The sequence below is a fragment of the Nitrospina sp. P1_D6 genome, assembly GCF_052156615.1.
GTDB lineage: Bacteria > Nitrospinota > Nitrospinia > Nitrospinales > Nitrospinaceae > Nitrospina.
Genome location: NZ_JBQKUN010000001.1, coordinates 1 through 57,671, shown reverse-complemented (window position 1 = coordinate 57,671; position 57,671 = coordinate 1). Strand labels below are relative to the sequence as shown.

General features: G+C 55.6%; 45 protein-coding genes, 4 tRNA genes, 3 rRNA genes and 1 pseudogene (1 of these 53 running past the window's edge). 38 read left to right on the top strand and 15 right to left on the bottom strand.

Annotated elements, in window-relative coordinates; all coding sequences use genetic code 11:
• The 7 genes from ACTRXA_RS00265 to ACTRXA_RS00235 all read left to right on the top strand — a co-directional run.
• Positions 1-605 carry the 3' end of a carbohydrate porin gene (locus ACTRXA_RS00265; protein ID WP_442425203.1) on the top strand. 724 nt of this gene lie to the left of the window's left edge, so only the last 605 of its 1,329 coding nucleotides appear in the window; the start codon falls outside the window, past its left edge; the stop codon is at positions 603-605.
• A 120-nt stretch (positions 606-725) separates the two neighbouring features.
• Complete coding sequence (locus ACTRXA_RS00260) at positions 726-2,285, top strand: 2-isopropylmalate synthase (RefSeq protein ID WP_442425202.1); 1,560 nt, start codon at positions 726-728, stop codon at positions 2,283-2,285.
• Positions 2,286-2,391: 106 nt separating this feature from the next.
• On the top strand, positions 2,392-3,186 hold the full coding sequence (gene cmoA, locus ACTRXA_RS00255) for a carboxy-S-adenosyl-L-methionine synthase CmoA (protein ID WP_442425201.1): 795 nt from the start codon (positions 2,392-2,394) through the stop codon (positions 3,184-3,186).
• A gap of 48 nt (positions 3,187-3,234) precedes the next feature.
• On the top strand, positions 3,235-3,420 hold the full coding sequence (locus tag ACTRXA_RS00250; RefSeq protein ID WP_442425200.1) for an FmdB family zinc ribbon protein: 186 nt from the start codon (positions 3,235-3,237) through the stop codon (positions 3,418-3,420).
• Positions 3,421-3,473: 53 nt separating this feature from the next.
• Positions 3,474-3,550: transfer RNA gene (locus tag ACTRXA_RS00245), tRNA-Pro, on the top strand.
• Between the two features lie 483 nt (positions 3,551-4,033).
• On the top strand, positions 4,034-5,557 hold the full coding sequence (locus tag ACTRXA_RS00240; RefSeq protein WP_442425199.1) for an alkaline phosphatase D family protein: 1,524 nt from the start codon (positions 4,034-4,036) through the stop codon (positions 5,555-5,557).
• A 46-nt stretch (positions 5,558-5,603) separates the two neighbouring features.
• On the top strand, positions 5,604-6,506 hold the full coding sequence (locus tag ACTRXA_RS00235) for a lipase family protein (RefSeq protein ID WP_442425198.1): 903 nt from the start codon (positions 5,604-5,606) through the stop codon (positions 6,504-6,506).
• 43 nt (positions 6,507-6,549) lie between these two features.
• On the opposite strand, the gene ACTRXA_RS00230 is transcribed toward ACTRXA_RS00235, so the two are convergent.
• The 3 genes from ACTRXA_RS00230 to ACTRXA_RS00220 all read right to left on the bottom strand — a co-directional run bounded on the left by ACTRXA_RS00230 (position 6,550) and on the right by ACTRXA_RS00220 (position 10,895).
• Positions 6,550-8,169 carry a sensor histidine kinase gene (locus ACTRXA_RS00230; protein WP_442425197.1) on the bottom strand — a complete coding sequence of 540 codons (1,620 nt, stop codon included), beginning with the start codon at positions 8,167-8,169 and terminating at the stop codon, positions 6,550-6,552.
• A gap of 46 nt (positions 8,170-8,215) precedes the next feature.
• Positions 8,216-9,604, bottom strand: coding sequence for an OmpP1/FadL family transporter (locus tag ACTRXA_RS00225; RefSeq protein WP_442425196.1), 1,389 nt, complete (start codon positions 9,602-9,604; stop codon positions 8,216-8,218).
• 121 nt (positions 9,605-9,725) lie between these two features.
• Entirely contained in the window at positions 9,726-10,895 is a 1,170-nt protein-coding gene (locus ACTRXA_RS00220) for a helix-turn-helix transcriptional regulator (protein ID WP_442425195.1), read from the bottom strand.
• A gap of 392 nt (positions 10,896-11,287) precedes the next feature.
• Here ACTRXA_RS00220 and ACTRXA_RS00215 point away from each other — a divergent pair, with 392 nt between their 5' ends.
• The 4 genes from ACTRXA_RS00215 to ACTRXA_RS00200 all read left to right on the top strand — a co-directional run bounded on the left by ACTRXA_RS00215 (position 11,288) and on the right by ACTRXA_RS00200 (position 16,955).
• Positions 11,288-11,818: an RNA polymerase sigma factor gene (locus ACTRXA_RS00215; RefSeq protein WP_442425194.1), complete on the top strand. Its 531-nt coding sequence runs from the start codon at positions 11,288-11,290 to the stop codon at positions 11,816-11,818.
• Positions 11,819-11,907: 89 nt separating this feature from the next.
• Positions 11,908-12,897, top strand: coding sequence for a FecR family protein (locus ACTRXA_RS00210; RefSeq protein WP_442425193.1), 990 nt, complete (start codon positions 11,908-11,910; stop codon positions 12,895-12,897).
• Positions 12,898-12,996: 99 nt separating this feature from the next.
• Positions 12,997-15,615 (top strand): TonB-dependent siderophore receptor, encoded by a 2,619-nt coding sequence (locus ACTRXA_RS00205; protein ID WP_442425192.1) that lies wholly within the window; start codon positions 12,997-12,999, stop codon positions 15,613-15,615.
• Between the two features lie 89 nt (positions 15,616-15,704).
• Positions 15,705-16,955, top strand: coding sequence for a PepSY-associated TM helix domain-containing protein (locus tag ACTRXA_RS00200; RefSeq protein ID WP_442425191.1), 1,251 nt, complete (start codon positions 15,705-15,707; stop codon positions 16,953-16,955).
• Between the two features lie 120 nt (positions 16,956-17,075).
• Here the strand turns inward: ACTRXA_RS00200 and ACTRXA_RS00195 are convergent, their stop codons facing one another.
• Complete coding sequence (locus ACTRXA_RS00195) at positions 17,076-17,528, bottom strand: SRPBCC family protein (RefSeq protein ID WP_442425190.1); 453 nt, start codon at positions 17,526-17,528, stop codon at positions 17,076-17,078.
• Between the two features lie 361 nt (positions 17,529-17,889).
• Between ACTRXA_RS00195 and ACTRXA_RS00190 the strand changes: the two genes are divergently transcribed.
• Positions 17,890-18,090 (top strand): cold-shock protein, encoded by a 201-nt coding sequence (locus ACTRXA_RS00190; RefSeq protein WP_442425189.1) that lies wholly within the window; start codon positions 17,890-17,892, stop codon positions 18,088-18,090.
• A gap of 98 nt (positions 18,091-18,188) precedes the next feature.
• On the opposite strand, the gene ACTRXA_RS00185 is transcribed toward ACTRXA_RS00190, so the two are convergent.
• The 3 genes from ACTRXA_RS00185 to ACTRXA_RS00175 all read right to left on the bottom strand — a co-directional run bounded on the left by ACTRXA_RS00185 (position 18,189) and on the right by ACTRXA_RS00175 (position 23,128).
• Positions 18,189-19,097 (bottom strand): metallophosphoesterase, encoded by a 909-nt coding sequence (locus tag ACTRXA_RS00185; RefSeq protein WP_442425188.1) that lies wholly within the window; start codon positions 19,095-19,097, stop codon positions 18,189-18,191.
• A gap of 115 nt (positions 19,098-19,212) precedes the next feature.
• Positions 19,213-21,915: a DNA polymerase I gene (gene polA / locus ACTRXA_RS00180; protein ID WP_442425187.1), complete on the bottom strand. Its 2,703-nt coding sequence runs from the start codon at positions 21,913-21,915 to the stop codon at positions 19,213-19,215.
• 337 nt (positions 21,916-22,252) lie between these two features.
• Positions 22,253-23,128 (bottom strand): DUF5677 domain-containing protein, encoded by an 876-nt coding sequence (locus ACTRXA_RS00175; protein WP_442425186.1) that lies wholly within the window; start codon positions 23,126-23,128, stop codon positions 22,253-22,255.
• Positions 23,129-23,392: 264 nt separating this feature from the next.
• Here ACTRXA_RS00175 and ACTRXA_RS00170 point away from each other — a divergent pair, with 264 nt between their 5' ends.
• The 4 genes from ACTRXA_RS00170 (at position 23,393) to ACTRXA_RS00155 (ending at position 27,692) form a co-directional block, all read left to right on the top strand.
• Complete coding sequence (locus tag ACTRXA_RS00170) at positions 23,393-24,397, top strand: KpsF/GutQ family sugar-phosphate isomerase (protein ID WP_442425185.1); 1,005 nt, start codon at positions 23,393-23,395, stop codon at positions 24,395-24,397.
• Positions 24,398-24,492: 95 nt separating this feature from the next.
• Complete coding sequence (gene alaS, locus ACTRXA_RS00165) at positions 24,493-27,132, top strand: alanine--tRNA ligase (RefSeq protein ID WP_442425184.1); 2,640 nt, start codon at positions 24,493-24,495, stop codon at positions 27,130-27,132.
• A gap of 123 nt (positions 27,133-27,255) precedes the next feature.
• On the top strand, positions 27,256-27,588 hold the full coding sequence (locus tag ACTRXA_RS00160; protein WP_442425183.1) for a hypothetical protein: 333 nt from the start codon (positions 27,256-27,258) through the stop codon (positions 27,586-27,588).
• 27 nt (positions 27,589-27,615) lie between these two features.
• Positions 27,616-27,692 (top strand) — tRNA-Arg (locus tag ACTRXA_RS00155).
• Positions 27,693-27,762: 70 nt separating this feature from the next.
• Here ACTRXA_RS00155 and ACTRXA_RS00150 read toward each other — a convergent pair.
• Complete coding sequence (locus ACTRXA_RS00150; protein ID WP_442425182.1) at positions 27,763-27,975, bottom strand: hypothetical protein; 213 nt, start codon at positions 27,973-27,975, stop codon at positions 27,763-27,765.
• Between the two features lie 291 nt (positions 27,976-28,266).
• Between ACTRXA_RS00150 and ACTRXA_RS00145 the strand changes: the two genes are divergently transcribed.
• Genes ACTRXA_RS00145 through ACTRXA_RS00135 form a run of 3 tightly spaced genes read left to right on the top strand, consistent with a single transcriptional unit; the run spans position 28,267 to position 32,718 of the window.
• Complete coding sequence (locus tag ACTRXA_RS00145) at positions 28,267-30,672, top strand: hypothetical protein (RefSeq protein WP_442425181.1); 2,406 nt, start codon at positions 28,267-28,269, stop codon at positions 30,670-30,672.
• Positions 30,617-31,669: a phosphatidylserine decarboxylase gene (locus tag ACTRXA_RS00140; protein ID WP_442425180.1), complete on the top strand. Its 1,053-nt coding sequence runs from the start codon at positions 30,617-30,619 to the stop codon at positions 31,667-31,669. The genes ACTRXA_RS00145 and ACTRXA_RS00140 overlap by 56 nt, the downstream gene beginning before the upstream one ends.
• Positions 31,666-32,718, top strand: a complete 1,053-nt coding sequence (locus ACTRXA_RS00135) for a prolipoprotein diacylglyceryl transferase family protein (RefSeq protein ID WP_442425179.1) — start codon at positions 31,666-31,668, stop codon at positions 32,716-32,718. Before ACTRXA_RS00140 ends, ACTRXA_RS00135 begins: the two co-directional genes overlap by 4 nt.
• A gap of 33 nt (positions 32,719-32,751) precedes the next feature.
• Here ACTRXA_RS00135 and ACTRXA_RS00130 read toward each other — a convergent pair whose 3' ends face one another.
• From ACTRXA_RS00130 to ACTRXA_RS00110, 5 genes are all read right to left on the bottom strand, one after another.
• Complete coding sequence (locus ACTRXA_RS00130) at positions 32,752-33,480, bottom strand: pentapeptide repeat-containing protein (protein WP_442425178.1); 729 nt, start codon at positions 33,478-33,480, stop codon at positions 32,752-32,754.
• Between the two features lie 52 nt (positions 33,481-33,532).
• Positions 33,533-33,715: a hypothetical protein gene (locus ACTRXA_RS00125; protein ID WP_442425177.1), complete on the bottom strand. Its 183-nt coding sequence runs from the start codon at positions 33,713-33,715 to the stop codon at positions 33,533-33,535.
• A gap of 14 nt (positions 33,716-33,729) precedes the next feature.
• Positions 33,730-34,065: a hypothetical protein gene (locus tag ACTRXA_RS00120; RefSeq protein ID WP_442425176.1), complete on the bottom strand. Its 336-nt coding sequence runs from the start codon at positions 34,063-34,065 to the stop codon at positions 33,730-33,732.
• A gap of 146 nt (positions 34,066-34,211) precedes the next feature.
• Positions 34,212-35,312, bottom strand: coding sequence for an aminofutalosine synthase MqnE (gene mqnE, locus ACTRXA_RS00115; RefSeq protein WP_442425175.1), 1,101 nt, complete (start codon positions 35,310-35,312; stop codon positions 34,212-34,214).
• Between the two features lie 133 nt (positions 35,313-35,445).
• Positions 35,446-36,303, bottom strand: coding sequence for a UbiA-like polyprenyltransferase (locus ACTRXA_RS00110; RefSeq protein WP_442425174.1), 858 nt, complete (start codon positions 36,301-36,303; stop codon positions 35,446-35,448).
• A 145-nt stretch (positions 36,304-36,448) separates the two neighbouring features.
• On the opposite strand from ACTRXA_RS00110, the gene ACTRXA_RS00105 reads away from it, so the two are divergent.
• From ACTRXA_RS00105 to ACTRXA_RS00065, 9 genes are all read left to right on the top strand, one after another.
• The gene (locus ACTRXA_RS00105; protein ID WP_442425173.1) at positions 36,449-37,606 is read left to right on the top strand and encodes a hypothetical protein; all 1,158 of its coding nucleotides are present in this window, start codon (positions 36,449-36,451) and stop codon (positions 37,604-37,606) included.
• A 94-nt stretch (positions 37,607-37,700) separates the two neighbouring features.
• Entirely contained in the window at positions 37,701-39,461 is a 1,761-nt protein-coding gene (locus ACTRXA_RS00100; protein WP_442425172.1) for an ABC transporter ATP-binding protein, read from the top strand.
• 311 nt (positions 39,462-39,772) lie between these two features.
• Positions 39,773-41,294, top strand: a 16S ribosomal RNA gene (locus ACTRXA_RS00095).
• Between the two features lie 145 nt (positions 41,295-41,439).
• Positions 41,440-41,516 (top strand) — tRNA-Ile (locus ACTRXA_RS00090).
• 55 nt (positions 41,517-41,571) lie between these two features.
• Positions 41,572-41,644: transfer RNA gene (locus ACTRXA_RS00085), tRNA-Ala, on the top strand.
• Positions 41,645-41,765: 121 nt separating this feature from the next.
• A 23S ribosomal RNA gene (locus ACTRXA_RS00080) occupies positions 41,766-44,784 on the top strand.
• 55 nt (positions 44,785-44,839) lie between these two features.
• Positions 44,840-44,956, top strand: a 5S ribosomal RNA gene (rrf, locus tag ACTRXA_RS00075).
• The 16S, 23S and 5S rRNA genes sit together here with 2 tRNA genes alongside, the layout of an rRNA operon.
• Before the next feature lie 143 nt (positions 44,957-45,099).
• Positions 45,100-45,666 (top strand): hypothetical protein, encoded by a 567-nt coding sequence (locus tag ACTRXA_RS00070; RefSeq protein ID WP_442425171.1) that lies wholly within the window; start codon positions 45,100-45,102, stop codon positions 45,664-45,666.
• Positions 45,667-45,698: 32 nt separating this feature from the next.
• The gene (locus ACTRXA_RS00065; RefSeq protein WP_442425170.1) at positions 45,699-46,877 is read left to right on the top strand and encodes an NnrS family protein; all 1,179 of its coding nucleotides are present in this window, start codon (positions 45,699-45,701) and stop codon (positions 46,875-46,877) included.
• Positions 46,878-46,919: 42 nt separating this feature from the next.
• Here the strand turns inward: ACTRXA_RS00065 and ACTRXA_RS00060 are convergent, their stop codons facing one another.
• Positions 46,920-48,116 carry a lipid A deacylase LpxR family protein gene (locus ACTRXA_RS00060; protein WP_442425169.1) on the bottom strand — a complete coding sequence of 399 codons (1,197 nt, stop codon included), beginning with the start codon at positions 48,114-48,116 and terminating at the stop codon, positions 46,920-46,922.
• 436 nt (positions 48,117-48,552) lie between these two features.
• On the opposite strand from ACTRXA_RS00060, the gene ACTRXA_RS00055 reads away from it, so the two are divergent.
• The 10 genes from ACTRXA_RS00055 (at position 48,553) to ACTRXA_RS00010 (ending at position 57,330) form a co-directional block, all read left to right on the top strand.
• The gene (locus ACTRXA_RS00055) at positions 48,553-48,909 is read left to right on the top strand and encodes an NADH-quinone oxidoreductase subunit A (RefSeq protein ID WP_442425168.1); all 357 of its coding nucleotides are present in this window, start codon (positions 48,553-48,555) and stop codon (positions 48,907-48,909) included.
• Positions 48,910-48,935: 26 nt separating this feature from the next.
• A complete protein-coding gene (locus tag ACTRXA_RS00050) occupies positions 48,936-49,418 on the top strand; it encodes an NADH-quinone oxidoreductase subunit C (protein ID WP_442425167.1) in 483 nt (160 codons plus the stop codon).
• 6 nt (positions 49,419-49,424) lie between these two features.
• Positions 49,425-50,510 (top strand): NADH-quinone oxidoreductase subunit NuoH, encoded by a 1,086-nt coding sequence (nuoH, locus tag ACTRXA_RS00045; RefSeq protein ID WP_442425166.1) that lies wholly within the window; start codon positions 49,425-49,427, stop codon positions 50,508-50,510.
• Between the two features lie 9 nt (positions 50,511-50,519).
• Complete coding sequence (locus tag ACTRXA_RS00040; RefSeq protein WP_442425165.1) at positions 50,520-51,089, top strand: NuoI/complex I 23 kDa subunit family protein; 570 nt, start codon at positions 50,520-50,522, stop codon at positions 51,087-51,089.
• Entirely contained in the window at positions 51,077-51,580 is a 504-nt protein-coding gene (locus tag ACTRXA_RS00035) for an NADH-quinone oxidoreductase subunit J family protein (protein ID WP_442425164.1), read from the top strand. Before ACTRXA_RS00040 ends, ACTRXA_RS00035 begins: the two co-directional genes overlap by 13 nt.
• A 7-nt stretch (positions 51,581-51,587) precedes the next feature.
• The gene (gene nuoK / locus ACTRXA_RS00030; protein ID WP_005009499.1) at positions 51,588-51,890 is read left to right on the top strand and encodes an NADH-quinone oxidoreductase subunit NuoK; all 303 of its coding nucleotides are present in this window, start codon (positions 51,588-51,590) and stop codon (positions 51,888-51,890) included.
• Positions 51,891-51,900: 10 nt separating this feature from the next.
• Positions 51,901-53,871 carry an NADH-quinone oxidoreductase subunit L gene (gene nuoL, locus ACTRXA_RS00025; protein ID WP_442425163.1) on the top strand — a complete coding sequence of 657 codons (1,971 nt, stop codon included), beginning with the start codon at positions 51,901-51,903 and terminating at the stop codon, positions 53,869-53,871.
• 10 nt (positions 53,872-53,881) lie between these two features.
• Complete coding sequence (locus ACTRXA_RS00020) at positions 53,882-55,447, top strand: NADH-quinone oxidoreductase subunit M (protein ID WP_442425162.1); 1,566 nt, start codon at positions 53,882-53,884, stop codon at positions 55,445-55,447.
• Between the two features lie 17 nt (positions 55,448-55,464).
• Positions 55,465-56,898, top strand: coding sequence for an NADH-quinone oxidoreductase subunit N (locus tag ACTRXA_RS00015; RefSeq protein WP_442425161.1), 1,434 nt, complete (start codon positions 55,465-55,467; stop codon positions 56,896-56,898).
• A 120-nt stretch (positions 56,899-57,018) separates the two neighbouring features.
• Complete coding sequence (locus ACTRXA_RS00010; protein ID WP_442425160.1) at positions 57,019-57,330, top strand: hypothetical protein; 312 nt, start codon at positions 57,019-57,021, stop codon at positions 57,328-57,330.
• Between the two features lie 99 nt (positions 57,331-57,429).
• On the opposite strand, the pseudogene ACTRXA_RS00005 reads toward ACTRXA_RS00010, so the two are convergent.
• Positions 57,430-57,671: pseudogene (locus ACTRXA_RS00005) on the bottom strand (twin-arginine translocase TatA/TatE family subunit); the annotation flags it as partial.

The following is a 57,671-nucleotide window of genomic DNA, read 5'->3' as shown; positions in this document are numbered from 1 at the left end:
AGAATCCCCGCGGCACGCAGGTGATCCTGGACGCGGATGACGAGGGGGTTCTGTTCATGAACGAAGTGGGATACGAGTCGGACCGGCCCCGCCTGGGCCTCAACAAGGCCGGGATCGGCAGCTGGTGGTACACGAAGCGGTTTCCGGACCTGGTGGAGCAGGACTCCGCCGGGGCTCCCCGGCAACATTCCGATACGCAGGGTATTTACCTGTTTGCCGAAGGCACCTTTTTTCTCGAATACCCACGCTCCAGACAGGGGCTGCGTGGCTTCGCCCGCCTCGGGTTTTCCGACCAGGACGTCAATGCGCTCTCCACCTACTTCGACGCCGGGCTGGAATACACCGGCCTCATTCCAGGCCGGAACAGAGACAAGGCGGGCATCGCCGTCTCCTACCTGTTTTTCGGCGACAAATACAAACAACAGCAGCGGGCGGCGGGCATCACCATCGACGATCCCGAGGTGCTGGTCGAGGCCACCTACAGAATCCGCTTGCGGCCGGGCATGTTCCTTCAACCGGACGTGCAGTACGTATTCAATCCCGTGGCCCGGGCGGGAGCGGTGAACACGCTTTCGGTGGGCTTCCGCTTCGGCCTCAACTTCTAGCCAGCCCCGTTTTCCGCACAATCCCGGGCAAAAAACGCCCGCACCCTCTCGCATCCGCCCGGAATTGCGTTACAATGGAACGTGATTTATTTAACAATCCTTTAACAAAAGAGAAAGATCATGCAACCGGAACGTATCATCATATTCGACACGACATTAAGAGACGGGGAACAATGTCCCGGCGCCAGTATGAACAACAAGGAAAAACTGGAAATCGCCCGGCAGCTGTCTCTACTGAAAGTCGATGTGATCGAAGCGGGGTTTCCGGTTGCTTCTCCCGGGGACTTCGAGTCGGTCAGGCAGATCGCCAACGAAATCCGCGGTTCGTCGGTGGCGGGACTCGCCCGCGCCCTGAACAAGGACGTGGAAGCCTGCGCCCGTGCGCTGGAAAAAGCGGAGTCGCCGCGCATCCACATCTTCCTGTCCACGTCCAAGTTGCACCGTGACCACAAGCTGAACATGGACAAGGGGCAGATCATCAAGATGGCCACCGACGCCATTGAATTCGGCAGGAAGTTTTGCGACGACATCGAGTTTTCGCCGGAAGACGCCTCGCGCACGGAACCGGACTTCCTCGCCGAGGTGGTGGAAGCGGTGATCGCCGCCGGAGCGAAGACGGTGAACATCCCCGATACGGTGGGCTATTCGGTGCCGGAGCAGTTCGGCGCACTCATCCGCTCGCTCAAGGAGAACGTGCCCAACATCGACGACGCCGTCATCAGCGTGCACTGCCACAACGACCTCGGCATGGCCGTGGCCAACTCGCTGGCGGCGGTGAAAGCCGGGGCGCGGCAGGTGGAGTGCACCGTCAACGGCATCGGCGAGCGCGCCGGTAACGCGGCGATGGAAGAGATCGTCATGGCCCTCAAAACGCGCAAGGACTTCTTCAGCTACGACACGCGCATCGATACGAAACACATCATGGCGTGCAGCCGGCTGGTCAGCAGTCTCACCGGATTCTTTGTGCAGCGCAACAAGGCCATTGTCGGCAAGAACGCCTTCGCCCACGAATCCGGCGTGCACCAGGACGGCTACCTGAAGAAGAAGGACACCTACGAGATCATGGACCCGCGTGACATCGGGCTCGACAGTGCGGAGTTGGTTCTAGGCAAGCACTCCGGACGCAATGCGCTCAACAAGAAAATCGAGAGCATGGGCTACAAGCTGACCGTCGAGGAGATGGACCGCGTGTTCGCCGAGTTCAAGATGCTGGCTGACGAGAAGAAGGATGTTTATGACGAAGACATCCTCGCCGTCATCCAGAAACAGGTGACCACCGACGACAGCCTGAACACGTACGTGCTGGAGAAAATCCAGTGCGGTTTCGAGACGGGCGTCATGCCGGAGGCGACGGTTCAGCTCAAAAGCCGTGACGGCCAGACGCACACCGCCACCGCGCAGGGCGACGGGCCGATCGATGCCATCTACAACGCGATGGACAAGATCACCGGGCTCACCTGCAAACTGCTCGACTACCAGGTGATGTCAAAGACCAAAGGCAAGGACGCACAGGGCGAGGTGTCGGTCCGTGTGCTCAGCGAAAACCGCGAGGTGCTGGGCAAGGGCACCGGCGTCAACACCGTCGAGGCCAGCGGCGTCGCCTACGTCAACGCCATCAACAAACTCCTGCTGAAAAGCAAGAGCGGTCCCGTGGACGGCAACGAAATCCAGGGTCCGTGACAGGCAGGCTGTTGTATTGAAACCGATGCAGAACCGAATCCCCATGCCGGGCGGCACCCCGCCGGGTATGGGGATTCCTTTTTGCATCTTCTGATACCGGAATCGAATGGCACCCAGACAACGCGACAACCTGTTCGCCCGCGACGACGCGCCGGAAAAGTTCGAGTTCAACGAATCCGTCGCGCGCGTGTTCGACAACATGCTGGAACGCAGTGTTCCTTTTTATAAGGAATGCCAGCAGATGGTGGTGGCGCTGGCCGAAAACTACGCGCAACCGGGCACGCGGGTGTACGACCTCGGTTGCTCCACCGGCACGCTCATCCGCGAGATGGCGCGCGCCCTGCCCGCCTCCTCGAAGGTGCGGTTCGTCGGCATCGACAACTCCGACGCCATGCTCAAAAAAGCCCGGCGCAAGCTGAAGGAATTCGGCGACCGGTGCGAGGTGGTTACGGGCGACCTCAACGGCCCGCTGGAGCTGGAGGAAGCGAGCGTGGTGGTGATGAATTACACCCTGCAATTCCTCCCCCCGGCAAAACGGCTGGCCCTGTTGAAGCGCATCCACAAAAGCCTGCTTCCCGGCGGGGCGCTGATCCTGATCGAGAAGGTGAAGGCGGAGGCCGAGACGCTGGATCCGGTCTTCGTCGAGCGTTACTACGCCTACAAGCGGGAGATGGGGTACTCCAGAATGGAGATTTCCCGCAAGCGGGAGGCCCTGGAGCAGGTTCTGGTACCCCTCCGGCCCGGCGAAAATGTTACAATACTTGAAAAAGCCGGATTTCAGGACGTGGACGTGTTTTTCAAGTGGTTCAACTTTTGCGGATTCGCGGCCCTTCGGGGCGGCGCACCGGGATCAACCAAGGCACCCGGTAAAAAACGCGCGAAGCCGCGCAAGTCCCGTTGAAAACGGAAAAAAACTGGTGTACCCTTAGCAACTTTGAGGAATGGAGCCATGCCGCAGTACGACCATACCTGCAAAAAATGCAAACACAATTTCGTAGTGGAGATGCGCATCTCCGAGGTGGGCAACAAGGAAGTGACCTGCCCCAAGTGCAAGAAGTCGAAGGACGTCGAACGGCTCGTGACCAACACCTCGTACTGGTCCGAGAGCGTGGACCGCTACCGCTGGGACAAGTGACCGGCAGGCAGACACATTGAAGTTTTAAATTTAAAAACGATACCGAAAACGGTCGGGATGTAGCGCAGCCTGGTAGCGCACCTCGTTCGGGACGAGGGGGCCGGAGGTTCAAATCCTCTCATCCCGACCAGTTTTATTGAAAGGGTTGGCTTTCCAAAGCCAACCCTTTTTGTTTTGGCGAATCGGGTAAATTTTACAGCTTGTAACAAGGTATCGCCTTCGATGAACCTTATGTTTCTGAATTCATTCATCTATCCATTCCACCGTTTTTATTTAATCGCCCTAATTGACATCTTTTAAACTCTTCCTATATTTAACAATGATCCAACATCATGGCGAAGGTGTCTTCGGGGTTCCGGTGGAAACCTGCGCCTCCGCATCCAGCCATTGACCTTGTTCCGATCTTGGCAACCTGTGAAATTTCTTTTAGGGGGAGGGATTCACCATGAGCCGTTTAAGAGAACCGGGACTGGGCCCGATTGTGGGCCATACCACTTCCACATCCTGTCGATTGTGGATACGAGGAAGCGATCCCGCCGACCGGGGAGCCAACCTGGCCGATACCCGCCGCACTCTGGGCGTCCTCGCCATCACCCAAATCGGGGGAAAACCCGTGGAAAAACCCCTTCCGTATTATTTCCGACTACATCGCAAGTACGACCGCACGGGCACATTCAACCTGGGAGAGGAAAAAGGGCTTAAGGACAGTAAAGGGTCTCCCAAGCTGAAACCGGACACTCAGTATCAGGTCAAGATGGGTACACTCTCGATCGACGACCCTTACAACAACGATGAAAACGTCTCAGACGAACTGATTTCCGACATCCTGCCGCCCGCTTCCGTTTGGGCAGAAGACTTGAAACGGCTTTCCGATGAAAATTCGTCTGCCACATTCAAAACGTTTCCCAAAGATACCGGAGACAAAGTCAGTTTCATTGTGGGATCTTGCAGGTATCCGGGACTTTTATGGAAGGCCAAGGAGGCGGACCGGATTTTCGGTCCCATTCTAAGTCATTTAAAAAAAAATGACGACGACCCCACCCCCAATTTCACTTTGATGGTGGGAGATCAGATTTATGCAGATATGTTGAACCGTTATATTCCTTTGGGCTTGGCAAACACATTTGAGGAATTCCAGGATCGATACCACAAAGCATTTGGTTCCACCAATATGCGCAAACTGCTTCGGAGCATCCCAAACTACATGATCTTGGACGACCACGAAATCGAAGACAACTGGCATCAGGATCGTTTGTATAAAAATTCAAAAGCGCGCCAGATTTTCAATCTTGCCATCAGTGCATACCAGAGTTACCAGTGGGTGCATTCCCCACGCAATCACGGAAAACGTCTTTATTATGATTTTACCTGTAACGGATTTCCTTTTTTTGTGATCGACACTCGAACCCAGCGATATATGGACGACATTGAGGAGGACTTGAGAGATAACCATCTCTTGGGACGGCCCTGGGTTCACGATGAGGAACCCAGCCAATTGAAAACTCTCACCAATTGGCTGGAAGAGAAAAGAAAGCCAAATCTCGATATCCCTAAGTTCATCGTCTCCTCCAGCGTTTTTGTCCCAAATCCAATGTTCGCGCGTGAGGGGAGAACATCAAAGTTGAGTCCTGAAAAAGCCGCTCGTCTGAAACAGAAATCCGACTCATGGCCGGCTTTTCCGGAAACGCGGAAAGCGATTTTGAAGTCGATCGTCGAAAACCAGATTCAAAACGTCATATTTGTTTCAGGGGACGTGCATTGTTCCCATGTCGCCAAAATGATTTTCACAGGCCCCAACGGGGAGAAAGACTTCCACACATATTCCATCACCTCTTCCGCTTTTTACTGGCCCTACTTTTTTGCGGACGGCGACCCGGGAGAATTCGTCCACAACTCAAAGGCGCCGGGACAAGAAGACACCTTTGAGTTCGAAGCCAACGGTGAGAAGTGGGGGATGGATTATGAGGCCTGGAATTTCACTCAGGAGGATAATTTCTGCCGCGTGGACCTCAACCGGACCAAGCCTCAATTGACGGTCCAGAGTTATGACTCGAAAGGCAATCCCATCAAAAACCTGGGGAATCCTCTGAAAAAAAAATTATCTCTTACTTCTTGGAAACAGACATCCGCTTCATAGCTGTGTACCGCCGTTTGTATAGGCCCCGATGAAAAAAATTTGAATCATGAAACTGAAGCCATTACCCACGGATTATTCTTTTAACAATCTATTTTTCCCCAATATGGATAGAACCTATTTCGAGGATGCAGAAGCACTCCCTTTTCAGGCCACCGCCACAGGTTTCAATTGGGTGAACGCCTGGTGGCTGGCGGAGGCATCTCTTTTGGTTTATGTCCGCGATGAACAGTACGTATTCACAACATTGAAAGAGGCAGGATTTAAATTTATAGAACTAATCGGATTTGAACGGCCTGGAACCCAATGTTTCATAGCAGGTCGGAGCCATTTTCTACTTCTGGTTTTTCGGGGAACGGAGGTCAGTGAGGAGGCGGATATTTTAACGGACATCGATTTGATTCATTCCAGCCACCGCAAAAAAGGAAAAATCCACAAGGGTTTTGGCAAAGCCCTCAACCAGGTTTGGGAGGAGGTGGACATTCATTTAAAAAAATACCGGAATGGATGCCCGTTATGGATCGGCGGGCATAGTCTCGGAGGCGCTTTGGCTGTCCTTGCCGCCCACTGGTTTGGAGGAGTTCAGGGCGTTTACACCTTTGGCTGTCCCCGGGTAGGGAATCGAACGTTCAGGGATGCGTATGCTATACCGACTTACCGCTTTGTAAATAACAATGACGTGATTGCGCGCGTGCCTCCTCCGACGGGATATCGGCATGTTGGTCAATTGAAATACATCGACAACAAGGGAACGATCAGAGACTCAATAAGCTGGGGCGACAGGATATGGGAATGGATTGCCGGTTCATTTCATCATCATATAAACATAATCAAACAGTTGAAAAACACCCATAGCAGCTACCAAATCAAAACCGACCAATTGGTCGATCATGCGCCGATCTGGTACGCCAACCGTATCTGGAACCACTATACAAAGCCTCCATTAAATTAAGGGGAAAGATGGAGTCATGCGTGTAAAAAGCTGAGTTTCCGGTTCAATGCACCGGAAGTAGGAAATAAAAAGTGGAGCCATGGCCGGGTTGGCTGACGACGCCCACCTCGCCGCCGTGCAGGGTGATGATCTTCTTGACAATGGCGAGGCCGAGGCCTGTGGCTTTTTCCTGCCCGGTCGGTTTGCTGCTCAGGGTCTGGAACTCCCCGAACAACAGCTTCTGCTCTTCCTCCGAAAGGCCGACTCCCTGGTCTTTCACCGAAAACTGGATTTTGTCTCCCTGCAATTCGGTGGTAACCAGAACGGTTGAGGCTGGTGGGGAGAACTTGATGGCGTTGCTCAAAAAATTGTTGATGGACTGGATGAGCGCGTCTTTATCGAACGGAAACGGCGGCACCTTGGCCAGGTCCTGCTTGATGCAGATTTCCTTTTTGTTGGCCACGATCTGATTGAGGCTCACCTGCTCCTCGATGATGGGATTGATGTCCTGGATCATCCGGTTGATCTCAATTTTCCCCTGCTCGATCTTGGAGATGTCCAGCAGGTTTTCCAGAAGATGGATCATGTGACCGCTGGCGTTGTAAATCTTGTCGAAGAACCTGCGGTGCTTGTCACTCACGCCCTGCGTGCACTCGTCCCGCAACGCTTCGCTGAACGTGCGGATGACGTACACCGGGTTGCGCAGGTCGTGCGCCGCAATGCCCAGAAACTTGTTCTTCAGCTCGTTCATCTTGGTCAATGTTTCGTTCTGTTCCTGGATGATGGCCTCCGCCCGGCGGTGTTCGATGGCGTCGGCGATCAATCCCCCCATCGACTTCAAAATCTCCGGGCTTCGTTCGTACCACGACGGATTTGAATTGGTGTACAGGAACAAAACGCCCACCATCTTGTCCCGGCTTTTGAGGGGAATGATGTAATGCCCGTGCGCGGTCATGCCCTCATACTTCCGCTCGTGCCGTGGATCCGAAAAGCAGTTGTTGCTGACCAGCATCTCCCCGCTCATGGCCACCCGCCCGCACAGGCATTCGCCAAAAGGCACCTCCGCATCCTGCCGGTGAAATTCTTCCGGAAAATCACCAACCGTGGTGTACAGGCGCAGAACTTTTTTCTCATGGTCTGCAATGAACACTCCCGCCTTGTACTCGATTCTCAGCTCGCTCAATCTTATGATCTCCTCCACGGCGCGGCTCAGCATTTGGGGAAGCGGGTCCTGTGTCTGCAGAATTTTGGACACATTGTGTAGAGCGGTGTACTCCATGTTGCGACGCAGGGTTTCCTCGTGGGCCTGAAGCTGGGCGGTCGTGCCGTGCAGAATGGCAACGAAGTGAGAAATCCGGTCGGCGGGGTCCGAGATGGGAAAGATGGTGACGTCCGCAGGGAAGACCGTCCCGTCCCGTTTTTTATTCACCATCTGCCCGCTCCAGATGTTTCCGGACATGAGCATATCCCACATGCTGTTGTAAAAACTCTCCGGATGATGTCCGCTCTTTAAAATGCGCCCACTTTTGCCGACCACATCGTCGCCACGAAATCCGGTGAGCAGTTCGAACGCGGGGTTGACGTGGCTGATCACACCGTCCGGGTCGGTAATGTATATTGCCTCCGGAAACGAATCGGAAATCCGCGACAACTTCTGCCTTTTAAAAAGATCCAGCTCTTTCATGGCATCACCTTCTCTTTTTCGAGGGACCTTCCCTGCCAGCCCGGCCTCAGAACAGCAACCGAAAATTCACCACGCCGACATGAAAGATCGTGTCCCAGCGGCCAATGACCGGGGGCCGGCGGTTGCGGCTGATGGTTCGCGAGTCGTAAGCCACCACCTGGTACGCCAGATCCACTCCCACCCCTTCCAGAGCGAACTCTTTTTTGTTTTTACCGCCGCACCGGAACCAGCCGAAGAAACTTCCCTGCTTTTCACACATCCAGCCAAAGCCGATGGAGTAGGCGTTGTACTCGGAGTCCGGCACCGCGGGCGAAAAGGTGAACTCCGGAACCGGCGACTCCGACCGGACATAGCCCGCCCGCACCGAGGCCGTCCAGCCCGGCTGGTCCAGCCAGTAACGCCATTTGTATTCGGTGCCCACCATCCAGACCCACGCTCCCTTCCAGTTCAGCGGGAACGGCAGGGTCGCGCCGTTGGACAGGGTCACATCGATATCCTTGAGCGAACTCCAGTCCGCATACTCCACGTCGACTTCCAGTTTCCATTCGCGGCGCCGGTCACGAAGAGGCCAGTACGCCACCGCTCCGGTAAAAATCTGCGGCAACTCAAGCTGGGCGAAGGCATCCGCGGATTTGTTTCCCCCAACAAGAAACGCCCCTTCCAGGTCCAGCGTCACCTGACTGCGATAAACAAATGCCAGGTTGAGGATGGGCTGGCGGTCTTCATCCCATATTGCCGTATACAGGATGCCCACATTGAACCCGACACCGGAATCCTTTCCGTTCAGTTCCAGAGGCGTACCCAGTGGGATGCCCAACGGACCAAACTCCGGTCCGGCATTCAGCTTCTGTTCCAGGTGGCCCTCACCGATGAAATCGAAAAACGTGTAAATGTCCAACCCCACTCCGATGGAAACCCGGTCATGAAACGCGTAGGCCACAGTCGGTTTGAAATCGATCAGCGAAAGCTGGTTGCGCGTGGATACGGTGTTGAAGGGTCCCTGGTCCGGATACTTGTTGATCAAACCGAAGGGCGAAGTGATGCCCAGACCGACCGCCATTCCTTCCACAAATTCGATGCCGAGGCTTTTCAAGTCCGAGGTCAGATAAAAATGCGAAGGCGGCGGATAAGCAACGGTTCCGTCCAGGGTGCCTTTCGTCTTACTGCCATTAGGGCGAGTGAATGTGGTTTTGCCGCCCACCAGAATCATCCCGCCGGAAACCTGGATTCCGGAAAGCCGGGCGATGCCTGCGGGGTTGAAATGAATGGCCGATGGATCGTCCGCCTGGGCGGAGAAAGCCGTCCCTTGACCGGTGGCGGCCGCTCCCTGATCCAGAATTCTGAATGCTTCGGCCTGAACAACGGGTGCGCGAAAAAGATTCGTCAATAATAGAGAGGCAATAATGGGACCGAGCATGCAAATGAACCGTTTCATCTGCATACACCTTTTCCTCCAGTTCGCTGCGGTTTTCCTCGCTTGCTAAATTCAATTTTTTTCTATTCGCCCATCGGCCCGGTTCCTTTGAAATTACCTGGAGTAGAGCAAATCCGCATGATCAGGGTCCTTCATCAGGAAGACTCATTTTCGAAAAAAACTGCTCCCGGGTTTGAACGTTCAGCTTTTCAAAAATTTGTTGGATGTTTTCCTGGACCCGCTCCGGGCTGATAAACAAACGCGCGGCAATGGCCACCGGTTCCATGCCATCCAGCAACAGGCAGGAAACTTCCATCTGCACCTTGTCGAGCCCCGCCTCCTGCATGGCCAGGTTGCGCAGGGAATACGGATCTTCCACCGGTTTCATCTGGAGCAGCCAGCACGGGTCCTGCCCCCAGTTTTTTCTTTCCAGCATGCACAGGTTCAAACGAAAGACGCCTTCCGGTAACTGGTAAAAGACCAGTTCGACAGGGGAGCTCTGGATTTCGAAGGGCGGTTCGAAGCGGGAAATCTCCCGGCTGAGAATCCGCATCAACTCCGGCGGAATCATCTGCCCGGTGCTCACACCCACCACCTCGGTGAACACGCGGTTGCAGAACAGAACCCGCATGTTGGAATGAAACAGCGCAATGCCCGTGGGCACTTCCACCAAAGCGTCCACCAGGGAACGGTAGCGTTTCAGCTCGTCATTCAGGATGATGGTCTTGATGGTCTGCAGCAGGTGCGGACGCAATAACTCCAGAACCCGGATGTCGCGAAGGGTGAAGTTCTTATCGTATTGATCCACCATTTCGATGGGAGCGTGTCGGTGGATTCCCAGGCCATGGGTGATTTCCGGCTGGTCGAACGTCGCCAGGAAATTAGCGATCGGGTTGAGGTACAGCCAGGAGTCGCGGACATACTCCGGGTTCTCCGCGAAAAACTGGTCCTTTTCCCTGACAAACACTTCGCGGGGAATGTCCACATCCACCGCCACGACAGGGCGGGCCACCCGTTCCAGCATGGTTGGGATGGATTTGATGTAAGGAATGGAATCGGAAAGCTGGTTGAAGTCTTCCTGCGGAACACCCACGCAATCCACCAGGCCTACCTGCCCCAGCGACTTGCTGGTGAAATCCATGTTGATCCAGCCGTACAATGCGGAGTCCGCTTCGAACAAAGGGAGCACGTGACTGCTGAACACACCGCGAAGCGCTTCCCGCGTCTCGCACCCGTGGAATTGGGTGATGGTATCGAGAATGGCCAGATAATCTTTTTCCGGAATGGAGACAGGACACGAATTTTGAACCATGACCGCCCCTCCAAAAGCGACGTTACCGGGCCGCTTTCAAGTCGATTGGTAAAATTCTGATTTTCCCGTTCTTATGCTCAATTAATATTTATCCATCCGGCCCAACCCGCAATAGGTAATCCAAACTTCTTTGAGTTTAAGCTTCGGAAGGGGCAACGGGCCAGGGGATGGCTGAATTCGGCCACTTTGAAAGGGGAAGTCTCTGCAAGTATCTTCGGGGTGAGCCACAATTCAGAATCAGCTGGGGTTAGGCGAGACTATGGACTCTCTTAAAGAAAGAATTCTTCTTTAAATCCTCCACAATAAGGCATTTCAATGTTTTTTATTGATAATGATTTTCAATTTCTATATAGTACGCCAGAACTTATCACTTCCTTAAATTTTCCCTTTAAATGAGCGATTTTCCCTCTCAAACCCTGGCCTCCTTGTCCACCCGGTTGGAAACCGTTTTTGAAAACCACCGGCAGGAGTTGACGCGCTATGCCTCCCGGCGTCTGGGGGTTCCGGATCATGCGGCGGACCTCGTTCAGGAAGCCTTTCTCAAAGCCTCCACGTTTCACAACCTGGGACAGGTAGAAAATCTACGGGCTTTTTTATTTCGCGTGGTCACCAACCTGGCGACCGATCACCACAGGAAAACCAAGCGAAACCGCCGCATTTTCACCGAAGCTCCGGATGACCGGGTGGTCTCCGTAGCCTCTTCCGAAACCCCGGACCAGCAATTGATCAACGAAGAACAGGTGAAACTGCTGACCCGGGCCATCCAGTCCCTCCCCCCTCAAACCCGCGAAATGTTCATTCTTTTTAAGTTGGAGGAATGGAAACAAAAAGACATCGCGGCGCATTTCAACGTATCCCTCAGCACTGTTGAAAAAAAACTCAAACAAGCTATCATGCATTGCAGAAATCAGCTTTCCGAATAATTTGGGAATTGCAGTAAGGGTTTTGCCTGCCCGGGCGTCTAACCATAGAGCAGGTCCATGCCCTGCGGACTATTTCAAACAGGCAAACCATGTCCGACCCCAAGAAAAAACTCTTTTCCCACCGCTTCAGCTTTCCCCAACGCCGGCTTTTCGGGCGGGCTCTCGATTTCTGGTTGAAAAAAAATCAAAGCGCAGAGAATCAACCATCGCTCGCTGACGATTACGAAAACTGGAAAAAAGAAAAACCGGATCACGCCCGGGCGGGGGAAGACCTGGAACAGTTCCTCGACAGCCCGGAACTGCATGCCGCCCTGCAAAAAGCAAAACGCGAAAGACTCGACACAAAACAGTCCCCCGGCCTTCCCGTTTCCTATTGGCAAAAAGCCGCATGGGGAGTGATTGCCGCGTCGGCCCTCCTGTTGGTCCTTCCCATCCAGCAATGGATTCATTTCCTGAAAGCGGATTACGTCACGGAAGTGGGAAAGCAATTCCGCAGCTCCCTGCCGGATGGATCCACCATGATCCTCAATACGGACACGGCGGTCCGTGTTTCATTCACGCAGGATCAACGCACCGTCCATCTATTGAAAGGGGAGGCGCTGTTCCAAGTGGTCTCCAATCCCAACCGTCCCTTCCGTGTGGTCATGGACCATCAACAACTCACGGTAGTGGGAACCCGGTTCATCGCACGGTCCTGGGAAGAGACGGAAGAAGCTTTGGTTCTGGAAGGAAAAGTGCATGCGCAGGGCCTGTCCGAACCTGCCGGACCGGGGCACCTGCTGACGGCGGGGGTTCACCTGGTACGCACACCTCACCGGGGAACCTCATTATACAAATCGGAGGGATCGCCGGCCTGGCTCACCGGGCACATCGTTTTCAATGCCACCCCGCTTCCCCTGGCGATTGATGAGTTGGACCGCTACCTGCCTCAATCCCTTTTCCTGATAGGGGATTCTCTCAATGACAAACGCATTACGGCTGCCTACCACCTCAATAAAATTGAAAGCAACCTGGATGTCCTGGCCCGAACCCTGAACATTTCCATACTGCGCATGGGCCCCGTCATTTTGTTCTATTAAAGGATCCTTCTACGGTCCCTGTTTTTCCACCGGCTGATTCTCGGCATATTGCCCCTTCACTCCCCCGGCCACCTTGCCTGGACTTCTTGGCCAGGCTGCATGTGTCCATACCTACCGGCAAATAGCTTCCCTAGAATATTTTTTTGCGGGTTTCTCCTTCGGCCTCGTCTTATCAGTAACAAATCAAACCGAATTCTGCGAGGTCACCCCGAAATGCAACAAATCAAAATTCCGAGTTTTTTGGCGAATTACCTAACCCTCCTTGGGTTCTTATGTTCGATTCAGGTCATTCAACCCGTCCCGGCCTGGTCGGGAGAAATCGCAGACCTGGACAACCATTCGGTACAAACAGTCCAATTTGATATTCCTGCCCAGCCTCTGGATTCGGCCCTGCAATCTTTTTCGGCTCAGACCGATCTGCAGGTAAGCGTGGATTCACAGTGGACCGAGGGTCTTGTTTCCAATGCCGTGTCCGGCCAACACACTACAAAACAGGCTTTGAACAAAATGCTGCAACACACCGGCCTGGTTTTTCAGTTCGCCAATGAGAAGACCATCACCCTGAAACCTCTTGCGGACCACGTGTTGACATTGAAGGCAACCCCAAAACAAATGGAAGAACCTCCCGCGATGGAAATGGCGCAAAATGGTTCGGAAAGTCAGGATTCCGGGGGGGGATCAAAAAAAGAGACTGAAGGTACGACCCGCCTGCCACCGATTGCTGTAGAGGGTGCCACCCTGCTGGACCCGAAGGGGTATGTTGAAAACAAACAGTCGGGCATAGCGGGGTTCAATGAACAGACAGTTCTCGAAACCCCTTTTGCGGTCAAGGTCACGCCCTGGGATTTGTTTTTCAATCAATCCTACAATGACATCGCCGCGATGGACCGGCTTGATGCCAGCGTCACCGCCTCCGGGGCGGGCCCGGGCTGGTACGCCAATCTTTCCATCCGGGGTTTGCTTCTGAACAATTTCAACAACTACCGGTACAACGGCCTGAGGATGATCAATCAGCAGGTCAACGGGTTGGAAAACAAAGAGCGCGTGGAAATCCTGAAAGGCCCCACCGCCCTGCAGGCGGGTTTCGGTTCGCCGGGCGGTCTGGTCAATTATGTCACCAAGCGACCCACCGCCGATTCCTATACCGCGGTTCATTTTTTTGGAACCCAGTACGGTAACTGGCGAACCCATGTGGACGTCAGCCGCCGCACGGAAAACGGCAAATTCGGCATCCGCGTCAATGCCGCCTGGGAAGAGTTGAAAACATACGTTGACAAGGTGGATGGCGACCGGCCGTTTATCGGCATTGCGGCGGATTGGCAGATCACCCCCGATACCATTTTCAAATTCGATTTCGAGCATGAGCAGAGGGATCAGACAAATCAACCCGATCTGGTCCAGAGTGTGAATGGCACCCTTCATACCGGGTTCGACCCGAAGACATTCATAGGCCAGGAATGGGCCGATTACCCGACCTACTTCACGCTGTTGGCCGGCAAACTGGAGCATCGGATAAACGAGAATTGGTCTTTCGTGACGGAAGCCAACTGGAACTACCTGAGCCGGGATGAAAACGCTCTTTTTCTCGGAAACCTTCAGACAAACGGGGATGCGACCCTCTTTCTGTATGCCAGTCCGGACCAGACCCGCGAACCCTTGACGGTCCGGGCCATGACACGGGGTACATTTTCCACCGGTTTCGTTGACCACGAAGTCGCTTTCGGGTATGCCCATCACCGCCTCAAAACCCGGTGGGGTGCCGGCTTCTGGGGCGCCATCGGCAACACCAATATCTTCAATCCCGCCGTCATCAACGACCCCAACGTCACGCCGCCGAATCCGTTTATCACGATGCGCATCCAGGAGAACAGCGTTTTTGCGCAGGACATCCTGTCATTGGGCGAGGCCTGGAAACTGCATCTGGCCGGCCGTTATGTGGTTCGCGACGAAAAAAGCTTTAACAACTTTGGAGCCCGGACCGCACGTTTCAAGGACAACGTGATCACACCCAGCGTGGCGCTCATTTACAAACCCCGCCCCAATATTTCCACCTATGTGAGTTACATCGAAGGTCTGGAACCGGGTGGAATCGCTCCCTTGGGAACCACCAACCAAAACGAGCAGATGGGCGCGGTTGCCAGCAGCCAGATCGAGCTGGGCACCAAAATCGAGTTCAATGAATTTTTGAGAGGAGAGGCGGCGCTGTTTCAGATCAGCCGCGATGCGGAAATCGTGAACTCCGCCAACACCTACGTTCAGGATGGCAATCAAATCCACACGGGCATTGAGTTGTCGTTGACCGGCAAGGTCACCTCCGAATGGACCGTGTTCGGCAGTCTCATGTTCCTCGATGCCGAACTGGAGGACATGAACGACCCGTCGGTCGAACGGAACCGCCCCTCCGGAGTGCCCACCCACCGAATGGCGTTTGTGACCGAATACGCGCCGCATGCCATACCGGGCCTGGTTTTCACCGGAAACTGGTCCCGCACCGGATCGCGTCCGGTGAGCAGTGCCAATACCGGAGAAGCCTTGCCTGACTACGACATTTTTGGTCTGGGAGCCCGTTACAACACCCAGATCAACGGCACCCTGGCCACCCTGCGGGTGATCATCGACAACCTGTATGACAAGCGCCACTTTATAAACATCCGGTTCGGCAATCTCACCCCGGGTCCCCCGCGTACGGTCAGCACCAGTTTGAGCCTCCGGTTTTAAACAGGATCGGCACATTGCCGACATCGTTGGGGAGGCTTCGACCAAAGAAATGTAATGGGCACCGTCCGCTACAACGGGTGAGGTGAATCATGGCAAGGATATTCTGGATCAAACTGCATCGTTACGCAGGCCTGACGATCGCGCTGTTTCTCATCGTCTCGGGTTTGACCGGGAGCATCATTGCCTTTTACCACGAACTCGACGAGGGGCTGAACTCGGAACTGTTCTCACCAAACACACCGGGCGAACCGCTGTCTCCCTATGAATGGAAATCCATCGTGGAGAAAGCGGACCCGCGCGTCGAGGTCACTTTCCTTCCCTTGGAAGTGCACGAGCCGGGGGAATCGGTGACGGTCGTCGTCGAGCCGCGCATCGATCCCGCCACCGGCGCACCTTATGAGGTTGGATACAACCAGGTGTTCGTCGACCCGGTCAACGCCAACATCCTGGGCAACCGCCTGTGGGGTGATTGTTGTTTCGAGCGCAAGAATCTCCTGCCCTACTTGTACACGGTGCACTACTCCCTACACCTGCCGCACGAGTTCATCGGCGGTTGGGAAAACATGTGGGGCCGCTGGCTGATGGGCGGCATCGCCACCATCTGGTTTCTGGACTGCTTCGTGGGTATGTACCTCACGTTTCCACCCGGCCGTCCGTTTCTGGAAAAATGGAAACCGGCATGGAAGGTGCGGCGCGACGCCGGGGCCTACCGCATGAACTTCGACATGCACCGCGCCGGCGCACTGTGGCCGTGGGTCCTGCTGATTTTTCTTTCCATGAGCAGTATCTATCTCAATCTCGGGTTCGAGGTGTTTCGTCCGGTGCTGTCGACGGTGTCCACGATTACACCCGATCCCTTTGAAGAGCGAATGGACCGGCTGCCCGATGGACCCTACAAGGCCAACATCGGGTACCGGGAAATTGAGGCCGGCGCCAAAGCGGAAGCGCAACGCCGTGACTGGGACACGTATCTGGGAGGCATCGGATACAGCCCTCACTTTGGAATTTATTCCGCTTATTTCTTTCCGCCGGGCGGGGAGCATGCCCCCGGGCTGGGTCATTCCACCCTGCATTTTGAAGGGAGTACCGGTGAGATGATCGCACACAAGGTTCCTGGAGAGGGAACCATCGGCGATTTCATCATGGAAGTCCAGTTTCCCGTTCACAGTGGACAGATTGCCGGACTGCCGGGACGCATCGTGGTGTCGATGGCCGGGCTTCTGGTGGCCATGCTGTCCGTTACGGGTATCGTTATCTGGTGGGTCAAGCGCAAGGGGCTTCCTGCCAAAACATCCGCCGGCAAGTCGCCAGATGATTCGAACCTCAACGCCACTTCCTGAAAATCTCTACCTCCTCCAGAGGCACGGGGATCCCCTGCGGTGGGCAAGAGTGGCCCCACCGCAGGGGTGTCGCGCTTGTCCAATCCAACCCGGATCGGTCTGGGAGCCCAGGCGGATCGATCACTTTCTGGCAGGCACTCCTTTTCCGGTTTCGACGTAGGTTTTCATGCGGGTGTGAAGAAAAAATTCCCACACGTCACTGCACACCTCATTGCATTCCAGTCGGCTCAGGCCAACATGCGTGAAGATGAGGCGCGCACCTTCATCCAACGATTTAATTTCGAAAAGGACTTCGGTCCCCACCCAGTCACGGGGATCGCTGGAGACACCCGACGGGTGTTCGGCCTCGACGCATTTCCAATGAACGAGCCGATTGGGCTTCAGTTTTTCCACCCGCATGCGCGCAAAGAAACCTGTTTTTGGAAAACGCATGGTGGCAACCGACCCTTCTTCCCCGTCGAACTCGGTGAATACCGTCCACCATCCGCGAATGCCGTCGCGGGTTCCCACGGCACGAAACAAAGATGGGGCTTCCGCGTGCACAGTCAATTCCGTTTTGAAATCATTTTCCATCACCGCCCACCTCCTGAAAATCTTGCACAAATATTTGATTTTCAGTTAATAAGAGAAAGTTGGATATGCCCATTTTGCGTGTAAATATTATTCCGATAATACTAGGAAATTGATACCAATTCTGATATGGTTGTGTCGTTGGAAAGCGGCCGCCACAGGGGGAGGTGGGTGCTTCAGACGGGAGAATCTGGCCTCCTCCGCAGAACCATATAAAGCGTTTTTATATGGGTGCGGTCACAAGGGTTGGAATGCCCGTCTCGGTTCGATAAAACCCCGGGATTACCCAACCCAGTAAAAACAGGGAACGCACTTTCGGCACAAGGACGGGGGGTTCCCACCAATTTGTAGGAGTTTATTCGGTATGTCTGAAGGCAGAGTTAAGTGGTTCAATCAAAGCAAGGGTTATGGTTTTATCGAAGCCGATGATGGCAAAGACTATTTTGTCCATTTCTCGGAAATCCAGGTTGAGGGATTCAAAACCCTTCAAGAGGGTCAATTGGTGGAATTCGAAGGGAGCATGGGCAAAAAAGGTCCGCAAGCGGCGAAAGTCGTTCCCAAGTAATTTCGGCGCTCTCTTAATCCGGCGGGGCCTGGTCGCAGGCTCCGCCGGATTTTTTTTGCCTGAAAACGGCCGCAGCGGAATCAAACGGGAGAGTGGATTCAAACCAGGGTGATCAACGTCACTTCCGGGGGGCAAAGCAGACGGATGGGAACGACGAGGTGGCCCACCCCGCGCGTCACATACGTCTGACGGTGGCCATCCCGGGCCAGTCCTTCCATGTACTTTCTCTTACGCACTCCCGCCTGAAACGGAGCCCCGATGAAGGGAAGCTTGATCTGCCCGCCATGGGTGTGACCGGAAAGGATCAGATCGACCTTGTGGGAGGGATAGAGGATTTCGTTCACTTCCGGGTTGTGGCTGAGCAGGACACGTACCATGTCCTCCGGTATGTCCTTCAACGCCTCACCGGGCGAGCAGGTCGTCTGCCAGTAATCGTCCACTCCGGCGAGGATGATGGAATCGCCGCCGCGTTCGACTCGCACATTGCGGTTGCGCAACCACTGGGCACCGAACCCCTGCTCGAACTCGCGCTCCAGCATCGACGTCGCCTCCGGCCCACTCCAGTAATCATGGTTGCCCAGCACGGCGTAAATACCCGACGGCGCTTTCAATCCGGAAAACGCCTCGACTATGTTCATTATATATTCCGGTTCGAACCCGTGAGGCGGCTCTCCGGGAAAGTGGAAGGTGTGGCCGATGAAATCACCGGTCAGCGCGATCATGTCCGGCTTCGTCGTCATCAGCAATTCGGCGGCGCTTTGCAGATGGTCTTTGGAAACGATGGGTGAGGAATGTAGGTCGCTGAGCAGGCCGATGGTGAATCCGCGGAATGCGGGAGGCAGGTTGCGGATTGTGATTTCCACCCGCTCCAGGCGGATGTTGGAACTCCACGTACCGGCGTAGCCGTGACCGACTCCCGCACCACTCACGGCAAACACTCCCAGCATGCCTTTCAAAAAAGACCTGCGGGGAATCGGTTTTTTAAAAAAATCGAAATGAAATCTCAAGACCGGCGCGCCTCCCAAACGTTCCTTCTATTATCGCGAGCAGGCGCCCGATAAATCCACAAAAAAGAATAAGCCGAATGCCGCTCCACTCCACAACGCCAGATTTCATGCGTATTCAGTGGGCGTCGCTCCAGTTTTCGCCCCAGTCCATATTGACGGTCAGCGGCACCTTTAGCTTTGCCACACCCTCCATTGCCTTCCTGACAAGCGGTTCCATCGCCTTCTTCTCCGCTTCCGGGCATTCGAAGATCAATTCGTCGTGCACCTGCAAAATCATGCGAGACGCCAGTTTCTCTTTCAACATTTTGTCGTGGATGTTGAGCATCGCCATCTTGATGAAATCGGCGGCGCTTCCCTGCACGGGCGAGTTGATGGCGGTGCGCTCGGCGGCTTCCCGCACCTGCCGGTTCTTGCTGTTGATGTCCGGCATGTACCGCCTGCGGTTCATCATCGTTTTCGTGTAGCCGTTTTTGCGCGCCATTTCAATGGTCTCATCCATGAACGTCTTCACGTTCTTGTACAGATCGAAATACTGGTCGATGAAGGTCTTCGCATCTTTCGGCGTGATCTTGAGCTGGCGCGAAAGGCCGTATGCGCTCAACCCGTACACAATGCCGAAGTTCACCGCCTTCGCCATGCGCCGCCCTTCGGGATCGACCTGGTCGATGGGCTGACCGAAAATCTCCGCGGCCGTGCGGCTGTGAATGTCTTCATTATTCTTGAAAGCGCGGATGAGCGCCGGGTCGCCGGAGAGATGCGCCAGCAGGCGCAGTTCGATCTGCGAGTAGTCGGCGGACAGCAGCCAGCATCCGTTGTCGGCAAGGAACGCCTTGCGGATCTCGCGTCCCACCTCGGACCGGATGGGGATGTTCTGCAGGTTGGGATCACTGCTGCTCAGCCGCCCGGTGGCAGCGACGGTCTGGTTGTACGAGGTGTGGATGCGCCCGGTCTCTTTGAACACTTCGCCCTGCAGGGCATCGACATAAGTCGATTTCATCTTCGCGAACTGGCGGTAGTTGAGGATCTTGTCCGGCAGGTCGTGCTCCGCCGCCAGTTCCTCCAGCACGCTGACATCGGTCGAGTACCCGCTCTTGGTTTTCTTCACCGTGCGCAGCTTCAGTTTTTCAAACAGGATCGTCGAAAGCTGTTTCGGCGAATTGATGTTGAACGGCTCCCCCGCCAGCGCATAAATCTCGTCCTCGATTTTCTTGAGGTCCTTCTCCAGTTTCTTCGACAGCTTTTTCAGATGCTCGGTATCGAGCAGGACGCCGGCCAACTCCATCTCCGCCAGCACTTCGAGCAGAGGTAGTTCGATGGTCTCGTACAACTCCAGGTCCTCGCCCTTCAACCGCTTTTCGAAGTGGCGCGTCAAGCGGTAAGTGATGTCGGAGTCCTCCGCCGCGTACTCGGAGGCGCGTTCGATCTCCACTTCATCGAATCCCACCTGCTTGGAAGCCGACCCCGCCACGTCGCTGTACTTGATGGTGGTGTGCTGGAACATCTCGAGCGCGAGGTCGTCGAGACTGTGACTGCGCCGCGACGGATCGAGCACGTACGACGCCAGCATGGAGTCGAACACGATGCCCTGCAACTGAACGCCCTCGTTGTGCAGGACGATGAGGTCGTACTTGATGTTGTGCCCGTACTTCTCCAGCTTCGGGTCTTCGAGCAGGGGCTTCAGTTTGTCGAGTACGTGCTGCTTGTCCAGTTGTTCCGGCACGCCCAGGTAGCGGTGCGCCACCGGGATGTAGCACGCCTCGCCCTCCGCCCACGAAAACGAAATGCCCACCATCTTCGCCTTGACCGGCCGCTTCGACGTGGTCTCCAGATCGAGCGCGAACGCCTTCGCTTTTTTGAGCTTCTTGATCAGATCGTCCAGCGCCTTGTCGTCGAGGATGGTCTCGTACTCGCGTTTGATTGCGGACCCGGTTTCGGCCGTCGCGCCGTCCCCGCCCTCCCCTTCCGGCAACGCCGCCAACAGCGTTTTGAATTCGAGATCGGTGAACAGCTCGCGCAGCTTTTTGTTGTCCGGGTCGCGCGCTTCCAGGTCTTCGATCTTGCAGTCGATGGGCGTGTCGAGTTTGATCGTCACCAGTTCGCGGCTGAGCAGGGCGTTGTCCTTGTCCGTCTCCAGCTTCTCTTTCAGCTTGGCCTTGTCGATCTCGTCGAGGTGTTCGTACAACCCCTGGATCGATCCGTATTTCTGGATGAGGTCGGTGGCGGTTTTGGGTCCGACGCCCTTGACGCCGGGGATGTGGTCGCTGGAGTCGCCCATCAGGCCCATCACCTCGATCACCCGGTCCGGCTCGACGCCGAATTTTTCCTTCACGTCGTCGATGCCGAAACGCTTGTCTTTCATGGTGTCGAGCATGTGGATCTTGTTGGTGATCAACTGCATCATGTCCTTGTCGCCGCTGACGATGGTGACGTCCATGCCCGCCTTCTCGCCTTCGCGCGCCAGCGTGCCGATGATGTCGTCGGCCTCGAACCCGGGCTTGCGCAGGCTTTTGATGTTGAACGCATCGACCAGTGGCTCGAAATACGGGAACTGGACCGCGAGGTCTTCCGGCGGCACGTCGCGATTGGCTTTGTAATCGGCGTACATCTCGTGGCGGAAGGTTTTTTCCTTGCTGTCGAAGACGACGGCGAGGTAGTCCGGTTGCTCCTCGCGCACCACTTTCATGAGCATGGTGGTGAAACCGTAGAGCGCGTTGGTGGGCTGCCCCTTGGAGTTGGACAGGTTGTGGCGGATGCCGAAAAACGCGCGGAAGATGTACGACGAACCGTCGATCAGGTAGAGCTTTTTCTTCGAGGCCATGGAGTGCGCTTATTAAGGTTGGTCACAAACGCCTCAATGTACTACAAATCCGGGACGGGGCCAACAAGGGGGATGGAAAGAACTTACCTGATTACTGGTAAATGCTTTAAAGCCGTCATACGAACAGGCGCATGGGGTTGGCTCGTCTGGGGTGGCGGGGAGGCTGGGGACAAGGCGGCGGTTGCCTTTTACAACCACTTCGACTTCCTCCCCTTCCACGATCAACCCACCCGCCTCTTCCTGCCGATGAAAACCATTGGGAGATTGTTTTGAAAACGGAGGTAAAACGCTGTTAGGTGAATGCCACCACAGATCACTTGAACTTCTCACACTTCAATTAAACAAAACTTCGACCCATTTTTTGGGACATATCAATCACCCATTGGTTATCAAACGAAGGAATAATATCTTGGGTTAATATCAAAATTTCCAAGATAAATATCGAAGAAAATGCCGCACAAAATTTTAATTCTCGCTCCTCAATTGTATCAGAAAGGACCCCTAACTCATTACCTTGCATTTCCCCACTGTAAAAAGAAAATGAAGAAAACACAGACAACGGACTAGAATGAACAAATTCTGACCCACGTCCATAGATTATATTATATTGGCTTTCTCTAATTGGATTTTCACTACCTTTCGAAAGCTTCCTACGATCTTTACTACACCAACTTTCGCTCCACCTCATCTTTCCCTTTTTATTTTTGACCCAAAATTCTTTAAAATCCCTTTGGGCTAACTTATCTTTTTCCTCAATTTCCCTTTCTAAGCTTGGCTGCCCCCATTCCATTTTAAGCTTATAGAGGGAGGTTTCTCTCCATTGCAAAAACTCTTGAAGCTTGGAAAATTTATAAAATTTCATTGCCATTTTTTCTTTTTCGTCCCCTGATCTACTTAGTTCTTCAAGATAAAGGAGCAATTCAAATAGAGATCTGATTAAAATAATCGCATCTTCCCAATGGTTAGTTCGAAGCAAATTTATAATTGATTTGTACTGATTAAACGCTCTATTTACTATCGCCACTTGAACACCAGACCACCAATCCCCCGAGCTCCTCAAAGGTTCGTTGCATATCCATCCAACAAGCTTTTTAAGAATCTCATTCAGCAAAGAAAAAACCTCGGGATATTGCATCTCAGCAGAATTTTTCTGTATATAATTTTTGTCGGGGAATTTTCCAGAATCTTTCTTGTTCCTATTATCTTCTTGCATAGGCTTTTCTCCTCTAAGGACAGTTGCTCTTAATTCTTCTCGTTTTACTGGAAAAGCCTCCTGCCCTTGGCGTTTCAGTTCATTTCTTAATCACTTCCCAAAATATTACAAAAAAGGCATATTCTTATTTTAGACCAACCTGCCTTTAAAGCAGGCTGAAGCCTACAATGATCCCCAAATACCTTTGCCCCACGCCCGTTTTGTGCTACTATTTTGGGACTCGGGGAATTACTGAAGTTACTGAATTTTAAGGCTTAATAGAGAATGCAACCGTTGAAAAAAGATCCCGGCGGCAAGGACGAAGCGCTTCGCATGATGGAGGAAGCCCGGCGCGTCTTGCAGAACGAAAGCGACTCCATCGCCGCGCTCAAGGAGCGTATCGACGCCACCTTCGTCGAAGTCGTCCACCGCCTCGACGCCTGCCAGGGTCACGTGGTGGTTCTCGGCATCGGCAAGTCCGGCCTCATCGGCCAGAAGATCGCCGCCACCTTTTCCAGCATCGGCCTGCCCGCGCTGTTTCTGCACGCGGCGGAAGCCAGCCACGGCGACCTCGGCATCATCGGCAAGGAAGACATTCTGCTCGCCATCTCCAACAGCGGCGAGACGGAAGAACTGGTGCGCCTGCTGCCCATCATCAACCGCCGCAAATGCACGCTGGTGGCGATGACGGGGCGGCCCGACTCCACCCTCGCCAAACGCGCCGATTTCGTGCTCAACGTCGGCGTGAAAGAAGAAGCCTGCCCGCTGAACCTGGTCCCGACCTCCAGCACCACCGCCACCCTCGCCATGGGCGACGCGCTGGCGCTGGTCCTTCTGGAGAAACGCGGCTTCCGGCCGGAAGATTTCGCGCAGCACCACCCCGGCGGCAGTCTGGGCCGGCGCCTGCTCACCACGGTCGAGGACCTCATGCACTCCGGTGACGAGGTGCCGAAGGTGGCGGAAGACGCCAACCTGCCCGCCATCATCACCGAGATGAGCCGCAAACGCCTGGGCACCACGCTGGTGGTGGACCAAAGCGGCCTGCTTTCCGGCATCATCACCGATGGCGACCTTCGGCGGCTGATGGAATCCGGCAAGGATTTCCAGTCCATCCAGGCCCGCGACCTGATGTCGCGCAGCCCGAAATGCGTCGGCAAGGACCACATGGCAACGAAAGCCGTGCAGTTCATGGACGAGCACAGCATCACCTGCGTGGTGGTCTCCGACGACGGCAAAGCGATCGACGGCATCATCCACCTGCACGACCTGCTGAAAGCCGGAATCATATAAAAATCCCTATCCCGCCAATCCTTTGAATCCCGCCTACAAAAACGATATTCTAGTGTTACAATCCCCGGATTAATAGAATCTCCGAACGGATCGACATGACAGGCAACGAGATACGACATCTGTTTTTGAAATATTTTGAGGACCGCGGCCACACCGTGGTGCCAAGCGACGCGCTGGTGCCGAAAAACGACCCCAGCCTGCTGTTCACCAACGCGGGCATGGTGCAGTTCAAAAACGTGTTCCTGGGCCAGGAGAAGCGGGACTACACCCGCGCCGCCTCGTCACAGAAATGCGTGCGCGCCGGCGGCAAGCACAACGACCTGGAGATGGTCGGGCGCACGGCGCGTCACCACACGTTCTTCGAGATGCTGGGCAACTTCTCGTTCGGCGACTATTTCAAGAAGGAAGCCATCGCCTACGCGTGGGAATTCCTCACCGAGATCGTCAAACTGCCGAAAGAAAAACTCTACATCTCCATCTACAAGGACGACGAGGAAGCATTCGAAATCTGGAAAAACGACATCGGTCTCGCCGACGACCGCATCTACCGCCTGGGCGAGGAAGACAACTTCTGGGCGATGGGCAGCACCGGGCCGTGTGGACCCTGCTCCGAAATCTACATCGACCAGGGCGAGGCACTCGGTTGCGGCAAGCCGACGTGCGAAGTCGGGTGCGACTGCGACCGCTACCTCGAAATCTGGAACCTCGTCTTCATGCAGTACGACCGGGATGATACGGGCACCATGACGCCGCTTCCCAGCCCGTGCATCGACACCGGGATGGGACTGGAACGCCTCGCCGCCGTTTTGCAGGGCAAGCCCAGCAACTACGATTCCGACATCATGATGGGGTTGATCGAGCACGCGGCCAAGATCACCGGCAAGGCCTACAACGCCACTCACGAAAACGACGTGTCGCTGCGCGTCATCGCGGATCACGCCCGCGCCGCGACGTTTCTCATCAACGACGGCGTGCTTCCCTCCAACGAAGGACGCGGCTACGTATTGCGTCGCATCATGCGTCGTGCCCTGCGTCACGGCAAACTGCTCGACCAGGAAAAACCCTTCTTCCATCACATCACGGAAGACGTGATCGAAAAATTCCAGGGCGTGTACGCCGACCTCAAGACCAACCGCGACTTCATCCAGAAAGTCGTGACCAACGAGGAGGTCAGCTTCAACAACACCCTCACCTTCGGTACCGAGCGGCTGAACGAAATCCTCGACCGCCTGCGCCAGGAAAACAAAACCGTCATCCCCGGAGAGGAAGTGTTCAAGCTGTACGACACCTTCGGCTTCCCCGTCGATCTGGTGGAAGAAACCGCCAAGGACACGGGATTCGAGCTGGACATGACCGGCTTCGACCGCGCCATGAAGGAACAGCGGGAAAAGGCGATGGCGTCGTGGAAGGGGTCGGGGGAAAAACAGATCGCGCCGATCTACACGAAGATCGTGCAGGAGCACGGCGGCACGCTGTTCGACGGCTACGGCGGGACGGAAGGCGAAGGCCGTGTGCTGGCCCTGCTGAAAGATCAGAAACCCGTCGAGTCGGCGGGCGAAGGCGATGAAATCGAACTGGTTCTCGACGAGACCCCGTTTTACGGCGAGTCCGGCGGGCAGGTGGGCGACATTGGCTGGGCGTTTCACGACAGGGCGCGGCTGGAGATCACCGATACGCAGAAGCCGCTCAACAACCTCATCGTGCACAAGGCGAAGGTGACGCAGGGCACGGTTTCGAAAGGCGACGCGCTCAATCTGCAGGTCGACACACGCAAACGCATTGACACCGCCAACAACCATTCCGCCACGCACCTGCTCCACGCGGCGCTCAAGGAAGTGCTCGGACCGCACGTCAAGCAGGCGGGGTCGCTGGTGGAAGCGGACCGGCTCCGATTCGACTACACGCATTTTTCGCCGCTGACGGAAGAAGAGCGCGAGCGCATCGAGGCGCTGGTCAACGAACAGATCCGCGCCAATCACGAAGTCGAGACCAAGGTCGTGTCGATGGAAGACGCGCTGGAAGAAGGCGCGGTGGCGCTGTTCGGCGAGAAGTACGACGACCACGTGCGCGTGGTCAACGTCCCCGGCTTCAGCAAGGAACTGTGCGGAGGCACGCACGTGCCCGCCACCGGCACCATCGGTTTCTTCAAGATCACGCATGAAGGCGGCATCGCCTCCGGCGTGCGGCGCATCGAGGCGGTGACGGGCTCGCGCGCCTACGAGTGGCTGCAGAACGAGTTCGGCCAGCTCTCCGGCATCCGCAAACTGCTCAAGGCCCAGCCGAATGAAGAGATGAACAAGATCAAGAAAATGCTGGAGCGCCAGCGCGAGCTGGAAAAAGAAGTCAGCACGCTCAAGGACAAGCTCATCAGCGGCAAGGGCGGCGGCACGAGCCTCATGGACGAGGTGAAGAAGGTGAGCGGCGTGTCGCTGCTGGTCAAGAAGCTGGAGGGCATGGATGCCAAGACCCTGCGCTCGTTCATCGACAACGCCAAGAACCAGATCCAGTCCGGCGTCGTGGTGGCCGGGTCCAGCGACAACGGCAAGGTGATGCTGGCCGCCGGGGTGACGAAAGACCTCACCGACCGCTTTCATGCCGGCAACATTTTGAAGGAAATTGCGGGCATCGTCGGCGGCAGTGGCGGCGGTCGGCCGGACATGGCGCAGGCGGGAGGCAGCCAGCCGGAAAAACTCGACGACGCGCTCAACGCCGTGCCGGGTCTTCTCGAAAAATAAGCGCCCGCACCACAGGCAGTTTCCCATTGCCATGTCCGCCGCTGTCGGATACCCTTTAGGGCGAAACCGAATGCAAACACAAATCCGCCCAGCCAACCGCGGTGACGCGGTGAGGGATCGAACATGAAACACAAACGCAAAACAGAACTGGACGAAAAGTGGAAACAGGTCGCCACGCAGGCGGTGACGCAGGAAGAATTCAAACAAAGGCTGGTGGCCAATCCCGTCAGCGTGATGGGCGAGTTTGAAATCCACCTGCCGGAAGGCGTCGAAGCCAAGGTCGGCATCGAAGGCGCCGTCAAACTGTTTCCGCCAGACGGCGCGTCCGAGGATGTGCTGGAAGAAGTACAGTGGTGGAAATGGCGGCTGGACATGATCCGTCAGTTCGGACGCGAGGACAAGTACACCGGCGTCAAGCACACCATGCCGGAGGCCAGCGAAGACGACGACGTCTAGGCCTTATTCTTTCCCAAATCAAACATTGCGCCCGTAGCTCAGCTGGATAGAGTGCCGGATTCCGGTTCCGAAGGTCGGGGGTTCGAATCCCTCCGGGCGTGCCAGATACAAAAAACCACCCGTGCGAACACTCGCCGGGTGGTTTTTTTGTTTTATATATGCATTGCCCTGCTCTCAGGCGTCGATGATGTCGCCGTCGGAGGTCATCTTGGTGGCGGTTTCGAACTCGATGAGGTCCAGGCTTTTCATGGCACGGCACTTGGTGAAGAACATGGCGAGTTCCACCTCCGAGTCGATGATGCGCACCGCCTCGCGGCATCCCACGCCCTCCAGTTCCAGGGTTTCCGATTCGGGCAGGATGTTGCGTTTGTAGCCGGGTTGCTCCATAAACGTTCTCTTCCAGAAAAGCCTCTCCCCTGATGCTTCCATTGGAACACAGGCCGGGAACGCAAGCAACCCGGTGCGATCCGCCATCCCGCTCCCCTTATCCCAACGAGTCTCTAAATCGCTGCCAATGGCCGCCTTAACCGAAACCAGCGACCCGGCCCCTCCCTCACCTTTCGCAAACCTTTCTAAAATCAAACCAAACCCCATCCCGTTCATAACAGTCCGGGCGTAATCTTTGTTCAAAACAATGAAGGGGCGCACACCACAAACTTTCTCGGCCCGAAAGGTTTCATGAACGAACGCACAACCAATCAAAATGTTTTCCGCTCACTGGGTGTCAACTTTTCCTCCCACGAGGCGTTGATCGAATCCCTCCCCTTTTCCACAAACGACACGACCGCAGGCTCGGAAAGCGAACTGCAGGCGGAGGTGAAAGGCAACGCTTCGCAGGTGGACCTCGCGGTCCGCATTCGCGAGTCGAGTTTTTTCTCCAGCGTGCTGAAACGTTGCCGGGCGGGAGAGATCCCGAAAAAGCAGGTGGCCGACCTGGAAAAGTTTCTGGACGGCGACAACCTCCGGGTGTGGGAAAACAGCTGGGTGCGGTTTCCGCTGACGGCACTGGCTCCAGGCACCCAGCGCTTGCTCGAGGATGACCTGCGCGCCGACAAAAAGAACCCAGCTTCTCCGCCCCGTGCCGATACGGATCGATTCCTGTTTCAGAAAGAAGGCGAGCCCTGGGTGCGCGTTCCGATCAGTTACCTGCTGAAGCTCGCGCTGGCCGACTACCTGAACCGGTCGCCATCCCTGCCCGCAATCTGCCGGGAGGAAGGCCCCCGGTTTCTCGACCATTTTCTGAACGACAATACGTCACCCGAGACGCATTCGTTTTATATCAGCTCCCTCGACGCGGAGTCGGGCATGGGTCGCGCCCTGTCGCGAGAGACGGGTCAGCGCTACCTGCTCACGCAGGGCCTCATTCAATACGCCAACCTCAAATTCCAGCTCAAGGACCACGGGCAGGAGGCCACCGTTTATTATTCGCCCCACCCGCCGCTGAGACAGAAAAAGCTGAACGAGATGATTCCCGATTCGTTTTACCGCGAGCTGTTCATGAGCCCGTGTCTGTCCGGCTGGGACGACGGCGAAACAAAACACGCCTACATGGCACTCTGCCATGAGGTGCTGAGCCGCAGTCAATTGAACACCCTCACGAAGTTGAAAGAAGCGGGCATTATCACACGCAACCTCGTGTGCCTGCCCAATCCATCAAATACCAGCCTCGCCAACAACGGCACACACATCAGCCTGGGATCGCGCAAATTGACGTCTGCGCTCGCCGACCCCGCCTCCGGCGTGACCGAAGCAGACGAAAAACGCATCGGCGATCTGGCCATTAAAATCACCGAACACTTCCTGCCGCTGTTCGTGGAAACATACAGCGCCGCGCCGTACCGCATGGACTTCACCGATTTTCATCCCGAAAAGGCGCTCGGGTTTCTGCCGCACGAATTGCATTACACACACCTGCGCATGTTCTGGCGGCGGTGGAAGAAAAAAGCACGGCTAAAGTTTTTCAATCACCCCGTCACCCCATTCGGTCCGGAATGGCTGGACTCGATGACACGCACCACGCTGGGCCTGAAGGGCGATTTCATCGCCGACTTCCGCCTGATCGATTACCTCGTTTGCCTGCTCAGCACGGAACAGTGCTCCGCCCTGGACGGCAAACCCGGCAATCAGCAACGCCTCGCGCGCGATCTGATGCACATGGGCGTGTTTCACGATCATATGCCCATCTACTCGTTCTTTCGCCTGCGGCACTTCAGCAAGATGGGGTATTCAGGATTCGAAGGCCGTTATTATTCCCTGTTCCACAGCCTCCGGGACGACATTGCCCACGCCGCCAATATGCAGAGACTGATCACACTGTTTGCCTACCGTCTGATCGCAAGCGGCGCCGTCACCCATCGCAGTATTCCCGACGACCCGTTCTGCGAAAGCGAACGGCGGCAAATTGTTTTTGCCTCCGCCATCCAGCTTCCCACTTTTTTCGTGAAGAGCAACGGCGGAAATTATTTCCTGCGTCATATCCTGAAGCACACCGAAAATATACGCACCAGTTCCCGCTATCCGGGTTCCTTCCGCGTTCCCACAGTCGAATACAAACAAGCGCTGGTCCGTCTTCTCCGTATGGAAGCGGCAGATCTCGTGTCCATGCTGGGGATGGAAGAAACCCTGCGCGACCTGGAAGACCGCGTGCGATACCCGGCAGAACACTCCGCCGGAGGCAAACTGACCCGTTCTATATTACAGACGTGCGATGCGAAGTCGCCCTTTGATCTCGATGCGGAGACGTTCAACACCGCCGCGGAATCGCAATTCCGCGATGGGCTCCGAAAGCAACACATCCAGGAATCAGTGGAAGAGCTGGCGGAGACGTTCTGTCACAATCGCACGTTCCATGAATTCGTCCGGCGGCACGATCCCGGGTTTCTCGCCCGCGTTCACGGAACCCGAACCCAGAGGGTGTACTGGAACGGGCTTCCGCAAAAACTGGCACAGGGCATGCTTACTTTCAAGGAAGTGGAAAATTTGTTGCAAGCACTGATGCTGTCAATTCTTTTCGATACCGAAAATCAAAATGCCAAAACACACGAAACCCAAAATCCCGGCCTTGCTCCAGCATCAGTATATTGACGGCCAAACCGGCGCCATCGTCGACGAACACCTGTTGAGCGATCCGTTGATCCGCTTTCTGTATTCACAGGTCCGCGAGCACGCTCCCTTCCTGTTTCGCCTGATGACCAGCAAACACTGGTCGCGCTGGGTGGGCTATTTGAATTACGAATCTCAACTGGGCGCAAGGCTTTGCGGCAACGAACGCTTTTTGCAAGAGTGTGACCTCCGCTGGGAGGAATGCGTCGAACCCGTCTGGCGGCTCGACACGCCCCGCAAAATTTTTGAACGGCAGATCCGTTACTGGGAATGTCGTCCCTTGCCCCCTGCGCCCGAAGCGGTGGTCTCTCCGGCGGACAGCCGTGTACTGGTGGGGTCGTTCCAGAAAACAAGCCTTCTTCCGGTGAAACACAAATTTTTCGACTACGAAGAACTGCTGGGCGACCGGCCCGTCTGGCGCAAAGCCTTTACCGGAGGTGATTTCGCCCTCTTCCGGCTGACGCCGGAAAAATACCATTACAACCACTGTCCCGTCTCCGGGGAGGTGCGCGATTTTTACGAGATCGACGGCCGCTACCATTCGTGCAACCCCGGCGCGTTGATCGCCTTCGCCACGCCCTGTTCGAAGAACAAACGCACCGTGACCATTCTCGATACCGATGTCCCCGGCGGCACGGGACTGGGTCTCGTCGCCATGGTGGAGGTGGTGGCGCTCATGATCGGCGAAGTGGTGCAGTGCTACAGCCGCCACCGGTACACCGACCCCCAGCCGATGACGCCCGGACGGTTTCTGCAAAAAGGCCAGCCAAAAAGCCTGTTCCGCCCCGGAAGCAGCACCACCATTTTGATTTTCCAGAAAGACCGCGTGGAATTCGAAGCGCGCATCGTCGCCAATCTCAAAAACCCGTTTGCCAAAAGCCGTTATTCTTTCGACCTGAAAACACCTCTGGTGGAAACGGATGTCAAGGTGCGGTCCCTGATCGGCTCAAGCAAGCCCAATTATGGAATCGCATCATGACCGGCAACTGGATTTTTTGTGCAGGGCTGCTCCTCTTCTCTGTGATTTATCTTTATATAGGATGCAAATACCTTCCACGGGAACGGTTTCAGTTTCTCGCGGTCATCCCGGTGCGCAAGCGCGAGGACGGAAGCTGGGAATCCTTAAACCTCACTTATTACGGCCTGCTCACCGCCACCGCTCTGGGCCTGGGCGTAATGATGTTTTTTACGTTGAGCACGGGAGCCGGTGCGGCGCTCGATTCCAGCCTGCTGTTTCTGACGCTGGTAGTGGGGGCCGGACTGTTTGCGGCGCGCGTATTCTCGCAATGGGTGGAAGGCAAGCAGCACACGTTCACCACGCAGGGTGCCTTCTGGGCCGGAGGCGCACTGGCCCTGCCGGTGCTGGGTTTGATCAACGCTCTGCCGGGTAGCTTCCAAATCGAGTCCCTTCCCATGCTCCCTGTGTTCGCCGCGCTGACGGTCGGTTACTGCATGGCGGAAGGTTGGGGACGGCTGGCCTGCATGAGTTTCGGTTGCTGTTACGGCAAACCCCTGCACGAGATGCCGCTGGGGTTGCGCCGCCTTTTTGAAAACCACTGTTTTCGCTTTGAAGGAGCGACCAAAAAAATCGCCTACGCGCAGGGCTGGGAAGAGGTGCCTATGTTCCCCATTCAGGCCCTCACTGCCGCCCTGCACCTGGTTGGCGGTAGCATCGCCCTCGCTTTTTTTCTCGCATCCAAGTTTCTCACCGCTTTTTTGATTTCCGTCGGAGTCTCTCAGGGGTGGCGCTTCGCCTCGGAGTTTCTACGTCGCGACCACCGCGGTGCGGGACGCTGGAGCGTGTATCAGAAAGGCGCGCTGATAGCACTGGCGTATGCGGGTCTTGTTGGATGGCTCCTTCCGGAGCCTCCCCTGACCGTGTCCATCGCACAAGCGTGGCCATCCATCTTTCAATGGAAAGCGGTAATGTCGACGCTCATCTTCTGCGTCATCACCTTCCTCTACATGGGACGGAGCCAGGTGACCGAATCGCAGGTAACCTTCCGCGTGCGCACCGACCGGATATAAATTCGGCCACCTCGGTAACTCGACTTCTGGATTTCACCCGGTGTTGCAGGCGCATTCGTATTCGTTGTCGTCGAGCCAATGGATCGAGATGTAGTCGGGAAAGGCGACGGTGTCTTTCTGGAAAATCGCGGACTCGATCTGCCCGCAGGTGAGGTTTTGCACGCCGGTGAAATCGCATCCTGAAATATCCACTTCAGCGAAGTCCACATCCTTCAGGTTGGCGTCGTTGAACCTGACGTTATACAGGTCCGAGCCCGTGAAGTCGGCCCCTTCCAGGTTGGCGCCGGTGAAATCGGCTTCATCCACGCGTGTGTAACGCAGGTCGGCTTCAAACAGGTTGGCGTTGCGGAACACGGCTTGCTTCAGCGCCCCCGCTTTCAATTCCGCCCGCTGGAAATTGGCTCCTTCCAGGTTCGCGCCCTCCAGGTAGGCTCCGGTGAGGTTGGCTTCAGAGAAATTGGCGTTGGTGAAGTTGGAGTGACGCAGGTCCGCCCCTTCCAGTTCCGATCCGGCAAACGACGCCCCGGTGAAACGACTGTGGCTCATATTGGCTTCCAGCAGGCTGGACTGGGAGACGTCCGCCGTCTCCGCCTGGACCTGCAGCAGTCGCGCCCGGTAAAACTGCGAATAGGTGAGGACACAGTTCGACAGGTTGGCCGCGGTCAAATCCGCTTCCGCGAAATCCGACTGGCTCAAATCACGGCCGCTGAAATCCATCTCCTTCAATTCGCGGCCGCTGAAATCGCGATCGTCTGCCGTCATGCTTTCATTCCAGGTGGGATTGTTTTTCGACGCGAATGCGCCGGGGGAATGCTCACTCTTTTTTGCGGGGGTAGTCGAATTCGATGACGCCCTGCTGGCCTTTCTGCTGGATGCCGCGTCGCCGCGCCTTTTGCAAAATATCCTGAACGTTTTTGCCCTTCTCTTCCGGCCGCTTTTCCTTGTTTATTTTTTCCGGCGGGGGAGGTGTCTCCGTAGATTTGTCTTTCTCGTTCATGTGCGGATCCGGGCTCACGCTTCGCCTGCGGGTTTGTCTTTCGGCTGACTCATCGCGCTCATCAACCGGCGCAGTTGAAAGGCCTGCGGCGACGTGGTCTTCACCATCGAAGGCGTCCGGCATTTGGGGCAGACGTCATGTCGTCGCACGGACCGCCACAGCGTATACATCACGCCGGGCACAATGTAGAACAGGTACAACAGGACCTCGATGACGATGTGGCCGCGGCGCACATTGATGGGCTGACGCTGGCATCCGCAGGTAAGACAGATGTAATCCTTGCTGAAATCCACCCCGCCAACGACGTTCTTTCTGGGCCTGGGCTGCTGTTTTCGAATCGGCTGACTCATGCCCCGCACCTCCGCAATGCTGTCCCCCATTGAAAGTTGAATTCTAATTTTACCACTTTCGCAGCTTTTGAAAAGAAGAGAGGAAAAAGATTCTCGACGGCGCCGAAAGCCGGGATGGGCCAGTGAACTTATGCGAAATACGCGCGTTAAACCGCGGCGAGGTGGGTGTCTTCGTACAACGTGTCGCGTTCCATCGGCAGGCGGCCGGATTCGACGATCATGTCGATGATCTCGCGCTGGTGGAAGATCTGGTCTGTGGTCGCGCCCGCGGCGTGGATGATTTTTTCCTCGACCACGGTGCCGTCCATGTCGTCCGCACCGAAGGACATCGACAACTGAGCGATCTTGGGCGAAATCATGATCCAGAACGCCTTGATGTGCGGGAAATTGTCGAGCATGAGGCGGCTGACCGCCAGGGCGCGCAGGTCCAGCTGACCCGACGTCGGCGGCAGGAAATGCAGGTTGGTGTTTTCCGGATGGAACGCCAGCGGGATGAACGTCACGAAACCGCCGGTCTTGTCCTGCAACTCGCGCAACCGCACCAGGTGATCGACGCGTTCCTCCGCAAACTCAAGATGACCGTACAGCATGGTGGCGTTGCTCTTGAGACCGACGCCGTGCGCCGTCTCGTGCACCTCCAGCCAGCGCTCGCCGGTGATCTTGTCGTTGCAGATTTTCTTGCGCGCGCGTTTGGCGAAGATTTCCGCGCCGCCGCCGGGAATGGATCCCAGCCCCGCCGCGTACAATTCCTCCAGCGTGTCCTTGAGCGGCTTGCCCGCGAGCTTGGCCAGGTAATCCAGCTCCACCGCCGTGAACGCCTGCAGGTGGACATCGGGAAAACGTTCCTTCAGGCCGCGCACCATGTCGAGGTAGATCGAGTACGGCCAGTCCGGGTGCAGACCGCCGACGATGTGGAACTCGCTGACCTTGCCGTTCTGGTAGGCCTGCGCGTCGGAGAAGATTTCTTCCAGCGATTTTTCGTAGGCGTTGGGCGCGTCGGGTTTGACGCCGAACGCGCAGAAATTACAGGTGTGTATGCAAACGTTGGTCGGGTTGATGTGGCGGTTGTGGATGAAGTAGGCGTTGTCGCCGTTTTTGCGTTCGCGCACGATGGTGGCCAGACGGCCCACGCCCAACAGGTCCGGCGTCTTGAACAGCGTCACGCCGTCGTCGAAGGACAGGCGCTCGCCCGCTTTCACTTTGTCTTCAATGGCTTTCAGCCGCTCATCCAGAAACTCAAACACCACAACACTCCATAAAGTCCGTTGATTCAATAGAGGAAGGGATTATACCCGATTCCACCGGCCCAAGGCAAAGGGTTTGGGAGAGCCCCAAAATCTGCCAATCCAGATCTGTGTGCACCCGTGGTCCCCTCTTATGTTACACCCACAGGCAGTCCACGATGACGAGGGTCATGAGGGTGAGGCTGATGAGTCCGTTCACATTGAAGAAGGCGATGTTCACGCGCGTCAGGTCGTCTTCCCTGACGATGGCATGCTCGTAGATCAGCAATCCCGCCACCGCCAGCACGCCGGCAAGGTACGTCACACCGAGCAGCGGTGACAGGTACATCACCCCCAGCAGGAACAGCACCATCATGGCGTGCGCGGCGCGGGCGAACAGCAGTCCACGGCCGATACCGAAATGCTCGGGGATGGAGTGCAGGCGGTTTTTTTTATCGGCCTCGACGTCCATGCAGGCGTAGATGATGTCGAAGCCCGTCAGCCAGAACACCACCGCCGCGCCCAGCACCAGCGAGGTGAAGGAAATCTCCTCGCGGATCGCCACCCACGCCCCCACCGGCGCCACCGACAGGGCAAATCCCAGAAACACGTGCGAGTACGGGGTGAAGCGTTTGGTGATCGAGTAGAAGAAGACGATGGCCAGCGCCACCGGCGACAACCACAGCGCGAGGCGGTTCAGCATGCCGGCGGCGAAGATGAAGATGGCGGACGACACAATAAGGAACGCCCAGTACTGCCCCGTCCCCACTTTGCCCGCTGGCAGGGCGCGGTTTTCCGTACGCGGGTTTTTCGCGTCCAGGCGGGCGTCGACGATGCGGTTGAAGGCCATGGCGGCGTTCCTCGCGCCGAACATGCAAAGCAGGATCCACAGCATCTGCTCCCACGTGGGCAGGCCCCCGGCCGCGAGGAAGGCGCTCATCACGGCGAACGGCAGGGCGAACACGGTGTGTTGAATTTTGATGTCCGCGAAGATGATTTTCAGTTGTTCCCACATGCGGTTTCGTCCACACTATTTCGGAAGAGGGAGAAGCGGTCCGGCAAATGGCAACCGCCGATGAACACAGGTAAAAAAAGAGAAAATCTTTCTATTAAGAAGCCGTGGATTCACTAACTCCAATTTCTCATTCACAGGCACGCGCATGACCGTCACCGAGACCGCCGGAAAGCCCGCCGAGCGACCCGATATTTCCATAAAAAACGGCACCGCGCATCTATATTTCGCCTACGACGTCGGCTTCGCCATCAACCTCGATGAAGCCGACCGGCACATCACCGCGCCCAAGGGCCGCTCGCAGATCCAGGCGAAGCGGCGCGTCAGCAAGTATTTCCAGCTGACCCCGTCGCCCGTGTGGATGTCCACGCCGGTGGACGCGTTCCAGATCACTCCGCGCCACACCACGGAAAGCCGGGTGAACGTCCTGCTGTTTGAGTTCGGCGCGGTGTCGATCGACCTCGTCGTCCCCTTCTCCGGCACGCTGACGGAGCTGGTGGCGTTCATCGAAACCGCCTACGAGAGCGAGGGACTGCGACAGCACGCCCGGCGCGCCCTCGACCAGGTCCTGAAGGACATCGGCCCTTCCGTCAGCCGCCTGTCGGTCTCGCCGCATTTCGAGGACTACTTCGTGTTCCAGATCGAGGAGTTCGATCCCCACGTCAGCGTGCACGATCTCATCGAAAAGTATCCGGAGACCGTCGCCCGCCTTCTGCGCGGCGAGCGCGAGCGGTTGTCGCATGAGGAGACCGAGGATATCATCTCCAACCGCATTTCGTACGGGCTGGAGGACGTCACCTTCGTCGGCTGGGATTGCGCGCTGGTGTACGACACCGAACCGGAGGACATCTGCACGGTGCTCGAGTACACCAACGTGGCGCTCCTCGAGTTCGCGTTCCTGAACAACAAGCTGAACCAGGCGCTCGACGAGTTTTACGATCACCTGCCGCCGGCGGCGGGCGGGAAGTCGGCGAGCAAGTTCAAGTCGCTGGCACCGAAACTGCGCAGCATCGGCCAGTTCCAGCTCGACACCGAGATCATCTTCGACGGCGTGACCAACTCGCTCAAACTGTTCGGCGACGTGTTCCTGGCGCGGCTGTACGACCTCGCTTCCCGCCAGCTGGGCCTGGAGGACTGGCAGGAGAGCATCCAGCGCAAGCTGGACACCATCGAGAGCATTTACGGCAAGCTGTCGGACGCCGAGGCGACCCGGCGCCTGGAGACGTTGGAATGGATCATCATTGTGCTGATCGCCGTCTCCATCCTCCTCCCTTTCATCCCCGGCCTCTCCGGCATGATGCACTGACAACCCCCTGCCCTTCGCAAAAATTTTCGGTTCCGCGCTGTGGCGGTTGACGGTATGATGTGGCCTCGCAATCAACCCCAACCCCAGTCACCCTATGAAATACGTAAGACAACTCGCCCGTTTTCTGCACCCCTACCGCACCATGCTGTTCTGGGGGAGCATCCTCCTGATCCTCGCCTCCGCCACCAACCTGGCGATCCCGCTGTTCGTCAAGCAGCTGGTGGACGTGGTGATGGTGAAGAAGGATGTGGAACTGCTCAACGACATGGCGTGGATCATCGCCCTCCTGTTCCTTTCGCAGATGCTGTTCAGCACGGCGCACAATTACCTGTACGACATCACCGAGAAACGCGTCACCACCGACTTCCGCAAGCGCATCTTCCGGCATATCCACAAACTGTCGATGAGCTTTTTCGTCAAGCGCCGGACCGGCGAGATCATGTCGCGCATGACCAACGACATCTCCACCATCGAGGGCGTCATCACCGACCTGCCCGCGACGGTGCTGCAGCAGTCGATCCGCCTGTTCGGCGGCATCATAATCATCATCTACATGAACTGGAAGCTGACGTTCATGATCCTCGTGCTCGCGCCCATCCTGGTTCTGTTCGCCCGTTACTACGGTAAGCGCCTGCGCGCGTTGTCCACGGAGATCCAGGACAAGCTGTCCACCTCCACCACCATCCTGGAAGAAAACCTGAGCGGCATGGCGGTGGTGAAATCGTTCGTCAAGCAGAAGCTGGAGATCGACCGCTTTGAGGCGGCGGTGGAGGACAGCTTTGAGTCAGCGAAGAAGCGGGTGAAGATTTCCGCGTTCTTCGGCCCTTCGATCGGCTTCATCGCCTTCATCACCGCGCTGGTCTTGTTGTGGTACGGCGGGCACCAGGTGATCGCCGGCAACATCAGCCCGGGCGAACTCATCGCCTTCATCCTGTACGCCACCATCATCGCCGGGCCCATGGGCAGTTTCGCCCGGCTGTACACCCGTATCCAGGAGGCGCTGGGGGCGAGCCAGCGCATTTTCGACATATTGAATACCGAGGGCGAGGTCAAGGACCTGCCCGGCGCTCAGCCCATGCCTCCCATCGTCGGCCGCGTGGAGGTGAAAAACCTGCATTTTCACTACAGGCCGGACCAGGAAGTATTGAAGGGACTCGATTTCACCGTCGAGCCGGGCGAGATGGTGGCCCTGGTGGGGCCCAGTGGCGCCGGCAAGACCACGCTCATCAACCTCCTGCACCGCTTTTACGATCCGGTGGAAGGCGAAATTTGTGTGGACGGCATCCCCATCCACACCGTGCAGTTGAGCAGCTATTTGCAGCAGGTGGCGCTGGTACCGCAGGAAACCCTGCTGTTCGGCGGGACGATTGAGGAGAACATCCGCTACGCCAAGCCCGAGGCCAGCGAGGAAGAGATCGTCGACGCGGCGAAGAGCGCCAATGCCGACGCCTTCATCCGCGCCTGCCCGGACGGCTACCGGACCATTGTCGGGGAGAAGGGAATCCGCCTGTCTGCGGGACAGAGGCAGAGGATCGCCATCGCCCGCGCCATTCTCAAAAACCCGCACATGTTGATACTGGACGAAGCCACCTCCGCCCTGGACAACGAGTCGGAAAAGCTCATTCAGGAGGCCCTGGAGCGCCTGATGAAGGGCAAAACCTCGTTTGTGATCGCCCACAGGCTGTCCACCATCCATAATGCGGACCGCATCATCGTGCTGGAGCACGGGCGGGTGGTGGAAATGGGCCGGCACCAGGAGTTGATGGACAAGGAAGGGCTGTATCACTACCTCTACACCCTGAAAAGCTACCAGCTGGAGCACGAGCCGGAGGCCCTGGACGAGGCGGATATGTAGGCTGGTAGCGGTTCGGCCAAGTTCCTAAAAAATATTACAGAATTTTCTAAAAAAACACTTGCGCAACTCTGATAAAGCCGATATAACTTAAATCACTTGAACAACACCTAGGATTTTCAAGCATCCGGGGTTCGAAAGTTAGGTCCCCGATGACCTTCCTATATTTGTTTCAGATTGAAATTTTTCGATGGACCTGAGGGTCGTTCAAACGATCACTCCAGCCATCACTGTTCTTTGAAAGCAGAATAAGGTGCCAACCTAAGCTTGCGGATGCCTGTTAATTTTTAATTTGGTCAAATTTTCGAGTTTTACAACTGGAGAGTTTGATCCTGGCTCAGAACGAACGCTGGCGGCGTGCCTAACACATGCAAGTCGAACGAGAAAGTTCCTTCGGGAATGAGTAAAGTGGCGCAAGGGTGAGTAACACGTGAATAATCTGCCTTTGAGATTGGGATAACCTGACGAAAGTTAGGCTAATACCGAATAAGACCACGTTTCATAAGAGATGCGGTAAAAGGAGTCTCAAACTCCACTCAAAGATGAGTTCGCGGACCATTAGCTAGTTGGTGAGATAAAAGCTCACCAAGGCTACGATGGTTAGCCGGCCTGAGAGGGTGATCGGCCACACTGGAACTGAGACACGGTCCAGACTCCTACGGGAGGCAGCAGTGGGGAATTTTGCGCAATGGGCGAAAGCCTGACGCAGCAACGCCGCGTGAGCGATGAAGGCCTTCGGGTCGTAAAGCTCTGTCGGGTGGGAAGAACACAATGACGGTACCACCAAAGGAAGCCCCGGCTAACTCCGTGCCAGCAGCCGCGGTAACACGGAGGGGGCGAGCGTTGTTCGGAATCATTGGGCGTAAAGCGTATGTAGGTGGCCGGATAAGTCAGACGTGTAAGCCCACGGCTCAACCGTGGAATTGCGTTTGAAACTATTCGGCTTGAGTGCAGGAGAGGAAAGCGGAATTTCCAGTGTAGCGGTGAAATGCGTTGATATTGGGAAGAACACCAGTGGCGAAGGCGGCTTTCTGGCCTGCAACTGACACTGAGATACGAAAGCCAGGGGAGCGAACGGGATTAGATACCCCGGTAGTCCTGGCTGTAAACGATGGGCACTAGGTGTAGGAGGTGTTGATCCCTTCTGTGCCGCAGCTAACGCATTAAGTGCCCCGCCTGGGGAGTACGGTCGCAAGGCTGAAACTCAAAGGAATTGACGGGGGCCCGCACAAGCGGTGGAGCATGTGGTTTAATTCGACGCAACGCGAAGAACCTTACCTGGATTTGACTTGCTTGGGACCGCCTTGGAAACAAGGTTTCCCTTCGGGGCCCTTGCACAGGTGCTGCATGGCTGTCGTCAGCTCGTGTCGTGAGATGTTGGGTTAAGTTCCGCAACGAGCGCAACCCCTACCTTTAGTTGCCAGCGGGTAATGCCGGGAACTCTAAAGGAACTGTCGGTGATAAACCGGAGGAAGGTGGGGATGACGTCAAGTCCTCATGGCCTTTATGTCCAGGGCTACACACGTGCTACAATGGCCGGTACAAAGAGTTGCAATACCGCGAGGTGGAGCTAATCTCAAAAAGCCGGTCTCAGTTCGGATTGGAGTCTGCAACTCGACTCCATGAAGCTGGAATCGCTAGTAATCGTGGATCAGCATGCCACGGTGAATACGTTCCCGGGCCTTGTACACACCGCCCGTCACACCATGAAAGCCGACTGTACCAGAAGTCACGATGCTAACCTTCGGGGAGCTACTGCCTAAGGTATGGTTGGTGATCGGGGTGAAGTCGTAACAAGGTAGCCGTAGGGGAACCTGCGGCTGGATCACCTCCTTTCTAAGGAGATTTTGATCCGGCAAATCTGTCGGTCGAAATCGACGAGATCAACCATCCGTGAGTTGGGTTGGCACCTTTTCTTTCTATAAAAATTCGGCACCAGGTTATTTGGCATGATCGGGAGCTAAAGCCTGACAGGTATCAGGGGCCTATAGCTCAGTTGGTCAGAGCGCACGCCTGATAAGCGTGAGGTCGGTAGTTCAAATCTACCTAGGCCCACCATTTGATTTGAGATGATCGATGGCCGGCCCGGGTGGGCCAGTCTGGCACCGTATATGGGGGTGTAGCTCAGCTGGGAGAGCGCCTGCCTTGCACGCAGGAGGTCATCGGTTCGATCCCGTTCACCTCCATACCTAAAACGAAATCGACATCTTCGTTGGAACCGTACCGAATTTTCGGAATTGCCCTTCCCTGATGAAGGGCACTGCTCTTTTACAATTGAATATCGCAAGACAAGTAGCTGAGGATTTTGGTCAAGCGCATAAGGGCGCATGGTGGATTCCTTGGCGCCAATGGTCGATGAAGGGCGTAGCAAGCTGCGATAAGCTTCGGGGAGCCGCTAACAGGCGTTGATCCGGAGATTCCCGAATGGGGCAACCCGACACGGGTCATACCGTGTCATCACTGTCTGAATACATAGGGCAGTGAAGGCAACCGGGGGAATTGAAACATCTCAGTACCCCGAGGAGTAGAAAGCAACCGCGATTCCCTTAGTAGCGGCGAGCGAAACGGGAATAGCCTAAACCGGACGTATGTCAAGCCCGTGTGCGTTGTGCGTCCGGGGTCGTGGGACCTGATTTGACAGGGATACGGACCTGTCGGAATGTAAAAAAAAGGTGTCTTAGTTCAACAGGCTGGAAAGCCTGGCCATAGAAGGTGAAAGCCCTGTGAACGAAAAGTCATCTTCATTCTCGATCGGGCACCCGAGTACTACGGGACACGAGAAATCCTGTAGGAATCCGGGGGGACCACCCCCCAAGGCTAAATACCAATTGGCGACCGATAGTGAACCAGTACCGTGAGGGAAAGGTGAAAAGCACCCCGGTGAGGGGAGTGAAATAGAATATGAAACCATGTGCCTACAAGCAGTGGGAGCACTATACATCCGGCTTGCCGGATGCAGGTGTGACCGCGTACCTTTTGCATAATGAGCCGCCGAGTTACTTTATTCAGCAAGGTTAAGCCGTTAGGTGGAGCCGTAGCGAAAGCGAGTCTGAACAGGGCGATCAGTTGAATGGAGTAGACCCGAAGCCGGGTGATCTATCCATGGCCAGGATGAAGCGGAGGTAACACTTCGTGAAGGTCCGAACCAGTGGGCGTTGAAAAGCCCTTGGATGAGCTGTGGATAGGGGTGAAAGGCCAATCAAACCCGGCAATAGCTGGTTCTCCTCGAAATAGTTTTAGGACTAGCCTTGCGTAATAGTCTGCGGAGGTAGGGCGCTGGATGGGCTAGGGGCCTCACCAGGTTACCAAACCCAACCAATCTTCGAATACCGCAGGCCGTATCGCAGGAGTCAGACTACGGGTGCTAAGATCCGTGGTCGAAAGGGAAAGAGCCCAGACCACCAGCTAAGGTCCCTAAGATAGACTAAGTGGGAAAGGTTGTAGGAATACTCAGACAATAAGGAGGTTGGCTTAGAAGCAGCAATCCTTTAAAGAAAGCGTAACAGCTCACTTATCAAGTGTCCCTGCGCCGAAAATGTATCGGGGCTTAAGTTTATCACCGAAGCTGTGGACTGAATGACACCTCGGTGCCATTCAGTGGTAGAGGAGCGTTCCATACCGGGTTGAAGCTCGACCGTAAGGACGGGTGGACTGTATGGAAGCGAGTATGGCGGCATGAGTAACGTTAAAACAGGTGAGAAACCTGTTCGCCGAAAATCCAAGGTTTCCTGAGGAAGGGTAATCCTCTCAGGGTAAGTCGGCCCCTAAGGCGAGGCTGAAAAGCGTAGCTGATGGGAAACGGGTTAATATTCCCGTACCTCGTATAACTGCGATGGGGTAACGTAGAAGGGTAATCTATCCGGGTGATGGACGTCCCGGTCCAAGCATGTAGGAGGGAGGTTTTGGCAAATCCGGACCTCTTTTAACTCCGAGACGTTATGGGGAGTCTTCTCTACGGAGAAAACGAACTAGATGATCCCAGGCTACCGAGAAAAACCTCTAAGCTTCAGGTTATACGGGACCGTACTCTAAACCAACGCAGGTGGATGAGGAGAGAATCCTAAGGCGCTTGAGAAAACTCTGGTTAAGGAACTTAGCAAATTAGCTCCGTAACTTCGGGATAAGGAGTGCCCCTATTAGGTGAAAGAACTTGCTTCTGGAGCCGAGAGGGGTTGCAGTGACCAGGCAGCTGTGACTGTTTACTAAAAACACAGGACTCTGCGAAGTCGCAAGACGATGTATAGGGTCTGACGCCTGCCCGGTGCCGGAAGGTTAAAAGGAGGGGTTAGTCTTCGGACGAAGCTCCAAATTGAAGCCCCGGTAAACGGCGGCCGTAACTATAACGGTCCTAAGGTAGCGAAATTCCTTGTCGGGTAAGTTCCGACCTGCACGAATGGCGTAACAATGGCTGCACTGTCTCAACCAGGGACTCAGTGAAATTGACATACCGGTGAAGATGCCGGTTTCCCGCAACAGGACGGAAAGACCCCGTGCACCTTTACTACAACCTGATATTGAGTATTGATCTAGTATGTGTAGGATAGGTGGGAGACGTTGAATCCGGAGCGCTAGCTTCGGGGGAGTCACCCTTGAAATACCACCCTTATTACATTGATATTCTAACCTCGGTCCGTGAATCCGGATCAGGGACAATGTCAGGCGGGTAGTTTGACTGGGGCGGTCGCCTCCTAAATTGTAACGGAGGCGCGCGAAGGTCCTCTCAGGCTGATTGGAAACCAGCCGTCGAGTGTAAAGGCATAAGAGGGCTTGACTGCGAGACCGACAGGTCGAGCAGGTGCGAAAGCAGGTCTTAGTGATCCGGTGGTCCCGTGTGGAAGGGCCATCGCTCAACGGATAAAAGGTACGCCGGGGATAACAGGCTTATCGCCCCCAAGAGTCCATATCGACGGGGCGGTTTGGCACCTCGATGTCGGCTCACCGCATCCTGGGGCTGAAGCAGGTCCCAAGGGTTTGTCTGTTCGCCAATTAAAGCGGTACGCGAGCTGGGTTTAGAACGTCGTGAGACAGTTCGGTCCCTATCCGTTGTGGGTGTTAGAGATTTGAGGGGAGCTGCTCCTAGTACGAGAGGACCGGAGTGGACAGACCTCTAGTGTGCTGGTTGTGTCGCCAGATGCATTGCCAGGTAGCTATGTCTGGAAAGGATAACCGCTGAAAGCATCTAAGCGGGAAGCCAACCCCAAAACAAGATCTCTCTTCCCTTCGGGGACTGTAGACTCCTTGAAGACTACAAGGTTGATAGGCCGGATGTGTACGCACAGTAATGTGTTTAGCTAACCGGTACTAATCAGTCGTGAGGCTTGACCTTTTTTCAGCTACTTTGTCTGCGATATCAATTGTATAAATTCTTTTGAGACTGTTTTCCCGGTCTTGATAGCGAAGGAGATACACCCGTTCCCATTCCGAACACGGAAGTTAAGCCCTTCAGCGCCGATGGTACTGCATGGGGGACCGTGTGGGAGAGTAGGTCAACGCCGGGTTATTCATTTAAAAGCCGCTTTGGATTCATTCCAAAGCGGCTTTTTTATTTCCGTTTCAGGTTTAACGAGACTGTGTGCCTCTGCACCCACCGGCTTCTCCATTTCTTATTCTCTTTTCTTTCCTCTCCCATTAAACTTCGGCCATGACCCTCGCCTGCATCGGATACGGCTCGCTCATCTGGAGTCCGCGAAACCTCGCGCCGCACCTCAAGCACCCCGACCGCTGGTTTGGCGATGGACCCGCCCTGCCCGTCGAGTTCGCCCGCGAATCCGACCGCCGGCGCATCACCCTGGTCATCGTCCCCGGCCACCCCACCAGCACCACATACTGGACGCCGTACAATCATGCCCATATTGACGAAGCGCGGCGGCAACTCGCCGACCGTGAAGGCTGCGGCATCGAGCACATCGGTGTCATGACCGCCGACGGACGGACAGAGTCCGCCCTGCCCCCGGCCCTGCTGGGAATCTTAAAAACGTGGATGGAAGAAAAACAACTGGAGGGGTTGGTGTGGACGGAGCTGCCCTGCGGGTTCAAAATGAGTCCAGGAAAACGTCCCACGGTGGACCAAGTGTGTGCTTATCTGGAAGGACTCATCGAGCGTGGGGAACACGAAAACGCGGAAGAATACATCCGCAAAGCGCCGCTGCAAATCGACACTCCTTACCGCCGCGCCATCGCCGACCGCTTTGGATGGCCGCCACTCTGAGATACAATCAATTCATTTAAAAAAGGACCGTCATGCAGGATTCATCCAAAGGCCCCCTGGCTCACCCGTTTCTGCAGAACGGGTTTCGCCCTTTTTTCCTTTTGGGCGCGCTGTACAGCGTGACCAACTTGCTCATCTGGGGCGGTTTTTTTGCCGGGCATCGTCCACCGCCGACATTCATGCTGGACCCCGTGCAGTGGCATGCGCACGAAATGGTCTTTGGGTACACCATCGCCATCGTTTCAGGGTTTCTGCTGACCGCCGTCGCCAACTGGACGGGCCGGAACCCGGCAGGGCCCATGCATCTGGCGGGTCTGGCCGCCCTCTGGCTGGCCGGTCGGGTGGTCATGCAATTTGATCTGGGCCTGCCGGAGACGGTCATCATCCTGGTTGAAGGTTCTTTTATCCTGGCGCTGGCCCTCACCCTGTCCCTTCCGCTTCTCAAGAGCTGGAACAAACGCAACTTCGTGTTTCTCGTTTTGCTCAGCATCCTGCTGGCATGCGACACGACATTCCTGGTCACGAAAGATAGCCCCCCTCTTTACGTTGCTGTGATGATCATAGTCGCCATGATATCCCTGATTGGCGGGCGCGTGATTCCCTCCTTCACCGTGGCGGCGTTGCATCAGCGCGGGGAAAAAGCCCGACAGGTGCCGCAGGAAAAGCTGGACATACTGGCGCTCTTGTCGCTGGCCCTGGTCATTCTCGCTTTTGTTTTCGCAGATGAGGAGGGGACGTTTCTGGCGGGCGCTTCTTTTTTTTCCGCAATCATTCATGCACTGCGCATGCGGCGATATCATACCCATCGAATCCTGCGAGACCCGATGGCCTTGATCCTCCATATTGGATACGGTTGGGTGATTGCAGGATTGATCTTAACCGGGTTTTCCGCACTGGGCTCTGTTCCCTTCCCAACCTCCCTACACGCTTTCACGGCCGGCGCGATCGGTTCCATGACGCTGGGCATGATGTCCCGCGTGCCGCTGGCCCATACCGGGCGAACCGTGCGTGCAACCAGGCTGACGATATTGAGCTTCATCCTGTTGCAGGGTTCGGCCCTCATGCGGGTATTAGGTCCGATAATGGATCCGGACAACACCGTTAACTGGATCATGGGTTCCGCCACGCTTTGGGCATTCTGTTTTGCGTTTTATATTCTGGCTTATACCCCGATTCTATGGAAACCCGAGCTCGAAAGGCAGGGCGCTTGACTCGGAGGAAGAGACTCGCAAAAAACTGATCCCGGCTTTGTCCTAAAACCGAACCGACAGCGTCACCGAGCCGAAGACGTCGGGTTCGAACTGGCCCTTGAATTCCTGCGAGCGGAACACCTGGGTGTATGCCAGTCGGATGCAGTCGTAGGCCAGCGCGCCGCCAAACTGCCAGTCGCCCACCAGGTACCGTTTGTTCACGGCGTGGCTGGTGCGGAACGTATTGCCGTCGAGAAAGATGTTCTGCGCGATTGCTCGTCCTTCCACACCCATGTACAGGTACGCCATCAGCCGTTTGCGGTCACGCCCGGCCCCTGTTTCAAAAAAATCCGAACCCTGCGTGCCGGGGCGGATGCGGGGCGGACCGTAATCCGCCGGCAGGTTGTAACCGACGCGCACGATGCCACCTGCCGCCACATAGGTGAACACATTGCCAAGCGCCACGCCGCCGCCGGGAATCCAGTCGCCCGCCGGCATCATGCCGTCTTCTTTCCATAGAGGGAGACGGTACTTGCGGTCGTAGGAAATCAAAAGGGCGAACTCGTTGTGGAGCTGGTTGTCCCAGCCTTTCGGGTCCTCATCGTCTATCAGCTCATGCCATTCACGCTGAATCCGCTCGCCGCCCGAGGCAGGGCCGATCACCCCCAGGTCGATTTCCACCGAGTCCAGCACGGACGCGTCCTTGAAGAACAGGAAATCGCGTTTCTCCTTTTCATCAAAGAATCCGAACCCGATATAGAGCCACCCGGCATAGGGCCGGTCGCGGCCAATGAGGCCGGTTTTGGACAGATCCTCCGGCGTGTAGATGTTTTGGCCGAGGATGACGCTCGCCGTTTCAAACTCAAAACCCAGACCCTTCTCCAGCGTCACCTCCCCGATTTTGTGCGCCAGCCCGGTTATCAATCCCGCCCCCTCTCTGCTTAGGCGGACAGGCAGGCGCTCGGAGGTGCAGTGGTCCTTCACATGGGCGTCGTAATCGGGTCTTTTCTTGTTGAATCGGCGTTCCATCAGCGACAGCCGCAGGCCCTGGGTGAAGTGCCGGTCGGTCCTGCCGAAGAAAAAGTCATTGCCGTCGGTGGCGTTGAAGAAGTATTCCGGGCAATCCATCCCCGGCTGGGCCGCGGCCGGGGCCGGAGTGACTCCCCCCAGGCAGGTTGCAAGCAGAAACCCTGCGGCGAACAGGCGTCCCGCCATCCCCTTTTTTCCATTTAATGGCTCTTCTCCCCTTTTCCGTTTCATGGCCGAACCCTCCCCAAGATTGTACTTAAATTCAAGCCTCAACAGGCTGGCGGAGCCATTGTATCGGCAAAATGATAAACAGGGGACGCAAAATCGGAATGGGGTCAAATGAACGTTTTCGATTTTTCCCTTCAACCTGTTCTAAACACTTCCCTTTTTGCGAGGAGGGGCTAAATTGCGCAGATTGCAGACTTTTCTCCCGCCCGGAAACCCCGCTTTTTCATTGACAACCCGTGGGTGCTCCGGTAGTATCCACCGTCACCATTTTTCCAAATGGCGGGTTCCATCCGACTCTTTTAAAATTGTTGAGAAACCTGTGGTTTTTTAAGAAATTACAGGTTAAAATCCCCTTTTTTTAAGGACCCAGGGACCTTGGCTCTGCAGGGTCGCATTTCCCGAAACCCTTATAAAAGTCGGACTTACAAGGTAGTGATCTATGCTTGACAGCTACACAGGCGCAGCTATCCTTTTGTTTTTTGCCACAGCCATTGCCGTGGGCATGGTGGTGGCCACTTCCCTCCTCGGGCCCAAGCGCGAGTTCGCAGACAAGATGGAGCCGTTTGAGTGCGGGGAAAGCCAGATTGTCTCGCCTTATCAGAGGTTTTCCGTCAAGTTTTACCTCGTCGCGGTGCTGTTCATCCTGTTTGACATTGAGGCCGTCTTCCTGTTTCCCTGGGCGATCCTTTATAAGAAGCTGGGCCTGTTCGGGCTGGTGGAAATGATCCTGTTCCTTATTATATTGGGGATCGGGCTGATGTACGTCTGGATTCGGGGAGGCCTGGACTGGGAGTGATGCGCACCGCATGACCGATACCTGTTATGAGCACTGAAATCATAGATAAAATCAAAGCCAAATTCGGCGACAAGGTGAAAGACTCGCACGATTTCCGTGGCGACCAGACGGTTGTGGTGGACAAGGACTGCGTCTACGAAGTGGCCCGGTTCCTGAGGGACGAGCCTGCCTTGGACATGAATTTTCTGATGGACCTGACCGCGGTCGATTACCTGGACAAAAAGAAGGTTCGTTTCGAGGTCGTGTACCACTTCTTTTCCCTCAAGCACAACCACCGCTTTCGCGTGAAAGCGCCGGTGGACGAGGAGGAATGCATCATTGATTCCGTGGTGCCGCTGTACCAGTCTGCGAACTGGTACGAACGCGAAGTGTGGGACATGTATGGTATCAAGTTCAAGGGACACCCGAACCTCAAGCGGATTCTGCTCTATGAAGGGTTCAAAGGCCATCCGCTCCGCAAGGACTACCCCATCAATAAACGACAACCGTTGATCGGTCCGCTGAACTGAGGAGAAATGGAAGATTTATTTGTTGATCTGGCCATCACCCTTGCCAAAATCTTTTTTGTGCTCGGGGTCACGGTCGGTTTTTTTGCCCCAATCCTGACGTGGGTGGAACGCAAGCAGAGCGCCATCATGCAGGACCGTATCGGCGCGAACCGGGCGGACATCATGGGCTTCACCGCGCTGGGCCTGTTTCACATCATGGCCGACGGGCTGAAGATGTTCACGAAGGAAGACTTCATCCCCCAGGGCGCCAACAAATTCCTCCATACACTCAGCCCCATCATCGCACTGATCCCCGCTATTCTGACATTCGCGGTGGTTCCCTTTGGTGGCGAGTACACGCTGTTCGGCAAGGAAGTCAAACTGGTCATCTCCGATCTGGATGTCGGACTCCTGTTCGTGTTCGCCATTGCGTCGATTGCCACTTACGGCTACGTTGTCGCCGGATGGAGTTCCAACAACAACTACTCGCTGCTCGGTTCCATGCGCACCGCCTCACAGATGGTATCTTACGAGGTCACGATGGGCCTCACCATCATCGGCGTGCTCATGGTATATGGCACCATGAAGTTGACGGAAATCGGCAACGCCCAGGAAAACTTCCTGCACTGGGGCATCTTTCTCCAGCCGGTCGGGTTCTTCATGTTTTTTGCGGCGTCGATCGCCGAGAACAAGCGCATTCCGTTCGACAATCCCGAAGCGGAATCCGAACTGGTGGCGGGGTACTTCACCGAATACAGTGGACTTAAATTCGGCATGTTTTTCATGGCCGAGTTCATCGAGATGGTTACCATCGCCGCGATCGTGACCATCCTCTTTTTCGGCGCGTGGCACATTCCTTTTATCGGTACCGCCACCCTGCTGGAAATCTTCGACTTTCTCGGAGAAACAGGATCGAACCTCGTCGTCATGTTCATCCATGTCGGCGTGTTTTTCGCCAAGGTCATTTTCTTCCTGTTTGTCCAAATGGTCATCCGGTGGACGCTGCCGCGTTTCCGTTATGACCAGATCATGAAGCTGGGATGGAAAATCCTGCTGCCCCTGTCGCTGGCCAACGTCGTCGTCACGGGCATCGTTATCCTGGCTCTTCAATAAGGAGAAGTTATGGCTTACTACGTCGAACGCAATGTCAAGATGACGTGGTGGGAACGTCTATATATCCCCGAAATCATCCGGGGCATGATCATCACCTCACGTCATTTCTTCAAGAACCTGTTTGGGTTCATTCCCTTTTTCCTGGGAAAGAAAAAAGAGCGGGAGATTTTCACGATTTACTACCCCGAGGAAACGCGGGAGTACCCGATCGCTTACCGCGGACGGCCGGTGCTGGCCCTGAATGAAGAAGGCCGCCCCAACTGCGTGGCCTGCGGCCTGTGCGAGATCGCCTGTCCTGCTTACTGCATCGACATCGATCCCGGCGCCAACAGCGGCAAGCAGAACGAGGTCGAGCGTTTCCCGGTCGAGTTCACCATCGACTACGCGGTCTGCATCTTCTGCGGGTTCTGCGAAGAAGCGTGCCCGGAAGAAGCGATTTTCATGAGCAACGACTGCGACATTTCGATGCTTGACCGCAAAAAAATGAAATACAACATGCAACAGTTGTTGATGCCGGTTTCCGAATTGAAGGACCGCATCGACTTCTGCCGGAAAATGTACGGAAAATGGAATTACTGATTTTCTATCCACTGGGTGGATTGTGTCTCCTCCTGGCACTGGGAGTGGTGTTCAACAACAGTCCCATCGGGTCGGCGGTGTCCCTCATCGGCATGATGCTGGGTCTGGCGGGCATCTTTGTTCTCCTGCAGGCGCATTTTCTCGCCATTCTGCAGGTCATCATCTATGCCGGCGCCATCATGGTTCTGTTCATGTTCGTCATCATGCTGTTGAACCTGAAACAGGACCTGACCTGGAAAACCCGGGAACGCAACCTGTTCCTGTCCATCCTCACCGGCCTTTTGGTGCTGGGTGTCCTGTACAAATTCATCGACCTCACGCTGGGGACGGAATTCAACAACCCCGCGATGGTTCCGGACACCTTCGGCACCACGGAAGAGGTCGGGACCAAACTGTTTACCGATTACGTTCTGCCGTTCGAAGTGGCGTCCATCCTGCTTCTCGCGGCGATGGTCGGCGCCGTGGTGCTGGCCAAATCCAAACTGGATTGATTGAATTATGGTACCTCTTTCGCATTACCTGATACTGAGCGCCACCCTGTTTACCATCGGGGTGCTTGGCGTGCTGATCCGGCGCAATGCCATCGTCGTGTTCATGTGCATTGAAATCATGCTCAATGCGGTGAACATTTCCCTGATTGCCTTTGACCGGTATCTGAACCACCACGACGGTCAGATTTTCAGTTTCATGGTGATGTGCGTCGCAGCGGCGGAAGTGTCCGTGGGACTGGCCATCGTCATTGCCCTGTTCCGCAACAAGCCGACTGTCAACCTGGATGAATTCAACCTGATGAAGTGGTAAGGATCGTATCGTGCTTTTCAAACTCGCCTGGCTGATTCCCCTTTTCCCGTTGATCGGTTCGATCATCAACGGAATTTTCGGCCTCAAACTGGGAAAAGACAAAGTCAGCTGGATTGCCTGCGGCTTCCCCGCAATGTCCTTCTTCGTCACGGTGATCCTGTGGGTGGCGTTGTTCTTCCATCCGGAGGGCCAGGCGTACCCTGAGCAGATCCTGTGGACGTGGATGGCGGCGGGTGATTTCACCGTCGAGTTCGGTTTCCAGATCGACCCCCTGTCCATGGTCATGATGCTGGTGGTCACCGGCGTCGGTACCATCATCCACATCTTCTCCATCGGTTACATGTACGAGGAGTACAGCTACTACCGCTACTTCTCCTACCTGAACCTCTTTTTGTTCTCCATGCTGATTCTCGTCATGGGCAACAACTTCCTGATGATGTTCATCGGCTGGGAAGGTGTGGGTGTCTGTTCCTACTTCCTCATCGGTTACTATTTCGAAAAGAAATCGGCCTGTGACGCCAGTGTGAAAGCCTTCGTGGTCAACCGCGTCGGCGACTTCGCATTCCTTCTTGGCGTTTTCTACATCTTTCACGAATTCGGCACCATCGATTTCACCAGCGTGTTCAACGCGGTGCCCTCGACCCTGGTTTACAACAGCGAGGCGGCAACCCTGATCACGATGTTCCTGTTTATCGGTGCGACCGGAAAATCGGCGCAGATTCCGCTTTACACCTGGTTGCCGGACGCAATGGAGGGCCCGACCCCGGTCAGCGCACTCATCCACGCGGCGACGATGGTCACCGCCGGTGTGTACATGGTGGTCCGCTGCAACGCGCTGTTCAACATGGCGCCGATCACAATGATGGTCATCGCGCTCGTAGGCGGCGGCACCGCGCTCTTTGCCGCGACCATCGGTTGCACCCAATACGATATCAAGCGCGTCCTCGCCTATTCCACCGTGAGCCAGATCGGTTACATGTTCCTGGCCTGTGGCGTTGGCGCCTACACGGCAGCGATCTTTCACCTCGTGACGCACGCGTTCTTCAAGGCCTGCCTGTTCCTTGGTTCCGGAAGTGTCATCCACGGCATGCATCACGAGCAGGACATCCGCAAGATGGGCGGGTTGAAAGACCATTTCCCGATCACTTACGTCACCTTTCTCGTATCAACCATTGCGATTGCAGGTATTTTCCCGTTCTCCGGTTTTTTCAGTAAGGACGAAATCCTGTACCACGCGCTGATGGACGGGAATGTCATTTACTGGGGCATGGGTGTGGCCGGTGCGTTCATCACCGCCTTTTACATGTTCCGGCTGGTGTTCCTGACGTTTCACGGCCCGTCCCGTGTGGACCCGCACGTGCACCCGCATGAGTCGCCGAAAGTCATGACCCTGCCGCTGATCGTTCTGGCGGGACTGGCGCTGGGAGGCGGCCTGCTGGGCCTGCCGCTCATTCATGGCTGGCACATCCTGCACAATTTCCTGGAACCGGTGTTGTCGTTCGATTTTGCGACTGCCCTGCACAACTCGGAGATCATGCAAGCCGAGCACGGTCACCATGTGACCTACGCAGAGATCCTGCACCAGAAAACCCACAGCGAACACAACGTGTGGCTCGAGATTTTCCTGATGATTTTCTCCATGGGTGTCGCGCTTGCGGGCATTTTCCTTGCCTACCTGTTTTACATCAAGCGCCCGGAGTTGCCGGACGAATACACCAAGGGTCAGTGGGGTTATGACCTGGTGAAGAACAAATACCTGGTGGACGAGGCGTATGACGCCATCTTCGTTCAGCCCACGGTCAAGGGCTCCTACCTGCTATGGAAGGAGGGCGACGCCAAGGGAGTGGACGGTGCGGTCAATGGTGTGGCTCAGACCATTGGCTGGTTCAGCAAGCAGGCACGCGAGTTCCAGTCCGGATTCGTCCGCAACTACGCCATGTTCATGGTGGTCGGATTCATTTTACTGTTGATCCTTATTTAGAAGCGAAGCGATGTACCTGACATTCGTAACATTTTTACCGCTGCTCGCCTGTTTCGTAATGGCGTTGATGCCGCGCGAGAACACCGCCGGCGTCAAATGGTTCGCACTCATCGTTGCGGGTGTGGATTTCATACTTTCCCTGCCGCTGTATTTCGACTTCAATATGAATACGGCGGATATGCAGTTCGAGTACATCGTGCCGTGGATCCCGCAATGGGGAATCAGCTATCACGTCGGCATCGACGGGATCTCCCTGTTGCTGTATATCATGACCACGTTTTTGACTTTCATCTCCATTCTCGCGTCCTGGGAGGTGAAGAAATACACCAAAGAATACATGATGGCCATGCTGGCTCTTTCGACCGGTATGCTGGGCGTGTTCATCGCCCTGGACTTCTTCCTGTTCTATGTCTTCTGGGAATTCCAGCTGATCCCCATGTACATCATCATCGGTGTCTGGGGTGGACCGCGGCGCATTTACGCGGCGGTGAAGTTCTTCATTTACACCGCAGTCGGCTCCCTGCTCATGCTGGTCGCCATCATCTGGATGTACTTCCATTTTCACGAAACGGTCGGCGTGTTCACCACCGACATCCTGCTGATAACCGAACACCTGAACCTGACGCTGGACCAGCAGAAATGGCTGTTCCTCGCGTTCTTCCTGGCATTTGCCATCAAGGTTCCCATGTTCCCGTTTCACACCTGGCTTCCGGACGCACACGTGGAGGCGCCGACGGCGGGCAGTGTCATCCTTGCGGGCGTACTCCTGAAAATGGGAACGTATGGGTTCCTGCGGTTCAACCTGCCGCTGTTTCCGGTTGCCAGCAACGAGTTCCTTCCGTTCATCGCAGGCCTCTCCATCATCGGTATCATTTACGGTGCGCTGGTTGCGATGGTGCAGGAAGACCTCAAAAAGCTGGTCGCCTATTCCAGTGTCAGCCATCTCGGTTTCGTCATGCTGGGCATTTTTGCCTTCAACCACTATGGGCTGCAGGGTGCTCTGCTCCAGAATCTCAACCACGGGATCAGTACCAGCGCCCTCTTTTTGATGGTGGGCATGATTTATGACAGGCGGCACACACGGCTGATCAAGGATTTCGGAGGACTGGCCAAGGTGATCCCCATGTTCACGGTGTGTTTCATGATCGTCACACTTTCATCCATCGGCCTGCCGGGAACCAACGGGTTCGTCGGCGAGTTTCTGGTATTGCTTGGCATATTCCAGGTGAACGGCTTCTATGCCGGCCTCGCCACCACGGGCGTCATCTTTGCCGCCTGCTACATGCTGTGGATGTTCCAGCGAGTGATGTTCCTGAAAATCGAGAACCCGGAAAACGAAAAACTGACAGACATGACCCCGCGCGAATGGGGTTACATGGCGCCGCTAATCGTGCTGGTGTTCTGGATCGGGTTCTACCCCACCCCGTTCACCAAAACATTTGACGCCTCGATCGAAAAACTGGTCCACCAGGTGGACCCGAAACAATACATGCCCCATGCTCAGGGCCAGCACGCCGCCAAACTGGACCGGCACCTGATGCAGTTGAAATTCGAGCAAAACGGAAAACTGAATTGAACTGAGGACGCAACCACGTGGAAATGATACCGACCCCTGAAATAGACCTGACCAGCCTCGCGCCCGTGCTGGTGCTGAGTGTGTTTTCCATGATGGTTCTTGTGTTCGATCTGTTCGCAGGCAAGAACAAATCCGGACTCGTTTTCATAAGCCTCACCGGCCTGCTCATGGCCGCCATCAGCGCCTTCGCCAAACGGGACCTGCCGGTTTACTCCTTCGGCGGCGCATACGTTGTGGACAATCTTTCTGTATTCTTCACCTGCATTTTCTGTCTGAGTTCCGCGCTCGCCATCCTGCTTTCGATCGAATACAACAAGCGCGAAGGCATCAAGATGGGCGAGTATTACGCCCTCATTCTGTTTTGCACCGTTGGCATGATCGTGCTGGCGTCCTCGACGGACCTCATCATGATTTTCCTCGGCATTGAAATCGTCTCCATCTGCCTGTACGTGCTGGCCGGAATCCGCCGATACGATCCCCATTCCAATGAGGCGGCGCTTAAATACTTCCTGCTGGGCGCGTTTGCGACTGGATTCCTTCTTTATGGAATGGCCCTGCTCTACGGAACCACCGGCAGTACCAAGCTGGTGCAGATCGCACAGCTTCTAAACAGTGGCGAGGTATTCTCTCAGCCTATGATGCTGATGGGGGTCGTGCTCCTTGTCATCGGATTTGGCTTCAAGGTCGCATCCGTTCCGTTCCACATGTGGGCGCCGGACGTGTACGAAGGAGCGCCGACTCCGATCACCGCGTTCATGGCGGTCGGCCCCAAGGCCGCCGCCTTTGCCGCTTTCTTCCGCGTGTTCGCGGAAGGCATTCCGGAACTCGCCCCTTCATGGAACATGATCCTGTCGATCGTTGCCGTCATCACGATGTTTGTCGGCAATCTGGGCGCCATCATGCAGACCAACATCAAGCGACTGCTCGCTTTCTCCAGCGTGTCCCATGTCGGTTACATTCTGATCGCCATCATCGCCAAAAACTCATTAGGCGGCGCAAGCCTGCTGTTCTACATGCTGGCCTACGCGTTCATGATTTTCGGCGCATTCGGCGTGGTGATCCTGCTGGGTCGCGACGGGGACGAGAACCTCGACATCCAGGGCTACTCCGGGCTGGGCTTCAAGCATCCTGTGCTCGCCATGTCGATGTCCATATTCCTGTTGTCTCTGGGCGGGCTTCCGCCTTTGGCCGGATTCGTTGCCAAGTTCTACATCTTCCAGGCAGCTTTGAAGGAGGGCTTCGTCATCCTGGTGGTTCTGGCCGTTCTCAACAGCGCCATCTCCTTCTACTATTACCTGAAAGTGATCGTTTACATGTACATGAAGGAGCCGGTTCAGGAATTCAGGTTGTCATTGACGCCCATCACCATGCTGGTCATCGGCATCGGCGTTCTGGGAACCCTGGAACTCGGTATCTTTCCGGACCCGATCATTTCCCTCGCCAAGCCCTGACGCAGGCCCCTACCCTCATTCTGCAAACCCCGCACACCCTCGTCATGAGGCGGAAATTATTATATAATTGGGGTCCCGTTGGTACCGCTGAGTCCAAGCTTTGAATGAAAGGAATTTGCGATGAAAATGCACCATTTGTCTCCGGAAGAAGTTGAGACAGTGATGGAAAAAGTCCGGACGGTGGTCGATTCCGGCGAATTCGATCCGGAAATCATGGAAGAGATTTTTACCATCTCCAAAGTGGACGGGAACAAGTTCCTCGAATGCAAGGGCAACCCACTGCAAAGCCAGCAGGTCAATTTCGAGTTGGACCGCGACAAAGGAATCCGGTTTTTCGATCCCTTCAACCTGTACACCAAAGGAATTTACAAGGACATCGACGGCTGGTCTGTTTGGACGGAGGACAATTTAAAAGAGCCCTGGTCTTATTGAGACCAAGGCTCCTTTGTTTTCCACGGGAAATAATCAATCGGGTTCCTCACCCGCTAGAATTGGGATGAGGCGGATTCGCAAAAAAGTGTTGCCGCTTGTTCAGGCTTTCTTTTCTGTTTCTTCCTGATCCTTTGTGTAATCGTAACTGCCTTTACGCGGCAGGGAAGCGGTGAAGGCTTCCGCCTTCTCCTTCATGGCCTTGTCTTTGGCTTCCCCTTCAGCCTGTGCCTTTTCCCGCGCCAGACGTTCTTTTTCTTCATCGCTCAGATTTTCCTGCTCAAGCTCACCCGCGGGTTGTTGCGCCCCACCTTCCTGCTGGGCCTGTTCGCCGGATTCCAATT

What these genes read in the sequence shown, in the direction of transcription:
- ACTRXA_RS00260 (WP_442425202.1), top strand. Translation starts at nt 726, where the DNA reads ATGCAACCGGAACGTATCATCATATTCGACACGACATTAAGAGACGGG.
- cmoA (WP_442425201.1), top strand. Translation starts at nt 2,392, where the DNA reads ATGGCACCCAGACAACGCGACAACCTGTTCGCCCGCGACGACGCGCCG.
- ACTRXA_RS00250 (WP_442425200.1), top strand. Translation starts at nt 3,235, where the DNA reads ATGCCGCAGTACGACCATACCTGCAAAAAATGCAAACACAATTTCGTA.
- ACTRXA_RS00235 (WP_442425198.1), top strand. Translation starts at nt 5,604, where the DNA reads ATGAAACTGAAGCCATTACCCACGGATTATTCTTTTAACAATCTATTT.
- ACTRXA_RS00230 (WP_442425197.1), bottom strand. Translation starts at nt 8,169, where the DNA reads ATGAAAGAGCTGGATCTTTTTAAAAGGCAGAAGTTGTCGCGGATTTCC.
- ACTRXA_RS00225 (WP_442425196.1), bottom strand. Translation starts at nt 9,604, where the DNA reads ATGAAACGGTTCATTTGCATGCTCGGTCCCATTATTGCCTCTCTATTA.
- ACTRXA_RS00220 (WP_442425195.1), bottom strand. Translation starts at nt 10,895, where the DNA reads ATGGTTCAAAATTCGTGTCCTGTCTCCATTCCGGAAAAAGATTATCTG.
- ACTRXA_RS00215 (WP_442425194.1), top strand. Translation starts at nt 11,288, where the DNA reads ATGAGCGATTTTCCCTCTCAAACCCTGGCCTCCTTGTCCACCCGGTTG.
- ACTRXA_RS00210 (WP_442425193.1), top strand. Translation starts at nt 11,908, where the DNA reads ATGTCCGACCCCAAGAAAAAACTCTTTTCCCACCGCTTCAGCTTTCCC.
- ACTRXA_RS00205 (WP_442425192.1), top strand. Translation starts at nt 12,997, where the DNA reads ATGTGTCCATACCTACCGGCAAATAGCTTCCCTAGAATATTTTTTTGC.
- ACTRXA_RS00200 (WP_442425191.1), top strand. Translation starts at nt 15,705, where the DNA reads ATGGCAAGGATATTCTGGATCAAACTGCATCGTTACGCAGGCCTGACG.
- ACTRXA_RS00195 (WP_442425190.1), bottom strand. Translation starts at nt 17,528, where the DNA reads ATGGAAAATGATTTCAAAACGGAATTGACTGTGCACGCGGAAGCCCCA.
- ACTRXA_RS00190 (WP_442425189.1), top strand. Translation starts at nt 17,890, where the DNA reads ATGTCTGAAGGCAGAGTTAAGTGGTTCAATCAAAGCAAGGGTTATGGT.
- polA (WP_442425187.1), bottom strand. Translation starts at nt 21,915, where the DNA reads ATGGCCTCGAAGAAAAAGCTCTACCTGATCGACGGTTCGTCGTACATC.
- ACTRXA_RS00175 (WP_442425186.1), bottom strand. Translation starts at nt 23,128, where the DNA reads ATGCAAGAAGATAATAGGAACAAGAAAGATTCTGGAAAATTCCCCGAC.
- ACTRXA_RS00170 (WP_442425185.1), top strand. Translation starts at nt 23,393, where the DNA reads ATGCAACCGTTGAAAAAAGATCCCGGCGGCAAGGACGAAGCGCTTCGC.
- alaS (WP_442425184.1), top strand. Translation starts at nt 24,493, where the DNA reads ATGACAGGCAACGAGATACGACATCTGTTTTTGAAATATTTTGAGGAC.
- ACTRXA_RS00160 (WP_442425183.1), top strand. Translation starts at nt 27,256, where the DNA reads ATGAAACACAAACGCAAAACAGAACTGGACGAAAAGTGGAAACAGGTC.
- ACTRXA_RS00150 (WP_442425182.1), bottom strand. Translation starts at nt 27,975, where the DNA reads ATGGAGCAACCCGGCTACAAACGCAACATCCTGCCCGAATCGGAAACC.
- ACTRXA_RS00145 (WP_442425181.1), top strand. Translation starts at nt 28,267, where the DNA reads ATGAACGAACGCACAACCAATCAAAATGTTTTCCGCTCACTGGGTGTC.
- ACTRXA_RS00140 (WP_442425180.1), top strand. Translation starts at nt 30,617, where the DNA reads ATGCCAAAACACACGAAACCCAAAATCCCGGCCTTGCTCCAGCATCAG.
- ACTRXA_RS00135 (WP_442425179.1), top strand. Translation starts at nt 31,666, where the DNA reads ATGACCGGCAACTGGATTTTTTGTGCAGGGCTGCTCCTCTTCTCTGTG.
- ACTRXA_RS00130 (WP_442425178.1), bottom strand. Translation starts at nt 33,480, where the DNA reads ATGACGGCAGACGATCGCGATTTCAGCGGCCGCGAATTGAAGGAGATG.
- ACTRXA_RS00125 (WP_442425177.1), bottom strand. Translation starts at nt 33,715, where the DNA reads ATGAACGAGAAAGACAAATCTACGGAGACACCTCCCCCGCCGGAAAAA.
- ACTRXA_RS00120 (WP_442425176.1), bottom strand. Translation starts at nt 34,065, where the DNA reads ATGAGTCAGCCGATTCGAAAACAGCAGCCCAGGCCCAGAAAGAACGTC.
- ACTRXA_RS00110 (WP_442425174.1), bottom strand. Translation starts at nt 36,303, where the DNA reads ATGTGGGAACAACTGAAAATCATCTTCGCGGACATCAAAATTCAACAC.
- ACTRXA_RS00105 (WP_442425173.1), top strand. Translation starts at nt 36,449, where the DNA reads ATGACCGTCACCGAGACCGCCGGAAAGCCCGCCGAGCGACCCGATATT.
- ACTRXA_RS00100 (WP_442425172.1), top strand. Translation starts at nt 37,701, where the DNA reads ATGAAATACGTAAGACAACTCGCCCGTTTTCTGCACCCCTACCGCACC.
- ACTRXA_RS00070 (WP_442425171.1), top strand. Translation starts at nt 45,100, where the DNA reads ATGACCCTCGCCTGCATCGGATACGGCTCGCTCATCTGGAGTCCGCGA.
- ACTRXA_RS00065 (WP_442425170.1), top strand. Translation starts at nt 45,699, where the DNA reads ATGCAGGATTCATCCAAAGGCCCCCTGGCTCACCCGTTTCTGCAGAAC.
- ACTRXA_RS00060 (WP_442425169.1), bottom strand. Translation starts at nt 48,116, where the DNA reads ATGAAACGGAAAAGGGGAGAAGAGCCATTAAATGGAAAAAAGGGGATG.
- ACTRXA_RS00055 (WP_442425168.1), top strand. Translation starts at nt 48,553, where the DNA reads ATGCTTGACAGCTACACAGGCGCAGCTATCCTTTTGTTTTTTGCCACA.
- ACTRXA_RS00050 (WP_442425167.1), top strand. Translation starts at nt 48,936, where the DNA reads ATGAGCACTGAAATCATAGATAAAATCAAAGCCAAATTCGGCGACAAG.
- nuoH (WP_442425166.1), top strand. Translation starts at nt 49,425, where the DNA reads ATGGAAGATTTATTTGTTGATCTGGCCATCACCCTTGCCAAAATCTTT.
- ACTRXA_RS00040 (WP_442425165.1), top strand. Translation starts at nt 50,520, where the DNA reads ATGGCTTACTACGTCGAACGCAATGTCAAGATGACGTGGTGGGAACGT.
- ACTRXA_RS00035 (WP_442425164.1), top strand. Translation starts at nt 51,077, where the DNA reads ATGGAATTACTGATTTTCTATCCACTGGGTGGATTGTGTCTCCTCCTG.
- nuoK (WP_005009499.1), top strand. Translation starts at nt 51,588, where the DNA reads ATGGTACCTCTTTCGCATTACCTGATACTGAGCGCCACCCTGTTTACC.
- ACTRXA_RS00020 (WP_442425162.1), top strand. Translation starts at nt 53,882, where the DNA reads ATGTACCTGACATTCGTAACATTTTTACCGCTGCTCGCCTGTTTCGTA.
- ACTRXA_RS00010 (WP_442425160.1), top strand. Translation starts at nt 57,019, where the DNA reads ATGAAAATGCACCATTTGTCTCCGGAAGAAGTTGAGACAGTGATGGAA.